Here is a 56,163-nt window from a genome sequence, read left to right as displayed (position 1 = left end):
GATCTACGCCTTCTGGTCCTACCTCCTGCGCTTCATGCCGCATGTGCGCCAGCCGGGCAGCCGGCGGCTTCTCTATGTCGCGATGGCGATGGGCGCCTGCTTCATCATGGCCATGTCGTCCTGGCTGAACGCGGCGGCGCTCGCCGGTTCGGCCGCGCTCGAACAGCATCTCGCCAACACGACCGAGGACTACCAGCAGAAGTTCAACGCCGCCCACGAGAACGCGCTCGCCTCGCAGAGCCTGCTGCCCGACCTCCAGCTCGCCTCGCAGCGCTTTTCGGGCCTCGCTGACGTCGAGCGCCGCTCCGGCGCTCTGACGGGCACGTCGGGTTCGGGCACCGTGGTGCAACTCCTGTCGCAGATGTCCGCGCAGCTCGGCAGCCTCCAAGCCGAGGTCGAAGGCTCCCGGACGGCGATCGATACGATCTTCGGCGATGGCGGCAAGCGCCTGTCCACCATGCGCGAGCTCGTCTCCTCCGGCGGGCCGATCGCCGAGCGATCGAACGCCTATGCGGAGGAGGCGGTCCAGCTCTCCGGACTGATCACGGCGCTCCAGCAGACCTCCGTCGCACCGGCGGTGAAGCGCGCCGCCGCCGATCTCGGCCAGACCTTCATCGCGCCCGTCGCCGATGGCACGGACGCCGAATTGCAGAACCGGCAGAGCGAGGTCGTGGGCCGCGTCGAGGCCGCGGTGAAGGCGCAGAGCGTGGCGCTGGCTGCCGCCGCCGACGAGATTCTGGCGCGCCCCGTCGTCGAGCCCCTGCGCTTCACACCGATATCGGCGCCGGAAGCCGTGATCCGCTATGCCCGCGACTTCCTGCCGTCCTGGGCGGGCGCCATCGCGATCGATCTCATTCCGGGCGTTCTCATCTTCATCCTGTGCATCGTCCAGGAGGTCATCCGCCGCGAGGACGGCGAGGAGATGGGCGAGGCCGAGATGAGCACGGCGGACCTCATGCGGGCGCTGCGCATCCGCGAGAAGCTGCGCGTCGCCGAAGCCGGAACGCGCGATGCGCAGGACGAGGAGTCGGGTGAGATCGTCGTCGGCGCAGCGGGAACCGGCGCCGAGATCGTGCAGCGCAACGATCCCGTCGCGCCGTTTCCGAAGACGGCGCTGCGCTGAACCCGCAATGCCATGAGGCGCTGGAGGCGGTGAGACGATGATCGAAAGCGACCTTGCGCCCGGCCGGTTCGAGCGCCTGATGCGGAGCATCCCGGACGGAACCGTGCTCCGGGTCGTCTTTTCCGGGCTTTTCGCCATGGCCATCGGCGTGCTCGTCCTCGACTATCGCGACCTTGCTCTGGCGGGCATGTCCGACGAGCGGCTGTCGCGCACCGAACCGATGACGCTACCCCGGCCCGTGCCGGGCGATCAGGTCCGCCCCTATCTGCCACGCACGATCCCGGTCGGGCCGGATCGCGGCGAGCCCGTTCTGCCGGGCTTCGACGGGCCGGTCGACAGCGCCGCCATGGCCGAGCCGATGCGCTTCGTCGATGCCGGCGGCGGGGTGCTGACCGCGCTCGGCCGCATCGAGCCGGGAACGGCCGAGGCGTTCGAACAGGCTCTCGATCGGCCCGGCGCGGCCATCCGGACCCTCGTCGTCCATTCGCCGGGCGGCTCGGTCGAGGATGCGATCGCCCTGTCGCGGCTGGTGCGCGAGCGCCGTCTCGACACGGTTGTGCCGGCGGACGGCTATTGCGCCTCCGCCTGTCCGTTGCTCTTCGCGGGCGGGCTCCAGCGCCGGGCCGGGTCGAACGCCTGGATCGGGGTGCATCAGGTCTATGCCGTCGACCTTCCCGGCGCCGCACCGGCGCGCGATCGGGACCGCTCGATCTCGCAGATCCAGGCGACGTCCGCCGAATGCCAGGAACTTCTCGCTGAAATGGGGGTCGATCCCGCCCTCTGGATCAAGGCGATGAAGACCGCGCCGGAGGACCTCTACGTCCTCACCGAATCGGATCTCACCGACCTCGACGTCGTCACGCCAGAACGGTTCGGCCCGCCGATGCCGATGCCGATGCCGATGCCCGGCAAGCCGCAGGCCTGAAGCGCGGGAGCGTCTCGCTCGACGGACCACGCCAACGTCCCGCGGGCCGTCCGGGATCTGCGGTGAGGGATAAGGCGCATTCAGGACCCGGGCACGCGACCGGATGATCGCGCCCGCGACGGGTCATTCGAGGCCCGACGCCGACGCGCCGACGATGCGCGTCGGATCGGCGCGGATCACGCCTCGCCCTCGGCCAGCCGGCCTTCTTGCTCCGCGTGACGCAGAGGTTAACGGCGGTGGACGAGAGAATCCCTCGTTCCAGGCGACGTCAGCTCGGCGCGTTCGCGTGTTCGGCGAGAATGTCGCGGATCCAGACGGAGAGCGAGGCGACGGCCGGCGCTCGGTAGAGTTCGATCTCGTTCAGCGTCTCGTGCCGCGCTCCGGCGACGATCTCGCTCGTGACCCGGCGCGAGCCGTTGATCCGGATTCGGGCCGCCAGGGCGTCGACCGCCTCGCCCCCGGCCGTCGCCGGATCGCTGCCGCCGCCGAGAAGATGGATCGGCAGGTCCGTGGGCAGCTGGGAGAGCTGCGCCTCCTCTCCGGCCCGGCGCACGAGATCGACGATGTCGCTCGCCATCGAGACCGTCGGCGTGAAGCCGCAGAGAGGATCTCGCGCATAGTCCTCGACGACCGAGGGATCGTGCGACAGCCAGTCGTGCGGCGTGCGGGCGCCTTCGACCGACTTGCCCCAGGCTTCGAACGTGGCGCGGGCGAAGAGCCGGCTGGCGACGTCCGAGCCCTTCATCGCACGCTCCACCTTCAGCCCCTGGACGGCGATCCGCTCCTGGAGCCCGAAGGTGAGATTGGCGTTCCAGACGGCGACGCCGGCGAGTTCCACACCGTATCGCTCCGCCATCTGGAGCGCGATCGTGCCGCCGAGCGAGTGTCCGAAGACGATGATCGGAAGACCGGGATGCTCCGATCGAGCGTGCGCCAGAACCGCATGGCTGTCCGCGACGACCTTCGCCGCGCCGTTCGACGTCGCGAAGCGCCGGAATGGAGCGTCGAGCGCCGATGTGGAGCCGTGCCCTCGATGGTCGTGCACGAAGACGTCGAGATCCAGCCGCCTCATCTCGTCCGCGAAACCTTCGTAGCGGCCCCCATGCTCGGCGAGACCATGCTGCACGAGAAGGATGCCGCGCGGGACGGACGAGGCCCGCGCGACCCTCACGTGAAGCGCGGCGCCCGTCGGGCTGTCCAAGGTGAAACGCTCGTCGAACAGGGCGCGAACTCCCGGTGGTGGTCGCCTGCGATAGCGGGTCCTCGTGGCGACGCAAGGCTTTTCGCGCCCTTCAACTCATGGCGGTTCTCCAGGACTTGCCAGACGGACCGGAATCGTCGATGTTCACACAATGTTCTTGATCGACACCAACCGCCTCCAAGCCCAGCGCCGACTGGACGTCTGCCCGATCGCGCTCGCGGTCGCAGCGGTGCTGGCTTTGCTTCTCGTGACGATGGTCGGCGCGAAGGCGCAGCCGGTGCTGGACGGCTTTCTCCGGGCGTCGAAGTCCTGCCCGGCGACGCCCGCCATCCGGTCGGACGACAATCCCGGCGGGGTGGTTCTGACGCCCGGCCGGACCTATCGTCTCCTGGCCGAGAACAAGGCGGACGGAAGCCATTATCTGCTGGTGACGCCGGGCGCTTCGCCGGAAAAGCGGTGGGTCGAGAAGACCTGCGGCGAGCGGGTCGCGTTCGAAGCCGCGCCGGATGCGTCACCGAAGGGACGGCCGGAGATGGCGGCGTCCCCGTCGGCGTCGCCGGCTTCGGGAGATCGCCGACGGCGCGGGTCGCGGGTGATCGTGGCGATGAACTGGCAGCCGGCCTTCTGCGAGATCTCGAACCGGGCGGAGTGCCGTTCGCAGACCAGCGAGCGTTTCGACGCGTCCCATTTCGCCCTTCACGGTCTCTGGCCTCAGCCGCGCGGTCGTGAATTCTGCGGCGTGTCGAGCGCTCTTCGATCGGCGGACGAGAATGGCGACTGGCTCGATCTCCCAGCGCCCGTCGTGTCGCCGACGACGCGTCGCGACCTCGAACGGGCCATGCCCGGGACGCGGTCCGGTCTCGACCGGCACGAATGGTTGCGCCACGGCACCTGCTACGGCACCGACGCGGAGGAGTATTTCCGCGACTCGCTCTGGGTTCTCGACGCGGTGAACGCATCCGGGGTGCGAACGCTCTTCACCACAAGCGTCGGTCGAACGTTGACGCGCGATGCGGTGCGTGCCGCCTTCGACCGCAGCTTCGGCGCCGGCACCGGCGAGCGCGTGCGCCTGACCTGTCGGCGCGACGGCGACCGCACGTTGATCTCCGAAATCACCCTTGGACTTTCCGGCGACATCCGGGTCGGCGCCGATCTCGCGGCGCTGATCCGCGCGGCGCCCGAGGCGAGGGGCGGATGTTCGGAAGGGATCGTGGACGCCGTCGGCCGTCAATAGGCGCTTTCCGATGCGGATTTGTTGCTCATCGGCGTCGGCTGGCTTAAGTCAGGCGCAAATTCCGCCTCATCCGACCTTGGAGAAGCGCGCGCCATGGCACGCCAGTTCATCTATCACATGTCGGGCCTCAAGAAGGCCTATGGAAACAAGAAGGTGCTGGAGGACATCCATCTCTCCTTCTATCCCGATGCCAAGATCGGCATTCTCGGTCCGAACGGCTCGGGCAAGTCGACCCTCCTGAAGATCATGGCCGGCGTCGACACCGAATACACCGGCGAGGCCTGGGCCGCCGAAGGCGCCAAGGTCGGCTATCTCCCGCAGGAGCCCCATCTCGACGAGTCGAAGACGGTCTTCGAGAACGTCATGCTGGGCGTCGCCGACAAGCAGGCGGTCCTCGACCGCTACAACGAACTGATGATGAACTATTCCGACGAGACGGCGGACGAAGGCGCCAAGCTCCAGGACATCATCGACAGTCAGAACCTCTGGGATCTCGAGCCGCAGGTCGAGATGGCCATGGAGGCTCTGCGCTGCCCGCCGGGCGAGGCCAGCGTGGCGAGCCTGTCCGGCGGCGAGAAGCGTCGCGTGGCCCTGTGCCAGCTCCTCCTGTCCAAGCCGGAAATCCTCCTCCTGGACGAGCCGACCAACCATCTCGACGCCGAAACCATCTCCTGGCTCGAGAAGCACCTGCGGGAATATGCCGGCTCCGTGCTGATGGTCACACACGATCGCTACTTCCTCGACAACGTGACGGGCTGGATTCTCGAGCTCGATCGCGGCCGCGGCGTTCCCTACGAGGGCAACTACTCGGTCTATCTGGAGAAGAAGCAGAAGCGCATGCTGCAGGAGGGCCGCGAGGACGACGCCCGCGCCCGCGCCATCGCTCGCGAGCGCGAGTGGATCAGCCAGGGCGCCAAGGCCCGGCAGACGAAGTCCAAGGCGCGCATCAAGGCCTATTCCGATCTCGTGGAGGCCTCGGAAAACCGCAAGCCCGCCGAAGGCAAGATCGTCATCCCGGCCGGCGAACGTCTCGGCAACCGGGTGATCGAGGTCGAGGGTCTGACCAAGAGCTACGGCGATCGCGTCCTCATCGACAATCTCTCGTTCAAGCTTCCGGCCGGCGGCATCGTCGGCATCATCGGGCCGAACGGCGCGGGCAAGACGACGCTCTTCCGCATGATCACGGGACAGGAGCAGCCCGATTCCGGCTCGATCAAAATCGGCGACACCGTCCATCTCGGCTATGTCGACCAGAGCCGCGACTCGCTCGCCCCCAACAAGAACGTCTGGGAGGAGATATCCGGCGGCGTCGATATCCTGAAGCTCGGCAAGTACGAGATGAACTCGCGCGCCTATGTCGGCAACTTCAACTTCAAGGGCACCGACCAGCAGCAGAAGGTCGGCACCCTGTCCGGCGGACAGCGCAACCGCGTTCATCTCGCCAAGATGCTGAAGTCCGGCTCCAACGTCATCCTTCTCGACGAGCCGACCAACGATCTCGACACCGAGACGCTGACGGCCCTGGAGGACGCGCTGGAGGAATACGCGGGCTGCGCGGTGGTGATCAGCCACGATCGCATGTTCCTCGACCGGCTTGCGACCCACATCCTCGCCTTCGAGGGCGACAGTCATGTCGAGTGGTTCGAGGGCAATTTCGAGGATTACGAGCAGGACAAGATCCGTCGCCTCGGCCCTGATTCCGTCAATCCCAAGCGTCCGAGCTACAAGCGCCTGACGCGCTGACATCGTGCGGGCTGGTCTTGAAGCCGCCCGCGCCGTGCCGGATCGGAAGCCGAGCGGACCGATCCGACGCGGCGCGACGGTTCGTCTTCACCCTTCGCTGCAGTTCCGGCCCGTCGCGTCGACCGCGGCGGAGCCGGGGCCGTCGCGAGAGGATCGGCACTTCGTGTCGTGGAAGGAGACAGGCCCGGCGACGGCATGGGCGGCGGACGGTCGAAAGCAGGGCTTCGCGACTTGCCGCATAGGGTTGTTTTCATAGGTGTATGGTAATTCGAATGGATCGACGTCGACGGCGGCCGTGTCCGTCGCGGCAGCGGTCGCTTCGAAGGCGCGAATTGGCGCGATGAATGGCGACCTGCGAGGTCATGTTTGGAGTGCGGGGACGCCGAACGGGATGGAAGCAATCGATTTCGAGCGGCTTTTCGAGGTTCTGCCGAGTCCTCACATGGTCCTCGACCGTGAACTCCGCTACGTGACCGCCAATGCCGCCTATGAGGCGGCCGTCATGCGGCGTCGGGACGACCTCGTGGGCGGTCGCCTCTTCGATCTCTTTCCGAACGAAGGCGAGGGTCGCCGGCGTCTCGAAGCCTCGCTGATCAAGGTCTTCGAGACCGGCGAGAGCGACACCATCGCCTTCATCCCCTACGAGATTCCAAAGCCGGTCGCCGAGGGCGGCGGATTCGAGAAGCGTTACTGGACGGCGATCCATACGCCGTTGAAGGACGCTGGCGGCTCCACCCACTATATCCTGCAGAACACGGTGGACGTGACGGATTTCGTGGCCCTCCAGGAGGCCGCGTCTCTGCCGTTCCGCACCCAGTCCGGCAGCATCGAACTGCTGCAGAGAGCGCGGGAGGCGGAGACGGCCTATCAGGCGAGCCTGGCCGAAAGCGCGGATTTCAGGCGCCTGTTCCAGGAGGCGCCGGGCATGATCGCGGTTCTGTCGGGGCCGCAGCATGTCTTCACCTTCGCCAACGACGCCTATCGACGCCTCGTCGGCGAGCGCGATCTGATCGGCCTGCCGATCCGCGAGGCTCTTCCCGATATCGAGGGGCAGGGCTTCTACGAACTCCTCGACGGCGTCTTCAAGCTGAGACAGGCGCACAGTGCCGAAGGGCAGAAGCTGATGCTGCGACATCCCGGCGAAACCGCGCCGCGGGAAACCTTCATCGACTTCTCCTACCATCCGATCCAGGATCGAGACGGCCGAGTGACGGGAATCTTCGTCCAGGCTGCCGACCGCACCGACCACTTCAAGGCGGTGAACCGGCAGCGCCTGATGGTGGACGAACTCAATCATCGCGTGAAGAACACGCTGGCGACCGTTCAGTCGATCGCGCGCCAGAGCTTCAAGTCCGTGGCCTCGGAAGCGGCGCGGGCGTCCTTCGAGTCGCGGATCAAGGCTCTGTCCAAGGCGCACGATGCGCTCAGCGCCGGGCACTGGGAGGCTGTCGATCTGTCTCAGTTGATCGGCCAGGAACTCGCGGCCTTCGGCAGCGACCGGATCGAGATGGCGGGACCGGAGGTCGATCTCGTGCCGCGCGCGGCGATCGCCCTGGCGATCGTGTTTCACGAACTGTCGTCCAACGCCGCCCATCACGGTTCGCTCGCCCGAGATGCGGGGTCGGTCACGATCCGATGGTCCCGCGAGACGGGGCGCGTCGGCGAACGGCTCGTGCTGGAATGGCGGGAAGCGGGAGGTTCGGCGGTGGCAGAACCGGACCGAAGGGGCTTTGGCACGCGTTTGATGGAGCGCATCGTGGAAGGCGAGCTCGGCGGCGATCTCCAGCTTGCCGTCGACGCGCAGGGTCTCGTGTGCCGTCTCGACGTTCCGACCGAAGGTGTGGAGATGGGCGCGGGTCAGCATGGACATTGACATGAACCGGCTGAGAGGAATCAAGGTCTTCGTCGTCGAGGACGAAAGTCTCGTGGCCATGCAGCTCGAGGACATGCTGTTGGATTTCGGCTGCGACCTCGTCGGGCTCGCCATGCGGGTGGGCCGGGCGATGGAGATGTTGGCCAAGGTCGCCGAGGTCGACATCGCCATTCTCGACGTCAACATCGGCGGCGACAAGGTCTATCCCGTGGCCGATGCGCTTCGCGCACGGGCCATTCCGATCATCTTCGCCACAGGCTATGGACGCGCGGGCGTCGAGCCGGAGTGGCAATCCTACGACATTCTCCAGAAGCCCTACACGTCCATCGAAGTCGGTGAGAAGATCGCGGCACTCGCGCTCCCCGCCGCCTGACGGCGGATGCGTTCCCGGCTCGTCGGGCGAAGCCTACTCGTCCGCCGTTTCGGTGAGAAACATCACGATCGATCTCGCATCCATCGAATGATCCCCGTACCTCGCGGCTGGGAGGGGACGGCGCAGGGCCGCGTGCCGCGAGGGGTCGGCGAGGATGATCGCGCCGCGACCGCAAAGCCCGAGCCGTTCGGCAAATCCCGCGCGGACCTCGTCGGCGGCGTCGAGGCTTACCAGAACATGGCGGTACGTTCCCTCCCGCATGCGATCGCCGGCGATGCCCTGGTTCGACGCGAGCGTCGCCTCGGCACCCGCTTCCTCCAGCGCCTCGGCGGTGGCGCGGCCCCGCGCGGCGACGCGGTCGACCACGAGGATGCGACGGCCTTTGAGGAGGCTGGCCCAGGAAAACGCATCGAAGGTCGCAAGTCCGGTCGCCATGGAGCGAGCCTGCCATCTCTCGGCGGCCGCGTCGAGATCCCGCCCGCAATGACGCCGCCGTGTCCGCTCCGCCCTTGTACCGGATCGGCCTTTTGCTCATGAAGGCTCGGATTGATCAACGCATCCGGAATGGTCGTGCCGCATGGACGTCTTCGTACAAAACCTCATGGACAGCCTCGGGCCGTTCGGGATCGCGCTCCTGATGTTCCTGGAGAACATCTTTCCGCCGATACCTTCCGAGGTCATCATGCCGCTGGCCGGCTACAAGGCCGCGACCGGCGAGATGTCGATCGTCACCGTGATCATCGCGGGTTCGATCGGATCGCTGGCGGGCATCGTGCCGTGGTATTACCTTGGCTATGCCTTCGGCGAGAAGCGCGTGATCTGGCTCGCCGAGCGTTACGGCCGCTGGATGACCATGACGCCCGAAGACGTCGAGGCCGCCGATCGCTGGTTTCGCCGCTACGGCTATTGGGCCGTGTCCTTCGGCCGGCTCATTCCGACGGTTCGCACCTTGATCTCGGTGCCGGCGGGCCTGTCGCGGATGCCGTTCCTCGTCTTCTTCGGCGTCTCGGCCGTCGGCACGGTCGTCTGGACGGGTGGGCTTGCGATGGCCGGCTACATCCTCGGCCAGAACTTCTCGTCGATCGAGTCCTATATCGGTCCGGTTTCGAACGCCGTCGTCATCGGCGTCGTCCTTCTCTACCTCTATCGCGTCGTCACGTTCAAACCCTCGACGCGCACGACGCCGGTGGATCTGAAGTCCGACGAACACCCGCACCTGCACGATTGAGAGAGGCTCGATGCAGCGAACGCCCGCCCGCAAGATACCCGGCCGCTTGGCGGGACTTTATCGCGCCGCCGGCAAGGACTTCGTGTCCGAGGCGGTGGACGCGCTCGAACTGACCTTCGAGGGGATCGAGGGCGACGTGCATGGCGGCACGACGCGCCGGTCCGGCGGACGAGAGCCCTGGTACAAGCGCGGCACGCTGATGCGCAACGAACGACAGCTTTCGCTGCTCGCGCCGGACGAGCTGCAGATCGCCGCCGATGCGCTCGGCATTCCCGAGATCCGACCGGAATGGATCGGCGGCAACATGCTGATCGAGGGCATCGCGCATCTGACGCATCTGCCGCCGCGCACGCTGCTCTTCTTCGAGGGCGGCGTGACCGTCAGGATCGACGGCGACAACGCGCCGTGCCGTCTCTCCGGGCGCTCGATCGCGCGCCAGTTCGAGGGCCGCGAGGACATCGAAATGGCGTTCCCGAAGGTCGCGAAGAACCGTCGGGGGCTCGTCGGATGGATCGAGAAGCCCGGGCGCGTGGCGGTCGGCGAAGCGTTCGAGGCGCGGCTGCCGGAGCAATGGATCTATTCCTGATCGTCGTCGATCCGGCCAGAGGCGAGGTCGTCACCCTCGTCCGTCGCGTCCGGTTCCAACCGACGCGTCGCGCCCCAGCGGTCCAGCACGTCGTTGATCGCGTCGACGACGAAGAAGCGGGCGGCGTCCCGGCCGTAGCCGTCGTCGAGCAGCGTATCATAATCGGTGTGCGCGTGCCGGATGTAAGCGACGGCCGCGAGCCAGAGGGCGGTCGCCGGCGGCAGATCCCGCATGCGGCGCGATCCCGCCGCGCCCCGGATCGCTTCGGCGTCGAAGTAGGGCACGCGCGGAATCGTCGACGTCAAGGCCTTCGCGATCGCTTGCTGCCGCTTGGTGGTCATGTCGCCGCGAGCGTGCTCGTCGGCCCCGCGAGCGCCGCTGTCGGCCCCGCGAGCGCGGCTGTCGGCCCTGGGAGCGCGGCTGTCGGCGTTTGCACGCCATCGGCGTATCGGCCGGCGTCCATCTTCGGCGGCACGTCCACGCTTTCGAAATAGGGCTTGATGTCGAGAAGCGGTGTTCCGTCGAGGACGTCGATCGCATCGATCGTGACGAGGCCCGAAGCCGGATCGAGCGCGACGATCCGCACGAGATGGAGACCGATGGGGTTGGGACGGACGGGCGAGCGCAGCGCGAAGGTGCCGCGCGGTTCCTCGGCGTGGCGCGGCGTCTGAACCGCGAGGTCCCGCCGCGCGCCGTGAAGCCAGGTCAAGAGATGGACGGCCTGTCCGGCCGCCAGTCCGGCCAGTGCCGGCCGAAAGGCCTCGTCGATCTCGATCGTTCCGGCTTGGCCGGCTTCGCGGGCCTGCCGCAGGTTCTTCGGACAGGATCGACGGTCGGTATGGGCGGACCGAATGCGGCCGATGAAACAGAGACGGGCATCGTCGGCGTCGGCGGGATCCCGATCGAGGATCGTCTCGCCGGGCCTCGGCTGGTCGGTGTCGGTCGATGCTGTCATGCCGGGACTTCGCATGCCCGGACACGGCCCCGTCAAGCCAGAAGCACGGGAAAGCGCTTGCTCTGTGCTGGGAATACCATATAAAGATATCTTTATATCCTTTGAGAGTTCCGATGCTGCAGACCCGTCTCGATCTCGATCGCGCCCTCGATGCGCTGAAGGCGCTGGGGGAGCCGACGCGGCTGCGCCTCGTCCGGCTGCTCTCCAACGGTGATCTCACGGTGACCGACCTCGTCCAGATCCTCGGCCAGTCGCAACCCCGCATTTCCCGTCATCTGAAGCTTCTCGTCGATTCGAAGATCCTGACGCGTTACCAGGAGGGCGCCTGGGCCTATTTCCGGCTGTCCGACGATGCCGGCGTCGCGGCCTTGGTCGAGCGCCTGATGGAGCAGATCGACGGCGCGGATCCGACCCTGAAGCGCGACGCCGAACGGCTGGACGACGTCCGCACGGACCGCGCCGCGCGGGCGGCCGATTACTTCGCGCAGAATGCCGACAGCTGGGACCGCATCCGGCTGCTTCACGCGCCCGACGCCGATGTCGAGCGGCGCCTCCTCGACCGGATCGGGGAGGCGCCGGTCGAACGGCTTCTCGACATCGGCACGGGAACGGGCCGCCTTCTGGAACTGCTCGCCGGCCGCTGCTCGCGTGCCATCGGCATCGACGCCTCGCGCGAGATGCTGCAGGTCGCCCGCGCCAAGCTGGAGGCTGGCGGCATCGTCAATGCCACCGTCCGGCTCGGCGACTGCTACCGCCTGCCGGTTCAGCGCGACGCCTTCGACCTCGTGACGCTTCATCAGGTTCTCCACCACCTTGCCGATCCCGTAGCCGCCCTTCGCGAGGCGGCCGCGGTTCTGGCGCCGGGCGGACGTCTCGCCGTCGTCGACTTCGCGCCCCATCATCTCGAGTTCCTGCGGGATCATCACGCGCATCTGCGCCTCGGCTTCGGCGCGGAGGCGCTGTCGGCGCAATTGGAGGAGGCGGGACTGGAGGTTCTCTCCGTCGATCGCCTCGGACCGGCCCATCCCGATCCCGACCGGCTCACCGTCACCATCTGGTTCGCGCGCGATCGTCGTGCCGCCCTCGCTTCCGCCCCCCTTGATTCGATCGCCGTTGAGAAAGCTTGATCCATGGCCTTGAGAGCTCCCACGTCCGGCAAGGACATCCGCGTTTCCTTCGAGTTCTTCCCGCCGAAGTCGGAGAAGATGGAGGAGACGCTCTGGGCTGCCGTCGAGCGGCTGGCGCCGCTGTCGCCGAGCTTCGTGTCCGTGACCTATGGCGCGGGCGGCTCGACGCGGGAGCGCACGCATCACACCGTCTCGCGCATCCTGAAGGAAACCCAGCTCGCCCCGGCGGCCCATCTGACCTGCGTCGACGCGTCGCGCGGAGAGGTCGATCAGGTGATCCGGCAATATCGGGACACGGGCGTTCGACATTTCGTGGCGCTGCGCGGGGATAGCCAGGCGGGGGCGGGTGCGGCCTATACCGCCCATCCCGACGGCTACAAGAACGCCGTGGAGCTCGTCGCGGGTCTTCGTTCCATCGACGATTTCGAGATCTCCGTTTCGGCCTACCCCGAAAAGCATCCCGAAAGCGCCGATTTCGCCACCGACATCGATCTCCTGAAGCGCAAGGTCGACAACGGAGCGACGCGGGCGATCACCCAGTTCTTTTTCGACAACGACCTCTACGAGCGCTACGTGGAGCGGGTGCGCAAAGCGGGGATCTACGTGCCGATCGTGCCCGGGATCGTGCCGATCCATGACTTCGTGAAGGTCGCGCGTTTCTCGCAGGCGACCGGCGCGACGATCCCCTCTTGGCTTGCCGAACGCTTCGCCGGCCTCGAGAACGACGCGCACACGCGCAGCCACGTCGCGGCGGCCGTCTGCGCCGAGCAGGTTCTCGATCTCGTCGAGCGAGGTATCGACGATTTCCACTTCTACACGATGAACCGGGCCGATCTCGTCTACTCGATCTGCCACATTCTCGGGCTTCGCCCGCAAGCGGCTGGCCAGGCCGCCGTCGAGGCCAGCGCGGCGGCGGCGGCCTGACGTCGACGGGCAAAGACGGTCCTGCACAAACGCAAGAGGCCGGAGCGGTGTGCTCCGGCCTCGTCTGATCGATGGAAAGGCTCGATGCCCTCGAAGGGATGCGTGCTCGACGCTTTAAGGCAGAACGCCCGCGACCATGGCGCCGACGAAAACGAAGGCGGCCGAGATCATGAGGACGTTCAGGGATCGCGGAATCGACATCTGGGGTCCCTCTCATGGAGACACCCACGTTAACCTACCGTTCAGATTGGTAAAGATCCAATCGTTGCTGCGGTGCACGGATTGTAACCGCGAAACTCAACGCGTGACAATTAAAAGAACAAAATATCATATATCCTTTCTAAATTAGAAAATTTAACGCACGCGTAGCCACTCGTTGGAAATCTATTTCGGGTGCCTTCTTGTGGACAAGATCGCTACCCGTTTGCGGCGAGCCGTTCGAGATGGTGGGCCGCGGCCAGCGCGAGAGCGTCACGGCCGAACCTGGCGATCACGCTGATGCCCAAGGGCATGCCGGATGCATCGACGAAGCCGGGAACGTTGACGCAGGGGTTCCCCGTCAGCGTCCACAGACGGTTCATCGCGGGATCGCCCGTCGTCTCGAGAGAGGCTGGCGCGGCGCCGAGCGCGGACGGCGCGATGAGGATGTCGACATCGTCGAACAAGGCCGTCGCCGCGCGACGTCCCTGCCGCGCAGCGCGGCGGGCCTCGTCGTAGCGATCCGGCGCGATGGCCGCGCCCTCGTCGAGCGCTTGGCGAAGGAGCGCCGTCAACCGGTCCCGTTCCGCCAGCCGTTCGTGCGCCAGTGCCTGCGCTGATTCGTAAGCCTGGATGAGCGGCTGCGCGAGACGGGCGTTGGTCAGCACCGCTGGCTCCGCCGTGTCGAGAAGCCTCGCGCCGGCGCGTTCCAAACGACTGGCCGCCTGCGCGATGGCGCTCGCCATTGCGGGATCGAGGCGATCGTCGATCGCGGAGCGGTAGATGCCGATTCTAAGGCGCGCCATGTCCGTCGCCGGGACGGCGAGGGCGCGGCCCGTCAGGAGCTCCGCCAGCAACGCGACATCGGCGACGCCCGCGGCGAAGAGGCCCGCCGTGTCGAGCGACCAGGCGAAGGTCTTCAGGCCGACGACCGGGAGGAGCCGGAAGCTCGGCTTGTAGCCGGCAATGCCGCAGAAGGCGGCCGGGCGGATCACCGAGCCCGCCGTCTGCGAGCCGAAAGCGCCGTCCACCATGCCCGCCGCGACGGCCGCGGCCGAGCCCGACGAGGAACCGCCCGGCGTGTGCGCGAGATCGCGCGGATTGCGCGTTGCCGTCGGCGTCATGTGAGCGAATTCCGTCGTCGCCGTCTTGCCCGCGATGAAGGCGCCCTTGGCGCGCGCGAGCGCGACGACCGCCGCATCCGCGCGCGGTCGGTGCCCTCGGTAGATCGCGGAGCCGTATTCGCTGTCCATGTCGGCGGTGTCGAAGATGTCCTTCACGCCGAGCGCAATGCCGGCGAGCGGTCCCCGCGCGGCGACAGCCGCCGCCGCGGTTTCGGCCGGGGCGCGCCGCACGAAGGCCCGGATGTCCCCGTCGAGCGCATTGATGCGCCGGTTGCGCTCCGCAAGGCATGCATCGATGCCGAGCGCTCCGCTCTCGATTGCCGCCAGTCTCCGGCGCAGGCTTTCCCCGCTCATCGCCGGGAGATCCGCGCGCGGATCGCGCGGGGAAGGCGCCCGTCGATCGCGGCGAGACCGGCGAGGATGAGCGCGAAGCCGGCGATCTCCTCGATCGTCAAGCGTTCGCCGAGGAAGACGACGCCGAGAAGGATGGCGCTGGCTGGAACGAGGAAGGTGACGAGCGATGCGTTCGTCGCGCCCGCGGAGGCGACGACTTCGAAATAGAAGATGAAGGCGAGGGCGGTCGCGGCAAGCGCGAGGGCTGCAAGCGCCGCCGTTCCGCCGAGGCTCAGCCCGGCATAGACGGACGGCCCGTAGAGAACGAGCGTCAGCGGCGCCATGATGAGGCTCGAGGCGCAGAGCTGTCCTGTCGCGATGACGGCCGGCGGAACCCCGCGAAAACGCCGGGCGAAGACGCCACCCAGCGCGTAGAAGAAGGTCGCGCCGATCAACGCCGCGAAGGCGAAAAGGGGCACGGATTGCGCTGCGCCGAGGGCCCCTGGCCCGATCAGCACGACGACGCCGACGATCCCGAGGGCGACGCCCGCGAGCTTTTGTCCCGTCAGCCTCTCGTCGCGGGTCGCGGCCGCGGCGACGAGGATCGTCCAGAGCGGCGTCGTCGCATTGAGGATCGAGGCGAGCCCGCCGCCCACCACCGTCTGGCCGATGGCGAGAAGCAGAAAGGGCACGGCGTTGTTCAAAAGGCCGAGGATCAGGAAATCGACGGCTCGACCCTGCAACGGTTTCAGGGAGATGCCGCGCAGCCGCAGGTAGGTGAGAAGGGCCAGCGCCGCCAGCGTCAGTCGCGCGGCGACCAGCGGCAGGGGCGGCAATTGCCGGATCACGATCTGCGTGAAGAAGAAGGAGCCGCCCCAAAGCAGGCCGAGAATGACAAGAAGCAGCCAGGCCCGGGAATTGATCGTCAGGGCCGGCGAGGCGGCGGGCGCCCTGGATGGGATAGATTCTGCGGTCATCGGGAATGCGTCCTCGGGCCGTTCTCGACCGATGCTGGGGTGTTGCAGATGACGCCCTCACATGCCACCCGTTTTCGCCGGTGCGAAACGCGTCGTCGTCGTGAGGAACGGCGGACCCATGGACGGCGTGAGGAGCCTTCTGATGCAGATCTTCGAGACGGCCAAGGAAGCGGCCTTGGCCTTGCGTCCCGATGTCCCGGTCTATTGCTTCCGTCCGAACGTCCTCAAGGAGGACGCGCGGTCCTTCATGGAGGCTTTTCCCGGCGAGACGGCCTATGCCGTGAAGACCAATGGCGAGCCGATGGTGCTGAAGGCGCTGTCGGAGGCCGGCGTCAGGATCTTCGACGTTGCGTCGCCGGGGGAGTTCGAGGCCGTGCGGGCCGTCGCGCCGAAAGCCGAGATGCTCTACATGCATCCGGTGAAGGCCCAGTCCGACATCCGGCTCGCTTTCGAGACCTACGGCATTCGCACCCTATCGCTGGACCACGAGGACGAAGTCGCCAAGATCCTGCGGATCGTGCGCGCGCTGGATCTCGATCCCTCGACGATCACGCTCTTCATTCGCCTCCAGACGAAGGGCAGCGCGGCCTACGAGCTGTCCAAGAAGTTCGGTGCCGCCCCCGCCCATGCGGTGGAGCTCCTCCAGCGCTGCCACAATATCGGCTTCAAGGTCGGCATCTGCTTTCATGTCGGCTCGCAGATCGAGGACCCCGAGACCTATGAGCGGGCGCTCGGCTCGGCCTACTGGGTGCGGTCCCGGGCGGGCGTGCCGCTTGCCGGTCTCGATGTCGGCGGCGGCTTTCCCGCCGAATACGGCCATGACCCGAAATCCAAGAAGCCGGACATGCCCGGTCTCGGCCAGATCATGTCGCGACTGCGCGGGGACATCGAAGCTCACGACTTCCAGGACACGCCGCTCGTCGCCGAGCCCGGCCGCGTCGTGGTGGCGCGGGCCTTCTCGCTGATCGTGCGCGTGCTTCTGCGCAAGGGCCGCCGGCTCTACATCAACGACGGGATCTGGGCGTCGCTGTCCGACTCATGGACCGGCAAGATCACGTTGCCCGCCCGTTTCATCCCCGATCCCGCCCGCACCCGGCGCAACGGCAATCCCCAGACCATCGCGCCGTTCCGCGTCTGCGGGGCCACCTGCGACAGCGTCGACATCCTGTCGCGGCCCTTCTGGCTACCGGAAACGGTGGACACGGGCGACTGGATCGAGATCGGCCATATCGGCGCCTATTCGCTTTCGCTGCGCACCCGCTTCAACGGCTTCTATCCCGACACGTTCGTCGAGGTGACCACCCCCTTCGACCCCGGCAAGGCGGAAGGCTATGCCAGCCTGGAGACGATGGGGGAGCAGCACTGACGCAAAGAAGGCCGGCGAATGGCCGGCCTTCCCCGTCGATCAGGATGCGTCCGCGATCAGCGCGACGCCTTGTACAGCTTCTGCGCGATCTCGAACATTTCCTCCGGCGCGTAGTCCGGCGTGAAGGCGGAGGGAACGCCGGTCAGCTGGTGGATCTTGCCGCCTTCCGGCATGCCGTCGACGACCTCGAGCTCGCCCGGCGGATCGTTCGGCAGCGCGACCTCTCCATTGCCCCAGATGCCGGCCATCTCCTTGTAATCGTTCGGGCTGAACGTGTAGAGGCGGCGGTGGGAGCCTTCGTCGAGATATTTCTGGCATTCCGGGATTTTGTCGAGCGGAATGTTCGGCGTCGGCAGGAAGTCCTTGACTTTGACGCCGGTGATCTTCTCCAGCGCCAGCGCGTAGGCATGCGCATGGACCGAGCCGCGCACGAGGAGGTAGCCGCAGACCTCGCGCCCCGTCGGGTCCGTCAGCGTCTCGTAGACGCGGAGCTTGTGGAGCCGAGCACCGCATTCGAGATGGAAGTTGTGGAGGAGATCGACGACGACGTTTCCGGTCGTCGTGATGAAATCGTTGTTCCAGGACGCGCCGTTGGAGTTCACGGGCATCGCGCCGCCGCCGCCGGACAGGAAAGCCGCGGCGAGGCGGATGTCCTTCATGTCCTCGAAGGGCGCACCCGAAATGTCGCCCCCGTCCTTCGCGTCGCCTTTGGGCTTGTCCGGCCCGTTCGCCAGCATGGCGACGCCGTTCGACACCAGTTCGACATGGCCGAGCTCTTCCGCCGTGATCGACGCGACCAAGCTGTAGAAGGGCTTCAGCTTATCCTTGGATCTAAAATTGAAGCTCTGGAACATATAGTTCCCGAGCGTCGACATCTCACCGTACTTGCCACCCAGCAGTTCCTGCAGGGCAGCTGCGGCGTTCGGGTCTGCCCGCTTGGGCGCGGGCAGCTCCGCCTGTAGCTTGTCGACTCGCATGAACATCGAGATTACCTTTCGGAGAGTGTCCAATCCGAACGGGTCCCAATGATAAGCGTTCCTCTGCAAGGCTGTGTGCGGCTATCGACCTTTTCGGGTCCAGCCCATCGCGAAAGAAGCGATCCGGTCGCGATCGGCCCGACGCGCGCACCGCGTCATCGCTGCGGCGTGATATCCTTCAGAAGCTCCGGATCGAGGTCGATCCGATGCTCCGGGAAATGATCGAGGATCATGTTCGCGTTGCGCTTGTGAGCCTTGAAGTAGACATCGAAAACGTCGCCGAGCAGCGGAACCGAGCCGACCGCGACGTCGAGGCCGAGATTGCCGATCATCCTCAGGATCTTCTGGCGCGGCAGGCCGAGCTTGCGCGCCTCGTTGATGATGAAGAGCCCGATCAAGCCGCCGGCGGCATCGCCGACGCCGGGAACGAGGCCCATCACGCTGTCGGCGCCGAAGCGCACGCCGATGACGGGCACGCGGATCGCGGTGTCCATCAGGCGCGCGAGCCGGCTGATGCGCTTCAATCGGCGCAGACGTTCCGAGGTCGTGATGTCGTCGGCAAAGGTGCCGCTGGCGGTGCTGGTGACCATCGTCTTGTCGAAAGGCCTTTCTCTCGGTGCGCCGTGGGTTGAGGCGGCGTCCCACCGGATATGGGAAGCGGCTCGCCTGACGATAAGACCCGTTGATCAACATCCCGTCCGCGGCGCGTCCCGCGTCTTAGGCGTTCCCGCTATCGCACTGCGCTCTCTTTCTTTTGCGCCGCGAAGGGTTCGGACCATCATGGAGCCGCAGTCTTGCCCTTGAAGGCTGCAGCGCATCGGGGGCGAGCGCCGGAACGGGGAATGGGCGCTTGGAAGCTGAAGCGGTCGGACATGCGGCGGGGCTCGTCGAGGTCGCCTTCGTCACCGTGGTCGCGGTGACGGCCGGACTGCTTCTCATGCGCTTGCGGCTGCCGCCGATGATCGGCTTCATTCTCGCCGGCATGGCGCTGGGGCCGACCGGTCTCGGCGTCATCCGAAACTCGGAAAACGTCTCCGCGCTGGCCGAGATGGGCGTCGTCGTCCTCCTCTTCTTCATCGGGATGGAAATCTCGTTGAAGGCCTTCATCCAGACGCTGAAGCCCGCTCTGCAGATCGCCGGAGGCCAACTCTGCGCGGCCATGGCCATCGCATTCGCCTTGATGGCCGTATCGTCGGCGACGCTTGCCGAGGCGATCATCCTCGGCTTCATCATCGCGCTCTCCTCGACCGTCGTCGCGATGAAGATGCTGGCGGAGATCGGCGAGCTTCGCACCGATGTCGGCCGGATCACGGTCGGCGTGCTGATCGCGCAGGACATCGCCGTCGTGCCCATGCTGATTCTCGCGACCGCCCTCGGCGATCCCGGCGAAATCGGCTGGGGCCTCATCAGCTTGAAGATCGTCGGCGCGGTCGCGGTCCTGGCGCTGCTCCTGCGCTATCTCGGGCGGCGCGGGAAGCTGCGGCCGGCCTTCGCAGCGGCGGTGGAGGACAATGTCGAGATCCTCGTCCTCGGCTCGCTCGCCTTCTGCCTCGCGGCCGCCGCGATCTCGGGCGTCGCCGGACTGTCGCCGGCCTACGGGGCCTTCATCGCGGGGCTGATCGTCGGATCGTCGACCTTGCGCGGCCGCGTCATCCCGGTGATCGAACCGATCCAGAGCCTGCTCCTCGTCGTCTTCTTCCTCTCGATCGGTCTCCTCATCGATCTCTCCTTCATCGTCGAGGAGTGGAGGCTCGTTCTCATCGCCTCCGTTTTCGTGATCGTCGCCAAGACCGTTTTCAACGTCCTCCTCATCCGCATGGCGGGCCTGCCGCACCGAACGGCGATGGAAGCGGGCCTGTCCATGGCGCAGATCGGCGAATTCTCCTTCATCATCGCCGCCGCCGCCTTCGCGTCCGACGCGATCGGCGACGACGTCTACCGCCTCGCCATCGCCGTCACGGCCGTGACACTGCTCGTCTCGCCGGCCTGGATGTCGGTCATGCGCATGATCGACAACGAGGCGCGCTTCGGAATCGCGGAGTTCAGGCGGGCTCTGGCGGAGATCTCGTCGGAGCGCGGCCCCGCCGCGCGGGGCGTGCATGCCGTCGAGGACTGGGCGCACCGGCTGAACATCCGCCGCCGCGCCCTGCGGCGCGCGATCCGGCGGCGGCGGCACGCGGGACGGGTCGAAGAGGGGCGACCGGCGGTTTGATCCGGAGCACGGGGGCGTTTCCACGCACGGGGGGCGTTCCGCGATCGGCGGCCGGCAGGATCCACCACCGGCCTCGTGCTGCCGACCGGTCGTCCAGTCTTAGAGAGCGGCGAGAAGATCCGGCGTCGGCCAGCCGTCGGCGGGAAGGCCGAGGCGCTGCTGTTCCTGGCGAACGGCCTCGCGGGTGCCGCCGCCGAGAATGCCGTCGACCTTGCCGACGTCATGGCCGCGCTGGCCGAGCTTGGTCTGAAGCGCCTTCATCTCCTCGACGGACAGGCCAGGCTGGGGCGAGCCCATGTCGACTGGAGGCGCGCCGGCGAGGCGGGTCGAGAAGTAGCCGGCCGTCAAGGAATAGACGAGCGACTTGTTCCATTCGAGATAGACGTCGAAGTTCGGGAAGGCGAGGAAGGCGGGCCCGCCGCGACCCATCGGCAGGATCAGAGAGGCGGGAAGGGCGTCGCTTTCGAGCGCCGAGCCGTCCGCCTTGGTGATCCCGAGACCCGCGAACTCCGAACGCGGCTCCTTGTTGGCGAGCGCGGCGCGATCCCAGGGAAAGTCGTCCGGCACGCGCACGGCTTCCAGCCACGGCTCGCCGGCGCGCCAGCCGAGCGACTGCATGAACTTGCCCGTCGTCGCCAGCACGTCCGCGTCGTCCTTGAGGAGGTCGACGCGCCCGTTGCCGTCCTCGTCCGTGCCGAACTTCAGATACTCCTCCGGCAGGATCTGCGTCTGGCCGAGCTCGCCCGCCCAGGCGCCCTTCATCTCGTCGGGAGTCAGATAGCCCCGGTCGGCGACCTGCAGCGCGCCGATGAGGTGCGGGCGGAAGAGTTCGGGACGGCGGCAGTCGTGCGCCAGCGTCGTCAGCGCGCTGATCGTGTCGAAATCGCCGAGCACCGCGCCGTAGTCGGTCTCCAGGCCCCAGAAAGCAGCGATCGCGGGGCCGGGGACGCCGGTCTCGGCTTCCACCTTCTGGAAGGTCGAGGCGTATTTCTGAAGGTTCGCCTTGCCCTGCTTCAGGCGCGATCCGTTCACCATGCGGGCGGAGAACTCGCCCCAGGTCTGGCTGAACACCCCTTGCGCCCGGTCCCGCGCCAGGACCTTCGGGTTCTGCACCATGTGCGGCGCGGCAGCTTCGATCGCGCCCTCCGAGATGCCGGCCGCGCGCGCTTCGGCCTTCACGCCCTCGACGAAGGCACCGAAATCGCCGCCGCAGGCGGGCGCGGACTGCGCGCTCGCAAGCGAGGTTCCGGCGAGAAGAAGCGCGAGGGCGGCGGCGAGACGACGGGCATGCATGGGCGATCGGTCCTTCGAAGGCAGATGTGCGTGCGCAGACCTATCGCGGCGCAACGTGGCGGTTTGAAGGAATGGCGCGCCGCTCGAAACCGCTGATGGCTTCAGGTCCTGACGCTGCGCGCCTTCACCCACTTCGCCCAGTCCGCCTTGGATCCGGAGAAGGCGTTGCGGTCGACCTCGCCCGTCACGCCCGGCACGGTGCCGGTCGCGGTCCACTGCCAGAAGCGGAAGGGGCGGCCGGTATAGACGTTGTTGGGATGGTCCTTCACCGCCCGGAGCCAGAATTCATGCCGCGGCAGCGTGCCGACGAGGCGTTCGCGGTGGATGTCGATCGGCGCGTAGATCACCGGCTTCGTTCCGTAATGCAGTTCCACGACGTCGAGGAACGCTTCCATCTCGCGAACGAGGTCGGTGCGCGGCGGGCGGAGCGTGCAGGTCGGTGAATCCGGCGTCCATTCGACATCGAGGACCGGCGGCAGGGTGTTGGCTTCCTTCGGTACGTTGTCGATGAACCAGCGCGCCTGCTCGGCCCCGGATCGGCAATGATAGAAGAAATGGTAGGCCCCGCGCGGCATGCCGGCGGCACCGGCCGCCCGCCAGTTCGCGTGGAAGCGGGAATCGACGCGGTCGCCTCCTTCCGTGGCCTTCAGGTAGGCGAAGGAGACGCCGCCGCGGCGGGCCGCCGACCAGTCGATGTCGCCCTGGTATTTCGAGACGTCGATACCGTGGACCGGGTAGTGATCCGGGGTTGGGCCGCTGTGGCCGGACAGCGCGAGATCACCGGCATCCAATCCGCCTCCCGTGCAACCCCCGAGAAGCCCGGCGGCGATGAGCGGGAGGAAGGACCGCCGCGTCATCGCCGAAGAAACCGCATCCGCCATCAAAACTGCCGCCTCGTCGAGATCGTTCGAAAACAATGGATTGGCGGCAGGATGCCGCATCGTGGTTAACGTCCCTTGACCATGCGCGCCGATTTAGCTCTCGCCGCCCGCAAATTAGGCACTATCTCGCTCATCACGCTCTGCGGAGCAACAAGGCAGGGTCGGCGTCATGACTCACTGAAATGAGGCGTGATGATGAAAGACCGAACGCCTCGGGGCCTGCAGGCGTTGAGGCCCCGAAACCAACGAATGGATGGAACGTCACCATGAAGAAGATCTCCTTCGCGATCTGCGCCTCGGCTCTCCTGGCTCTCTCGGCCTGCTCCGACAGCAACACCGAGACACCCGCCGCAACGACGACCACGACGGCGCCCGCGACGACCTCGACGACGACGACCGAGCCGACGACGGGTTCGATGAGCACCACGGCCCCCTCGTCGACCACGACGACGACGACCCCGGCCACCGGCACCGGCACCACGGCGCCCGCTCAGTAAGGCGACGACGCCGGGCTTGTCCGGCGCATCGGGAACGATCGAGGGAGGCGGCTCTGTGCGGGAGCCGCCTTTTTCATCTCAGCGACCGCCGCGACGTCCTGCGACTGTGGCGAAACGAGACGTTCCGTCCATCCGGCGGGGGTGACGCAGCGTGCCCGGCCGGGATACACTGAGAGGTGGCGGCGGACCTACCGAACCGGCGCATGAGGCGATATCAGGACCGTCGATGCAGATCGTATCCAGTCTCGCGGCTCTGCTTCGCAGCTTGCCGCAGTCGGGCCGCCATACGCTCGATTCTCTCTACGAGGCCATCCGCACGCTATTCTCGGGCGACCGCGAGACACGCCGCAGCGTGGCCTTCTCCGTGGCGATGATCGCGCTGTCCGCCAAGATGGCGAAAGCCGACGGCATCGTTTCGCCGGCGGAGGTCGCCGCGTTCCGTCAGATCTTCGACATCCCGCAGGACGAGCTGCGGAACGTCTTCCGTCTCTACGATCTCGCCAAGCAGGACATCGCGGGCTTCGAGGCCTATGCCCACAAGATGACGGCCCTCTGCCAGGACCCGACCGGCGGCTGCCAACTGCTCTCCGATATTCTCGACGGCCTCTTCCACATCGCGAAGTCCGACGGTCTCGTGCACCAGCGCGAACTCGACGTCCTGACGCGGATCGCCGAGATCTTCCGCATTCCCGAAGCCGAGTTCGCCGCGATCCTGCGCCGCCACGTCTCCACCGGTCGGCAGGGCGCCTATGCCGTTCTCGGCGTGGAGCCGGACGCGCCGCCGGAGATCGTTCGCGCCCGCTATCTTCAACTGGTCAAGGACAATCATCCCGACCGCCTCGCCGCGCGCGGCGTGCCGGACGAGTTCATGGCGATCGGCCTGGAGCGCATGAAAGCGATCAACGCCGCCTACGACGAGGTGGCGCGGGTGGTGGCGACGGGATGAGCGCGGCTCTTCTGGAAGCCGACAGCGCGCTCGTCACCGATCTTCTTCCATCCCCCAACTGCAACGATCGGCGCGTTGCAACCGGGCCGGACATGATCCTTCTCCATTATACCGGGATGGAGGACGGCGAGATGGCCGCGCGCTGGCTCGCTCTGGAGCGCAGCCAGGTCTCCTGTCACTATCTCGTCCATGAGGACGGCCGGATCGTCCAGCTGGTGCGGGAGGCGATGCGAGCCTGGCATGCGGGGGCGGGGACCTGGCGCGGACGCGACGACGTCAATTCGCGCTCGATCGGCATCGAGATCGTCAATCCCGGCCACGATCACGGTTATCGTCCCTTTCCCGACGCCCAGATCGAAGCCGTGATCGCGCTCTGCCGGGACATCCGATCGCGCTGGACCATTTGCGCCGAGGCCGTCCTCGCCCATTCCGATATCGCTCCCGCACGCAAGCAGGATCCCGGCGAGCTGTTTCCGTGGGCGCGTCTGCATCGGGCGGGTCTCGGCCATTTCGTCGAACCCTCGCCGATCCGCGGGGGGCGTTTCTTCGGGCTTGGCGATGAAGGCGAACCCGTCGCGGCCTATCAGGGCCTTCTCGCCGCCTACGGCTACGAGGTCGAGGCGACGGGGCGGTTCGACGAGTCGACGCGGTTCGCGACGATCGCCTTCCAGCGCCATTTCCGGCCGGCGAAGGTCGACGGCATTGCCGATCACTCGACCATCGAGACGCTCCATCGCCTCCTCGTCTCTCTGCCGACATCGCCCTTCGCCACGGTCTGAACGAGTCGCTTCGGCTTGACATGGGCGCGCGTGGGGCCGATGGCTCCCCGCGCCAGTCGGCTGGGCGACCGCTGCCGCCAATGTCGAAAGACGGCGGGGGAGGAAAGTCCGGGCTCCACGGAGAAACGGTGCCGGGTAACGCCCGGCGGGGGCGACCCCAGGGACAGTGCCACAGAGAACAGACCGCCTCGCGGCCCTCGATCAACCGGCGCCTTGCGCCGGTGAGGGGCGTCGGGGTCAGGGTGAAACGGTGGGGTAAGAGCCCACCGCGCCTCATGGCAACATGGGCGGCACGGCAAACCCCACCGGGAGCAAGACCGAATAGGAACGACGCGGCGGGCGACCGCCGGCCTCTCCGGGTCAGTCGTTCGGGTGGGTTGCTCGAGGCGACGCGCGAGCGTCGTCCCAGAGGAATGGTCGCCGGGCGGCTCCGGCCGCTCACAGAACCCGGCTTACAGGCCGACTGGCATTTCCTCCTCGTCCACCGTCTCCGTTGTCACGCGAACTGATCACTGGAATTTGCGCGCAGAGATTGCGCCGGCGGTGCGCCTTGGTAGCCGACTGGAAGATTTGCCCGGTCCGATCGTGGGACGCGGCATAAGTGTCGGTATCATCGGCGGTTCTCGGCAAAAAAATGGCGCCGTCGGCGCAGGCCGCCCGTCAGGCCCCACGCGACAACCCGTACAAAAACCTTAACGTTAACGGCGTGTTAAGCTTGACGCGCTAGGGTTTGGGTGATCGCGGATCCGCCTGTTGTGGGCCGTCTTCCCATTGACGCCCATAGAGGCCCATGTTACCCCCATGGCCATCATCCAACGGCCTGAACGGTCGCTTTCTCAGCCACAGAAATTCAACTCCGGCGGGTTCGGAGTGCGGTCTGCCGACGGTTCTGTCGGTCGATGCGGCGCTCGTTCGTCCGGAAGTGCGAAGTCGCGGGGTGCGACCGACATGACGAAGGCAGGGCGAGGGAGTGCAGACGCGGGGTTCGATGGACCGGTTCCTGTCCAATGCGGTCAACAACATCGACGCCAAGGGACGGGTTTCGGTTCCGGCCTCGTTCCGTCAGGTGCTGGCCGCGCGCGGGTTCGGCGAACTCTACGCGCTGCAGTCGATCGGACATCCCGCCATCGACGTCGGCGGAATGGATCTCCTGAAGCGATACGAGGATCGCATGGAGGCCGAGGATCCTTTCAGCGAGGCCTATGCCGACATGTCGCTCTTCACCTATGGCGACGGCGCCTTCCTCAAATTCGATGCGGAGGGGCGGATCTCGGTGACCGATTTCATTCGCTCGCATACGGGGATCACGGACCGCGTGGTGTTCGTCGGCCGCAATCATTTCTTCCAGCTCTGGGAGCCCTCGCAGTTCGAGGCCCATCGGGCCGCCGCGCGGGCGCGCCTCGTCGCGACGCGGGCGTCGGGGGCCCTGGCCGCGACGCGCGCCTCGGATGCGACGAAACCCGGCGGGTCCTCCGCATGAGCGGCGTCGTCGATCCGTCGGCCGAGACCGTCCGCCACGTACCCGTCCTGCTCGACGAGGTCCTCGCCGCTCTGGCGCCGACGTCGGGCGACGTCATCCTCGACGGCACGTTCGGCGCCGGCGGCTACTCGCGTGCGATCCTCGGTGCCGGAGCCCGCGTCGTCGCCGTCGATCGCGACCCCGGCGCGATCGATACCGCGCGCCGTCTCGCGGCGTCGTCGAACGGAGCCCTCGTCGCGGCCCATGGCCGCTTCGGCGATCTCGACGCGCTGGCAGCGCAGGCCGGATTCGCCGATCTCGACGGCGTCGTCCTCGATATCGGCGTCTCCTCCATGCAGATCGACGAGGCCGATCGCGGCTTCTCCTTCCAGAAGGACGGGCCCCTCGACATGCGCATGAGCCGCTCCGGCCCGTCCGCGGCGGACGTCGTGAACACGCTGAAGGCCGGCGATCTCGCGCGCATCCTCAACTTTCTCGGCGAGGAGCGACAGGCCGGACGCATCGCGCGGTCGATCGAGGCGCGCCGTGCCGAGCGACCCTTCACGACGACGCTCGACCTCGCCTCGCACATCCTCAAGGTCATTGGCCGGGCTCCGAAGGACAAGATCGATCCCGCGACGCGCACGTTCCAGGCCCTTCGGATCTTCGTCAACGACGAGCTCGGCGAACTCGCCCGTGCGCTTCTCGCCGCCGAGCGGGTCCTGAAGCCCGGCGGGCGCTTGGTCGTCGTCACCTTCCATTCCCTGGAGGACCGGATCGTGAAGCGCTTCCTGCGCGACCGGTCCGAACAGGTCACGGGCTCGCGCCATCTGCCGGACATGGCGGAGAAGGTGCTGACCTTCACCGCCCGCAACAAGCCGGTGACGGCCGGGGAGGGCGAACTCGCCGCCAATCCCCGCGCACGCTCGGCCAAGCTGCGGCTCGGCATCCGCACCGCGGCGGCCCCGCGCTCCGACGCGGACGCATCCGACGTCTTCGATCTTCCCGCCCTTGCCGACCTACCCCGATCGGGAGCCTGAACGCCGATGCTGAAGACGATCGACATCGTCCTGATCGCGGTGATGATCTCCGCCGCCGCATGGACCTTCAAAATCAAGCACGAGGCCGAGCTGATCGACGAGGCGATCGCCTCCGTCGAGCGCAAGAGCGCGCTCGAACGCGAGACCATCGCTCTGCTCCAGGCCGACTGGAGCCTTCTCAATCAGCCCGATCGCCTCCAGCGCCTTGCCGAGGCCTTCCACGCCGACCTCTCGCTGGAGCCGATCCGGCCGGACCAGATCGTCGAGGTCGACGAGTTGCCGCAGCAGCCGATCAGTCTCGTCCCCGATCCGACCAAGGCTCTCGGTGGCTTCGCAGAGAACGGCAAGAGTGTCGTGAGATGATGCGGATGAAGCTGCCGGCTTGGCCGGGTCGTATGCGAACACCGAAAGCGGACGCATCCTCGACGCGCATCTCGCTGCGCGGTCGCCGCGCGGAAGCGCCGCGCCACAGCGGACGCTTCGCCATCGCCGTCGGCCTCTTCTTCGGTGTCTACGCCATCATCGGCGGACGCCTCGTCATGTGGGGCGCTCTGCCCGAAGCGGGTGCCGCCTATGCCGGCATCGGTCCGGTGGTCGCCGCCCGGCCCGATCTCGTCGACCGCAACGGCGAGGTGCTGGCGACCGACATCAAGACGGCCTCGCTCTTTGCCGAACCCCGCCGGATCATCGATGCCGACGAGGCGACGGAGGCCCTGCTGACGGTCCTGCCCGATCTCGACGCCAAGAGCCTCCACACGCGCCTTGGAGGCGATGCGGGCTTCGTCTGGCTGAAACGCCAGCTCACCCCGCGTCAGCAGCAGCAGGTCTTCGCGCTCGGCCTTCCCGGCATCGGCTTCCGCACGGAAAAGCGGCGCTTCTATCCCGGCGGCGCGACCGCCTCCCATGTCGTCGGCCTGGTCAATATCGACAACCAGGGCATCGCCGGCATGGAGAAGTATGTCGACGACGAGGGCTTTCGGGACGTTCAGAGCCTCGGCCTCGCCACCGGCAAGGACCTGGAGCCGGTCAAGCTCTCGATTGACCTGCGCGTCCAGCACATCGTGCGCGACGAGATCGCGGCGGCCATGAAGCGCTACGACGCGATCGCCGCCGGCGGCGTGATCATGGATGTCGAGACCGGCGAGATCCTCGCGATGGCCTCGATGCCGGATTACGATCCAAACGAGCCGAAGGACGCGCTCAAGAAGGAAAACCTCAACCGCATGTCGGCGGGCACCTTCGAGATGGGCTCGACCTTCAAGACCTTCACCACGGCCATGGCGCTCGACTCCGGCCTCGTGAAGATCACCGACAGCTTCGACGCCTCCCGCCCGATCCGCATCGGCGGTTTCACGATCTCCGACTTCCACGGCAAGCACCGGGTCCTGACGGTTCCCGAAATCTTCGAATATTCGTCCAACATCGGGACCGCCAAGGAAGCCGACGTCGTCGGCATCGAGGGACACAAGGCCTTCCTGACCAAGATGGGCCTTCTCACGCGCCTCAAGACCGAATTGCCGGAGACCGCGACTCCGACTCAGCCGAAGGTCTGGAAGAAGCTGAATTCCATCACGATTTCCTTCGGTCACGGCGTTTCCACGACGCCGCTGCAGACCGCCGCCGCCGCCGCCGCTCTCGTCAATGGCGGCCGCATGATCCCGCCGACCTTCCTGCCGCGCTCGAAAGAAGAGGCCGACGCGATCGCCGTCCAGGTGGTCCGCAAGCAGACGAGCGACGAGATCCGCTACCTCTTCGACCTCAACGGTCGGAAGGGATCGGGAAAGAGCGCCCAGGTGCCCGGCTACCGCGTCGGCGGCAAGACGGGAACGGCCGAGAAGGTCGTCGCCGGGCGCTATTCCGCCAACAAGCGGTTCAACGCCTATCTCGCTGCCTTCCCGATCGACAAGCCGCGCTACGTCGTGCTCGTGGTCCTCGACGAACCCAAGGCCGAGGAGGGCAAGTCGGGAGCGACCGCCGGCCTGAACGCCGCGCCGACCGTCGGCGCGATCATCCGCCGTTCGGCCGCTCTGCTGAAGGTGAAGCCTCAGTTCGGCGAAGGCGCCGGCCCCTTGCTCGTCTCCAACTGAAGCCGGCCGTCGGAGGAGGCGTCCGGACCTGTTCAACCCCGACGAAGGTCTCTAAGAGCCCGTTTGGAAATGTCAGGGCGGAGCGGCGACCTGGATCTTCTCGCCGCCTGCGGGGGTGGAGGAAGAGCCGTCGAGCCGACCCGCCGGGTTTTTCCCAGATGGGCTCTCGAGGTCCGAAAGATTGTCCGGGGCAGGCTTCAGAGCTCCCGGTCGTCGCATCGAAGACGGGTTTGAAGTCATGAAGATCAGCGACCTCGCAGAGGGCATCGCCCGTGGGGCCGAGACGCTCGGCATTCCGATCGGCGGCCTGTCCGCGGACTCCCGTTCCATCCAGCCCGGCTTCCTCTTCGCAGCCTTCGCCGGATCGAAGGCCGACGGAGCGCGCTTCGTGCGCGACGCCGAGGCCAAGGGCGCCGCCGCCATCCTCGTCGGCCTCGACACGGCGGTGGACACGCATCTTCCCGTCCTGCGGGCCGCCGATCCGCGCCGGGCGCTGGCCCTCATGGCCGCGCGCTTCTTCGGCACGCAGCCGGCGACGATCGTCGCCGTCACCGGCACCAGCGGCAAGACCTCGATCGCCAGCTTCACGCGCCAGATCTGGACCAGCGCCGGCCATGCCGCGGCGTCCGTCGGCACGACCGGCATCCGCTCGCCGACACGCGACGACTACGGCTCGCTGACGACCCCCGATCCGGTCGACCTTGCCCGCCTCATGGCCGAACTGGCCGCCGAGGGCGTGACCCATGCGGCAATGGAGGCGTCCAGCCACGGTCTCGACCAGCGCCGCCTGGACGGCATGGTGCTCGCCGCCGGCGCCTTCATCAATCTCGGACGCGACCATCTCGACTATCATCCGACCGTCGAGGACTATTTCGCGGCCAAGATGCGCCTCTTCGAGGCCCTGCTGCCGCGCGGCGCCCCCGCCGTCATCTTCGCAGACGATGCCTGGGCGGATCGCGCCACGGCCGTCGCGCTGCATGCCGGCATGAAGATCGAGACGGTCGGCCGGAAGGGCACGCTGCTCCAGCTCAAACGGCTCGAACACGAGCGCAGCCGCCAGATCGCCGAAATCGAGGCGGACGGGCAGATCCACCGGATCGTCGTCCCGCTGGCGGGCGAATTCCAGATGGCGAACGCCCTGACCGCGGCGGGTCTGGCCATCGTCACCGGCGTTCCCGTCGCGACGGCGCTCGGCGCGCTCGAACATCTGACGGGCGCGCCGGGCCGGCTCGATCTCGCCGGCACGACGACAGCGGGCGTTCCCGTCTTCGTCGATTACGCCCACAAGCCGGAGGCCTTGGAGAACGTGCTCTCGGCGGTGCGGCCCTTCACCACCGGGCGCGTGACCGTCGTCTTCGGCTGCGGCGGCGATCGCGATCGCGGCAAGCGCCCGATCATGGGCGAGATCGCCGCCCGCCTTGCCGATGTCGTGATCGTCACCGATGACAATCCACGCTCGGAGGATCCGGCCTCGATCCGGGCCGCGATCCTGGAAGCCGCGCCCGGTGCCGCCGAAATCGGCGACCGTCGCACGGCGATCCGGCAAGCGATCGAGGGTTCGGCGGCGGGCGACACGATCGTCGTCGCCGGCAAGGGCCATGAACATGGGCAGACGGTCGGATCGACCACGCTGCCCTTCAGCGACCACGAGGAGGTCCGCCGCGCCATCGCGACGGAAGCACCATGACGGATTATCTCTGGGACATCGGCGCGCTCGTCGCCGCCACCGGCGGACGCGCCATCGGCTCCATGCCGCAAGGCGTCACCGGCCTTTCCATCGACACGCGCACGGTGAAGCCGGGCGACGCCTTCTTCGCCATCAAGGGAGACCGGTTCGACGGGCACTCCTTCCTGACGGCGGCCGTCGCGGCCGGCGCCTCGGTGCTCGTCGTGTCCGAGAAGAAGCTGCCGGCGCTCGGCCGCGTCCACGGCAATTTCATCGTGGTCGAGGACGTGCTCACCGCGCTGGTGCGCCTGTCGACGGCCGCGCGGGCGCGCTCCAAGGCGAAGATCATCGCCGTCACCGGCAGCGTCGGCAAGACCACGACGAAGGAGGCGTTGCGCCATGCCCTCTCGGCGGTCGGCAGCGTCCATGCCTCCGCCGCCTCCTTCAACAACCATTGGGGCGTGCCGCTCAGTCTCGCCCGGATGCCGGCCGATTCCCGCTACGGGGTGTTCGAGATCGGAATGAATCATCCCGACGAGATCCGCCCTCTCGTCAAAATCGTTCGACCTCACGTCGCGATCGTCACCCTCGTCGCTCCGGCCCATCTCGGGCACTTCGCCGATATCGGCGAAATCGCCAAGGCCAAGGGCGAGATCTTCGAGGGCCTCGTCATGGGCGGCACCGCCGTCGTCAACGCCGACGATCCCCAGGGACCGGCGCTGACGGAGATGGCGCGTGAGGCCGGCGTCGACGACATCCGGACCTTCGGCGCCTCCGAGGGGGCCGACTACCGTCTTCTCGACTTCAAGCCGCAGCCTGACGGCGCCCGCATGCTGGCGCGCATCGGCGAGGCGGAGTTCGGCGTGGAGATGGCCGCATCGGGCCGTCACATCGCGGACAATCTCCTCGCCGTGCTCGGCGCGGCGCACATCGTCGGCGCCGATGTCGGCGCGGTGGCGTCCGCTCTGTCCACGTGGCGCACGGGCAAGGGACGCGGCGAGCGCCACCGCCTCGCGCTCGGCGCGGGCTCGATCACGCTGATCGACGAGAGCTACAACGCCAATCCGACCTCCATGCGCGCGGCCGTCGCGCTTCTCGCCGACGCCTCGCCGGCCGAGGGCGGACGCCGGATCGCGGTGCTTGGAGACATGCTGGAACTCGGCGACAAAGCCGAGGCGCTGCACGCCGATCTCGCCTCCGTCCTCACCGAAGCCGGAATCGATCGCGTCTATCTCGTCGGCGAGGAGATGAAGGCGCTCGACGATGCGCTGGACGGCTCGCTTGCGGCCGAGTGGCACGAGAACCTCGACGAGCTTCAGGCAAGCCTTCTCGGTCATCTTCGCGCCGGCGACGTCGTGATGGTCAAGGGCTCCAACGGTATCGGCCTGTCGCGCATCGTCGACCGGCTGGTTTCGGCCCAGGGCGCCGCGCCGACGGGTCCTGCGGATGGCGCGGGTCCCTCATCGCAGCGGACAGGGGCCGTCTAAATGCTCGCATATCTCGGCCAGTTCTCCGCCGACTTCCCAGGCTTCAACGTCTTCCGCTACATCACCTTCCGCACCGGGAGCGCGATGATCACCTCGTTCATCGTGGTGTTCCTGTTCGGACCGGCGATCATCTCCAACCTTCGCCTGCGCCAGGGCAAGGGCCAGCCGATCCGCGCGGACGGACCGCAGACCCATTTCAAGAAGGCGGGAACGCCCACCATGGGCGGGCTGATGATCCTGACCGGGATCCTGTCCTCGACCCTGCTCTGGGCGGAACTCAGCAATCTCTACGTCTGGACCGTGCTGCTCGTGACGATCGGGTTCGGCGCGATCGGGTTCTACGACGATTACCTGAAGGTCACCAAACAGTCGCACAAAGGCTTTTCGGGCAAGGCGCGCCTCACCATCGAATTCGCCATCGCCGCCGTCGCCTGCACGCTCACCGTCTATGCCGGCACCGGGACCTTCGCGACCTCGCTGGCCTTTCCCTTCGTCAAGTCCTTCCTGATCGACCTCGGCTGGTTCTACGTCGCGCTCGGCGCCTTCGTCATGGTCGGCGCGGGGAACGCGGTGAATCTCACCGACGGTCTCGACGGACTCGCGATCGTTCCGATCATGATCGCCTGCGCCGCCTTCGGGCTGATCGCCTACCTCGCGGGCAACGTGAACTTCGCCAACTACCTGCAGATCCACTACGTCTTCGGCACCGGCGAACTCGCCGTCGTCTGCGGCGCGGTGATCGGCGCCGGGCTTGGCTTTCTCTGGTTCAATGCGCCGCCGGCCGCCATTTTCATGGGTGACACGGGGTCGCTCGCGCTCGGGGGAATGGTCGGCGCCATCGCGGTCGCTACCAAGCACGAACTGGTTCTCGCCATCATCGGCGGCCTCTTCGTGATCGAGGCGATGTCGGTCATCATCCAGGTCGCGAGCTTCAAGCTCACCGGCAAGCGCGTCTTCCTCATGGCGCCGATCCACCACCATTTCGAGAAGCTCGGCTGGACGGAAAGCCAGGTCGTGGTGCGCTTCTGGATCATCGCCTTCATGCTCGCCTTCGTCGGCCTGTCGACGCTGAAGCTTCGGTGAGCGCGCGATGATCGACGTCTCGACCCTCGCCGGACAGTGTGTCGCCCTGTTCGGTCTCGGCGGCTCCGGCCGCGCGACTGCGCTGGCGCTGAAAGCGGGCGGTGCAAAAGTCGTCGCCTTCGACGACAACCCGGCCAGCATCGAGGCCGCGAAAAGCGACGGGATCGCCATCGCCGATCTCCATGGGATCGACTGGTCGCGCCAGGCCGCTCTGATCCTCTCGCCCGGCGTGCCCCTGACCCACCCGCGACCGCACTGGACGGCCGATCTCGCGACGGCGGCGGGCGTTCCGATCATCGGCGACGTCGAACTGTTCAGCCGAGAGCGCGCCGCCCGTGCTCCGGACGCTCCCTTCATCGCGATCACCGGCACCAACGGCAAGTCGACGACGACGGCATTGATCGCCCATTGCCTGCGCTCGGCCGGCCGTGACACGCAGCTCGGCGGCAATATCGGGGTCGCCGTCCTGACGCTCGACGCGCCGACGCCGGATCGCTTCTACGTCGTGGAGTGCTCGTCCTACCAGATCGATCTCGCGCCCTCGATCGCGCCCTCCGTCGCCATTCTCCTGAACCTCACGCCGGACCATCTCGATCGTCACGGGACGATGGAGCACTATGCCGCCGTCAAGGCGCGGCTTCTGGAGAAGGCCGGCATGAGCGTCGTCGGGGTCGATGACGAGCACTGCCGCGCCATCGCCGAAGGACTGGAGGCGAGGGGCCGTCCGGTGACGCGCATCTCGCAAAAGACGGAACTCGCCGACGGCGTCTTCTTCGACGGCACGTCCGTCGTCGCGGCGGGCAAAACCTTGCGCAGCGCCTTCGACCTCACCGGCATCGGTTCCCTCCGAGGCCGGCACAACGGGCAGAACGCGGCGGCGGCCGTCGCAGCGCTGCTCGCCTCGGGGCTGACGCATGCCGAGGTCGAGACGGGCTTGCGCAGCTTCCCCGGCCTCGCACACCGGATGGAAGAGGTCGGCCGGATCGGTCGGACGCTCTTCGTCAACGATTCCAAGGCGACCAATGCGGAGGCCGCCGCGCCCGCGCTCGGCTCGTTCCGCGACATCCGCTGGATCGTCGGCGGACTGCCCAAGGAGGGCGGCATCTCCAGTCTCGCGCCGCTGTTTCCCCGTGTGGCCAAGGCCTACCTGATCGGCGAAGCGGCGCCGGCCTTCGCCGCGACGCTCGGCGACCGCGTTCCCTTCGAGATCTCCGGCACGCTCGACATCGCCGTCGCCAACGCCGCGCGCGATGCGGCTGCCGCCGTGGAGTCCGAGCCGGTCGTTCTCCTGTCGCCGGCCTGCGCGAGCTTCGACCAATTCCGCAATTTCGAGGTGCGCGGCGCGGCCTTCCGCGACGCCGTCGCGCGCCTTCCCGGCATCGAACTTTTCCGAAAGGGCGAAGCATGAACACGCGCGCCAAACGTGGGCTCATCACCGATTGGTGGTGGAGCGTCGACCGCTGGTTCCTCGCCGCCTTCCTGACGCTGATGATCGGCGGTCTCGTCCTGTCCTTCGCGGCGAGCCCGCCGGTGGCCGAGAAGCTCGGCCTCGACCCGTTCCATTTCGTGAAGCGTCACGGCGTCTTCCTGATCCCGTCCATCGCCGCGATGATCGCGACCTCGATGCTCACCGCACGAGGCATACGCCGCGTCGCGCTCCTCCTTCTCGGCGCTTCCATCGTCCTGATGATCGGCGCTTTGTTCTTCGGCATGGAAGTGAAGGGCGCCCGCCGCTGGATCGAGATCGGGCCGCTGACGATCCAGCCCTCGGAGTTCATGAAGCCGGCCTTCGTCGTGATCTGCGCCTGGCTCTTCGCCGAGAAGTCGCGGCGCGCCGACATTCCCGGCAACCTCTTCGCGATCATCCTCCTCTTCATCGTCACCGCGCTGCTCGTCGCGCAGCCCGATCTCGGCCAGACCATGCTGACGGCGGGCGCCTGGAGCGGCCTCTTCTTCATGGCGGGCATGCCCTGGCTCTGGATCGCCGCGCTCGGCACGATCGGCGTCGTCGGGTTCCTGTCGGCCTATTTCGTCTTCCCGCACGTCGCTTCGCGCATCGACCGCTTCATGACGGGCGAGGGCGATACGTTCCAGACCGACACCGCGCGCGAGGCGATCATGCGCGGCGGTTGGCTTGGGCAAGGTCCGGGCGAGGGCACCGTGAAGCGCCTCCTGCCGGACAGCCACACCGACTTCGCCTTCTCGGTCATCGCCGAGGAGTTCGGCATCGTCACCTGCATGCTGCTCGCCTCGATCTTCTGCTTCATCGTCATCCGCGGCCTGTCCGTGGCCTTCGCGCAGCGCGATCCCTTCGCACGGCTCGCGATCTCGGGCCTCGTCTTCCTGTTCGGCCTGCAGTCGATCATCAACATGTCGGTGAACCTCCAGCTGATGCCCGCCAAGGGCATGACGCTGCCCTTCATCTCCTATGGCGGCTCGTCCATGCTGGCGATCGCGATCTCGGCCGGCTTCATCCTCGCCCTGACGCGCAAGAAGCCGGAGAATTCCTCGCAGACCGACAGGCTCATGGACCGGACGATCGCGCTGTCCGGCGCCTGAGGTCGATACGGCCGAGAAGATCAGAAGGAGGAGCCGAAGCGGCGGATCCTCACCGACAGCGAAAAGGAACAGGTCAAGCTGACGGCGACCTACCGGAACGGGATCGCCATCGGCCTCGTCCTGGTCGGCGGGCTGTCCCTGCCGACGACGATCCTCTTCAACTTCAGGAGTTGGACGGATGTGCTCCTCGCGACGAGCCTCGGGCTGTTCAGTCCAGGCTTTAGCCCCTATCTTCAACGACGTGCGAAACGATTTCCGAGAAGGCTGGACGCATGATGGAGCTCTTTCTCGACGCCGTCGCCGCCCTGATGCTCCCTCTCGGCGTTCTCTTTGCGATTCGGACGGTCAGCAAGACGTTCGAGAGCGATCTGGAGGAAGGCCGGCGAGAGCGACACCAGCGGCTTTCCGGCATTCGCTGAGCACGGATCGGTCGCGATCCTGACCCACCTCTTGCCGACGGAATGGCGCATTCGTGCCGATGATTTTGTACGAGACGGCTTGAAGCGCTTTTCCCTGGCGAGACCTCACCCATGACCGGCCCCATCCTTCTCTCCGCCGGCGGCACCGGCGGCCATCTCTTTCCCGCCGAAGCGCTCGCCCACGAACTCGTCGCGCGGGGCTTCGAGGTTCATCTCGCGACCGACGAGCGCGCCGGCAAATATGCCGAGCGCTTTCCGGTCGAGGCGATCCACGTCGTCCCTTCCGCGACCTTCGGCTCGAAGAACCCGCTGCGCGTCGCCGGCTCGCTGCTGACGCTCTGGCGTGGATTTCGAACGGCGGGCGCGCTGATCCGCAAGATCCGCCCGGCCGTCGTCGTCGGCTTCGGCGGTTACCCGACGGTTCCCCCGATGCTCGCCGCGACCCAGGCGGGCCGGCCGACACTGATCCACGAACAGAATGCCGTCATGGGACGCGCCAACAAGTTCCTGGCCAAGCGCGTGACGCGGATCGCCGCGGGCATTGCGCAAGAGGGCGTCGATCCCGCGCTGGCGGGAAAGCTCGTCGTCACCGGAAATCCCGTCCGTCCCGCCGTCCTCGAGTCGGCCGCCTATCCCTATAAGCCGAGCGAGCCCGGCGCACCGTTCCGCCTCGTCGTCTTCGGCGGAAGCCAGGGCGCACAGTTCTTCTCCGACATCATGCCCGAGGTCATGCGCCTCCTGCCGATCGATGTTCTCCGGCGCCTGCACGTCACCCAGCAGGCCCGTCCCGAGCAGCAGGAGAAGATCCGCGCCTTCTACGAGGCCGAGGGCATCGAGGCCGACGTATCGCCCTTCTTTACCGACATGGCCAAGCGCATCGGCCGTGCCCATCTCGTCGTCAGCCGCTCCGGCGCCTCGACGGTGTCGGAAATCTCGGTGATCGGGCGCCCCTCGATTCTCGTCCCGTATCCCTACGCCCTCGATCACGATCAGGCGGCGAACGCGGCCAAGCTCGAGGCCGCCGGCGGGGCCATCGTCGCCCGGCAGGCCGATCTTTCCGCCATGCGGCTGGCCGGCCTCATCGAGAGCCTCGCCGCCGATCCCGCCAAGGCCATGGTCATGGCCTCGGCGGCGCGCGCGACGGGAATCCCCGACGCCGCGCGGTTGCTCGCGGATGTCGTTGAGGCTATGTCCGCGGCTTCGACCCGCTGATCTCTTTCGTGTTTCGGAGCCGTTCCATGAAGATGCCGCCCAATATCGGCCCGGTGCATTTCATCGGCATCGGCGGCATCGGCATGAGCGGCATCGCCGAGGTTCTCGCCAATCTCGGCTACACCGTCCAGGGGTCCGACCAGGGCGACAGCTCCAACGTCCAGCGCCTGCGGGACAAGGGCATCAAGGTCTCGATCGGCCATGCCGCGGCGAATCTGGGCGCGGCCGAGATCGTCGTGGTCTCCACCGCGATCAAGCGATCCAACCCCGAACTCGCCGCCGCCCGCGAGCGCCTTCTTCCCATCGTGCGCCGCGCCGAGATGCTGGCCGAGCTGATGCGCTTCCGTCAGGCCATCGCCATCGGCGGCACCCATGGCAAGACGACGACGACCTCCATGGTCGCGACGCTGCTCGATGCCGGCGGCCTCGATCCGACCGTCGTCAACGGCGGCATCATCAACGCCTACGGCACCAATGCGCGCATGGGCGGCGGCAACTGGATGGTGGTCGAAGCCGACGAGTCCGACGGCACCTTCCTGCGCCTGCCCGCCGATATCGCGGTCGTCACCAACATCGATCCCGAGCATCTCGACCATTACGGCACCTTCGACAAGGTGAGAGCCGCCTTCCGGGCCTTTGTCGAGAACGTGCCCTTCTACGGCTTCGCCGTCATGTGCCTCGACCATCCCGAAGTGCAGACCCTCGTCGCCGAGATCGAGGATCGGCGCATCATCACCTACGGCGAGAATCTTCAGGCCGACGTTCGCTTCGAGAACCATCGATCCGAGGGTCCGCGTTCGGTCTTCGACGTCACGATCCGGGATCGCGTGACCGGCCGGCAGGACGAGATCCGGGACATCACGCTGCCCATGCCCGGCCGTCACAACGTCTCCAATGCGACCGCCGCCATTGCAGTGGCCCACCGCATCGGGATCTCGGCGGATGCGATCCGCTCGGGCCTTGCTGCCTTCGGCGGCGTCAAGCGCCGATTCACCCACACCGGCACGGTCGACGGCGTCGACATCTACGACGATTACGGTCATCACCCCGTCGAGATCCGCGCTGTTCTCGCGGCGGCCCGCTCGTCGGCGAAGGGCCGCGTCGTCGCCGTGGTTCAGCCGCACCGCTACACGCGCCTTCAGAGCCTCTTTGCGGATTTCGCCGCCTGCTTCAACGATGCGGACACCGTCATCCTCGCCCCGGTCTATTCCGCAGGCGAAGAGCCGATCGAGTTCGTGAACTCGGAAATGCTGGTCGAGCGCCTGAAGCTCGGCGGCCATCGCGATGCCAAGCTCGTCGACGGTCCGGAGGAACTGGCGCCGCTGATCGATCGCCTCGTGGAGCCGAACGACCTCGTCGTTTTCCTCGGCGCGGGATCGATCACGCAATGGGCCTACGCGCTGCCGAAGGATCTCGCGGCGCTGCGCGCGGGCCGCGCCGGATGATCGACGGGGCAGGGCTGCTCGCGCGTCTCGGCGACCGGTTCCAGGCGATCCGGGGGCGCCTGACGCCCGACGCCGGGATGGACAAGATCACCTGGTTCCGCGCCGGGGGACCCGCCGAGCTCCTGTTTCAGCCGGCGGACGAGGAAGATCTGGCCGATTTCCTGCGGCTGCTGCCGGAAGACGTGCCCGTGATGGTCGTCGGCATCGGCTCGAACCTCCTCGTGCGCGACGGTGGCATTCCCGGCGTCGTGATCCGCCTTTCGGCGAAGGGCTTCGGCGAGGTGGAGACCTCGGGAGAAAAGCGACTGCGCGCCGGTGCCGCGGCCCCCGACAAGCGCGTCGCTTCCGTCGCGCTCGAGGCCGGCCTCGGCGGCTTTCACTTCTATCATGGCATTCCCGGCTCGGTCGGCGGCGCACTGCGCATGAACGCCGGCGCGAATGGCGTCGAGACGCGCGAGCGCGTCGTCGAGGTGCGGGCCGTCGACCGGCGCGGCAACCTTCACGTTCTCTCCAATGCCGACATGGGATACGCCTACCGCCATTCCGGCGCGGCGGGCGACCTCGTCTTCACGTCGGTTCTCTTCGAGGGCGTTCCGACCGAGCGGGGCGAGATCCGGGCCGCGATGGACGCCGTTCAGCATCACCGCGAGACCGTTCAGCCCGTGCGCGAGAAGACCGGCGGCTCGACCTTCAAGAATCCGGAGGGGAGTTCGGCGTGGAAGGAGATCGATCGCGCGGGATGCCGGGGCTTGGCGATCGGCGGCGCTGAGATGTCGGAGCTGCACTGCAATTTCATGATCAACACCGGCACCGCCACCGGCCATGATCTCGAATCGCTCGGCGAGACCGTGCGCGCCCGCGTCCACGCGACCTCCGGCATCGATCTCCACTGGGAGATCAAGCGGCTCGGCGCGTTCCTGCCGGGGCGAGAGGTGAAAGCGTTCGAGGCGGGCTAAGCGCCGGTCGCTCTCGTTTCAGGCCACTCGATCCAAGGGTGTCGCGCGCTCGATACGGGCTCGTTCGTCAGGTGAGTTCATCGCGGTCCAGAGGTCGGTCCGGCGTTGAATGTTCAGCCAGAAATCGGGACTGTTGCCGAAGACCCGAGACAGGATTAGTGCCGTGGCGGCTGTCACGCTCCGGCGATCGTTGCAGAGTTCGTTCACGTGTTTGCGTTGGACGCCCATCGCTTCGGCCAATCCGCCCTGGGTCAGCCCCAGCGGCTGCATGAATTCTTCGACCAGGATCTCGCCGATCGTCGCTGGCTTGCGCTTCGTCATCATCATGGCGTGCCTCATCGGTAGCTATGGTCGTCGAGATAGAGGTCCGTCGCTTCGCCGTTGCGACTGTCCCATCGGAAGATCAGCCGCCATTGGTGATTGACGCGGATCGAATGGTACCCCTCCAGCGAACCGCGCAACGTCTCGAAATGGTTGCTCGGCGGAACGTACAGGTCCTGATCCGTCGAGGCATCGTCGATCATCTGCAATTTGCGGAAGAGTCGGCTCCTCAAATCGGACGGTATGCCACGGGGGACGACATCTTCGACAAAGAAGGCCCTCAACGCCTCGTCCCGAAAGCTGCCGATCATCATTTCGCTTTCAAAGTGGTGGGTGAATGTACCACTCGATGGGACAGGCGGCAATGTCGGAACGGAAACTCGCCTTGGCCGTGCAGCTTCGGCGTCACGATGGCGAAGCGATGGAAGATGGATTCGATCGGTAAGGTTGAGCCTTCTCCGCATCACCTCGCCTTTCTCCCATCGCCCTTACGATTTTCTTGCCGCCGCCTCAGGCCCTTAACCTCTGCTTAACCATCGCTCGTCATGAATGATCCCGAGCTCGCATGGGCTCGACTCCTCGCAAGGGATGGAATGGGCGTTCGATGACCAGGCATGTCGCGGTTCTGATGGGGGGATGGTCGAGCGAACGACCGGTGAGCCTGTCCTCGGGCGCCGCCTGCGCCGAGGCTTTGGAGGCCGAGGGCTTCCGCGTCACGCGCGTCGATGTCGGCCGGGACGTCATGACGGTCCTCTCGGAGTTGAAGCCGGATGTCTGCTTCAACGCGCTGCACGGTCCCTTCGGGGAGGACGGCACCATCCAGGGCGTCCTCGAATTTCTGGAAATCCCCTACACCCATTCCGGCGTTCTCGCCTCCGCGCTCGCCATGAACAAGGTCAAGGCCAAGCTCGTGGCGAAGGCGGCGGGCGTGCCGGTGCTGGAGCACAAGGTGATCGACCGGCGCGAGGTGGCCAAGAGCCATGTCATGCCGACGCCTTACGTGGTGAAGCCGATCGCGGAAGGATCGAGCTTCGGCGTGCTCATCGTGCGCGAGGATCAGGCCCACCCGCCGCAGCAGCTGCACGGCACCGAATGGGCCTTCGGCGATCTCGTCATGGTCGAACGCTTCGTTTACGGCCGGGAACTGACCTGCGCCGTGGTCGGCGACGTCGCGCTCGGCGTCTGCGAGATCACGACCGAGGGGCACGCCTTCTACGATTACGATTCCAAGTATCTGCCGGGTGGTTCGACGCACGAGATCCCGGCGCCGATCCCCGCGCGCGTCGCGAACCGGGTCCAGGCGGCCGCGCTGGCCGCCCACCGCGCGCTCGGCTGCCGCGGCGTCTCGCGCTCGGATTTCCGCTATGACGACCGTTTCTCCCAGGAGGGCGAACTCGTCTGGCTGGAGGTCAACACCCAGCCGGGCATGACGCCGACCTCCCTCGTGCCCGACATCGCGCGGGCGGCCGGCCACAGCTTCGGCGAACTCCTGACCTGGATGGTGGAGGACGCGTCATGCCGCAGATGAACCGCCGCGACCGCCGGGAGCCCTCGCTGTCGCCCGAACCCGGTCTTCGCCTGAAGTTCCGCCTGTCGGTCGCCGGCCGTCGCCTCGCCGCCGTCGGCGAGAGCCTGTCGCGCCTGCGCGCGCCGCGCTTCGCCACGATCGCGGCCCTGCTTCTGTCCTCGACCGCGCTCTATGGTATGGCGATCGGCGGGCACACGACGTCCGTGATCGATACGGTCGCACAGCCGCTCGGCTTCTCCATCGATCGCATCGACGTCTCGGGCAATGGCGAGACCTCCGAGATCGATGTCCTGCAGGCACTCTGGGGAACGGGCGCGCAGAGCCTGCCCTCACTCGATCCGGCGGCCGCGCGCGAGGCGCTGGAGGCGATGCCCTGGATCGAGACGGCCTCGGTCTCGAAGACCTATCCGGACCGCGTCGAGATCAAGCTGTCCGAGCGGGCGCCCTTCGCCGTCTGGCAGAAGGGACGCGAGCTCTTCATCATCGATCGCGAGGGCGGGGAGATCATGCCCTATGGCGCGGCGCGTTTCGCCAACCTTCCCTTCGTCGTCGGGGCTGGCGCCGCCAAGAACGCGGCGTCGTTTTTAGATCAGCTCGACGTACTTCCCGAGCTTCGCGCAAGGGTGAAGGCCTACATTCGCGTCGGGGATCGTCGTTGGGATCTCCGATTGGAGAACGGAGTGACGATTCGACTGCCCGAAGACGGGGCGATCGAAGCGGCGGCCGAAGTCTCCCGAATGGACAGGGACGTGGGCTTGCTGTCGCGTGACATTCTCGCCGTCGACATGCGCATCGCAGATCGCATGGTCGTCAAGCTGACGCCGGATGCGCTGGTGCGCCGCGACGCGGCGCTGAAGGAGCGCGAGAAGGTGATCAAGCGCTCGGCCAAGGAGAAGCCGGTATGACGTTGCTTTCTCGCCGGAACGGCAAGCTGCCGCGCGTGAAGGCCATCTCTTCGCGCAAGACCCGCATCATCTCGGTTCTCGACATCGGCACGACCAAGGTCACCTGCCTCATCGCCCGGCTGAAGCCGAAGGGCGAGAGCGAGATCCTGCGCAACCGGACGCACGAGATCGAGGTAATCGGCATCGGTCACCAGCGCTCGCGCGGCATCAAGTCGGGTGTCGTCGTCGATCTCGAAGCAGCGGAGAAGTCGATTCGCTTTTGCGTGGACGCGGCCGAGCGCCAGGCCGGCCTGACCATCGAAAGTCTGATCGTCTCGCTCACCGCCGGACGATTGAAGAGCCTGCGCGGGCGCGGCGAACTCGGGATCGACGGCGGCGAGGTCCAGGCGACCGACCTGAAGCGCGTGCTGGGTCTTGCCGCCCGCGCGCCGGTGGAACCTGGCCGGATCGTCCTGCACTCCATTCCGTTCGACGTTTCGCTCGACGGCGAATCCGGTCTTGAAAACCCCGAGGGCATGGTCGGTCGCCGGCTCGGCGCGGACATGCACGTTCTCTCCGCGGAGGAGACCCCGCTTCGCAATCTCGAGGCGGCGATCAATCGCGCTCATCTGGTGGTCGAGGCCTTCGTCGCAACCCCCTTCGCCTCCGGCCTGTCGACGCTCGTCGACGACGAGGCCGACATGGGATCGGCCTGCATCGACATGGGCGGCGGCGCGACGACGATCGCGATCTTCCAGAACGGCCGCTTCGTCTATGCCGACTCGGTCGCCCTCGGCGGGCACCACATCACGATGGATCTCGCCCGCGGCCTGTCGATCCGGCCCGAGCATGCCGAGCGGCTGAAGGTCATGCATGGTTCGGCGATGAGCGAGCTCATGGCCGATTCCGAGACGATCGAGGTGGCTCCGCTCGGCGAGGAGGGCTTCGAGGCCCCGGTCAACGTCGCCCGCTCGCTGGTCTCGCGGATCATCCGGCCGCGCGTGGAGGAAACCTTCGAGCTGATCCGCGACCGTCTCGCGGCCTCCGGCCTCGGCCACGTCATCGGCAAGCGCGTGGTGCTCACGGGTGGCGCCAGCCAGCTGGCGGGCCTCGGCGACGTTGCCCGCTCCATCATGCAGCGCAATGTCCGGCTCGGGCGCCCCGTCGGGGTCGCGGGCCTCAGCGCGGCCAACAAGAGCCCGGCCTTCGCGACGTCGGTCGGACTCCTGATCTACCCGCAGGTCGCACCGAGCGAGCATTTCGCGGAAGCGGGCGCTGCCAGTTTCGCCTTCGACGAAGGCACCACGATCGGGCGCTTCGGCTCCTGGGTCCGCAAGAGTTTCTAACCGATACGCGGAGGGCCGCCGGCGTGGCCCATCGTGGACAGAGAAGCGCGCGCCGCGCGTCTTGACCGAGCAACCAGAGTATCAGGCCGGCGCGGCGACACGGCCAAAATCGCAAAGAGGATGAAGAACATGGCCATCAACCTGGCGAAGCCCGACATCACGGAACTGAAGCCCCGGATCACCGTGTTCGGTGTCGGCGGCGGCGGCTGCAATGCGGTCAACAACATGATCAATGCCGGCCTCGAAGGCGTCGAGTTCGTGATCGCCAACACCGATGCCCAGGCGCTGCGCTCCTCGCGCGCCGAGCGCGTCATCCAGATGGGCGTCGCCGTCACCGAAGGTCTCGGCGCGGGCTCGCAGCCGGAAGTCGGCCGTGCGGCCGCCGAGGAATCCCTCGACGAGATCTGCGATCATCTCCTCGGTTCGCACATGTGCTTCGTCACCGCCGGCATGGGCGGCGGCACCGGCACGGGCGCGGCTCCCGTCGTCGCGAGAGCGGCGCGCGAGAAGGGCATCCTGACCGTCGGCGTCGTCACCAAGCCCTTCCACTTCGAGGGCCAGCGCCGCCTGCGCATCGCCGAGCAGGGCATCGAGGATCTGCAGAAGAACGTCGACACGCTCATCGTCATCCCGAACCAGAACCTCTTCCGGATCGCGAACGACAAGACGACCTTCGCCGATGCCTTCGGCATGGCCGATCAGGTTCTCTATTCCGGCGTCGCCTGCATCACCGACCTGATGGTCAAGGAAGGCCTCATCAACCTCGACTTCGCGGACGTCCGCTCCGTGATGCGCGAGATGGGCAAGGCCATGATGGGCACCGGCGAGGCGTCCGGCGAGGGCCGCGCGATGGCCGCCGCCGAGGCCGCGATCGCCAACCCGCTCCTCGACGAGACCTCGATGAAGGGCGCCAAGGGGCTCCTGATCTCGATCACGGGCGGTCGCGATCTCACGCTCTTCGAGGTCGACGAGGCGGCGACCCGAATCCGCGAGGAGGTCGATTCCGATGCCAACATCATCCTCGGCGCGACCTTCGACGAGGGCCTGGAAGGCGTCATCCGCGTGTCGGTCGTGGCGACCGGCATCGATAAGACCGCCCAGGAAGCCTACAACCGCCCGATCGAGGTTCGTCACGCTCCGATGATGCCGCGCCCGGCCGCCGCCGCGCCGATGGCAGCACAGGCCGCTCCGATCGCGCCGGCCCCGATGACCATGTCGGCACCCGTCGAGGCGCCCCGTCAGATGCCTGCCATGGCGTCCTACGAGCCTGAAATGCCGGCCGAGACGATCGACGCGGCCGACATGGAGGACGACTTCACCGCCGCTCTCCAGGCCGAAATCGCCGAGGTCGCGCACCGCCAGCCCGCGCCGGCGCCCGTCGCCGAAGCGCGTCGCGATATGGTCGCCGCCCCCTCGCGCATGCCCCGCGTCGAGGACTTCCCCCCGGTCGTCCAGGCCGAAATCGAGCGTCGCTCCGGCATGGACATGGGCGCCGACGACAAGGGTCCGATGGGCCTCCTGCGTCGCCTGACAACCGGCCTGTCGCGTCGTGACGAGGAGGAGGGCATGGCCTCGGAGCTCGCGCGCGCGCCGAAGGCGCCCGAGGTTCGCCGGACCGCGGTCGTCGAACAGAATCCCTACGCACCGCGTCGCCAAGCTGCGGAATCGGCGGCTCGCCCCGTTTCCCAGGTCCGTCCGAGCGCCGAAGACGACCAGCTGGAGATCCCGGCCTTCCTGCGCCGCCAGACCAACTAAGGCGAACGACGGTCGCGAGATCGTTGCGTTTGTGACACAGAGCCCACCGTCATGCGACGGTGGGCTTTTTTGTTAACATATTCTCTTCAATGACGTTTCCGCCGGCGTCGACTGTGTCCCGGTAACAACGGGTAAGAATCCGTGATTTGTTGGAAACGATCTCTGCACCTAGTTTGCAAGGGCAGTTGAGAACGGGCGTATCGACGCTTCAGTCGTCCTGGGGAGGGGGCTGATGCCAGGGGTCGAAGGCCTTCATCGCAGGCGACGTTGCAGGGTTTCTGCGGGTTCGCCGCGCCAAGGCTCGGTCAGGAAGGACTTCCCATCGTGTTGATGCACCAGCAGACGATCGGCGCACGGATCGATGTCCATGGCGTTGGCGTCCACAGCGGCAACCCCGTGCAACTCTCCCTCGTCCCCGCCGAGGCCGGCACGGGCATCATCTTTCACGTTTTCGGTGCGGGCCGTGGTCTCCCCCACGAAATCCGCGCGCTCTCCTCGAACGTGCCCGCCACTGACCTGTCGACGATCATCGGCGATCTGCGTGGCGTTCATGTGGCGACGATCGAGCATCTGATGGCGGCGCTCTACGCCATGGGCGTCGACAACGTCATCGTCGAGATCGACGCCAACGAGGTTCCGATCATGGACGGCTGTTCGGCCGCTTTCGTGGAGGCGATCGAAAACGTCGGCCTGATGCGCCAGGCCGCGAAGCGTCGCTACATCCGCGTGCTGAAGGCCGTTCGCGTCGATGTCGGCGGCGCCTTCGCGGAATATCGTCCGCACGAGGGCACGCGCTTCGAGGTCGAGATCGATTTCGCCTCGCCCACGATCGGGCGTCAGATCTTCGCCGGCGACCTCACGCCCGCTGTCTTTCGCGACGAACTCGCCCGCGCCCGCACCTTCGGCTTCATGAAGGACGTCGAGCGTCTCTGGGCGTCCGGCCATGCGCTGGGTTCCTCGCTCGAGAATTCCGTCGTGATCGGTCACGACGATCGCATCATCAATTCCGACGGGCTTCGCTTCGTGGACGAGTTCGTGCGCCACAAGGCGCTGGATGCCGTCGGCGATCAGGCTTTGGCCGGTGCGCGCATCCTCGGCTGCTATCGCTCCTATCGCGGCGGCCACAAGGTCAACGCGCTGGCGCTCCAGGCTCTTCTGGCCGACCACACGGCCTACGAGATCGTCGAGGTTCCGACCCGTCGCCGCGAGATCGCCCGCCACTCCCCCTTGATCACCGCCGCGGTCGCGGCTCCGGCTTACGGCCCGCAGACGCTCTGATCGAGCGGGACTTCGAACGGGCGTGCCCCGATCCGGTGCGCGGCATTCAGGAATCGCATCGCGAGCCGCCTGCATTTCGATCGTTCCTGTTGCGGCCAAGCAACGGCACGGGCTCGACTTGGCCCGACTTTGCCAAATCGGCGACTCCACTTCCCTCGTCTTCGCATGGCGAGCGCGCGCATACACCATCGCCTTAAAAAAGGCTTGTTGAATGCCCTTCTGCGCGTTGCAGGCTCCGGTGGTCTGATCTAGAGCAATGGGTGATCCAAGGGACCGCAGGGACCTTTGCATCATCCCAAGCTCCGGCCAGCCGGAATTCGGGGGTCCGAGGGGAAGCGTCACCATGCGTCACATGCCGTCCAAGCGCGCCAATGCGTCCGTCCTTCGCCGGTCTCTGTGCCTGGCCCTCGTCGCGAGTTCCCTCTCGTTCGGCGGCTGCATGTCCTTCGGCGGGGACGACGACGACGTCGATGTGCTCGCGCTGGCGGCCGAGACCGAACCGGCCGACGTCCTTTACAACCAGGGTCTCGCCAATCTGGAGGGCGGTCGCCTCGGCGAGGCCGCCAAGAAGTTCGAGGCGATCGATCGCCAGCATCCCTATTCCGAATGGGCGCGCAAGGCGCTCGTCATGCGGGCCTTCACCAGCTATCGCAACGGCGACTTCGAGGAAGCGGTGACCTCGGCCCGCCGCTATCTCACGACCTATCCCGGAACGGACGAAGCGGCCTACGCGCAGTACATCATCGGCCTGTCCTATTTCCGCCAGATCCCGGACGTCACCCGCGACCAGAAGGAGACGGCGCGCGCCTTCGCGGCCATGCAGGAGGTCGTCGACCGCTACCCCGAATCCGAATATGCCGAGGATGCGCGCGCCAAGATCCGTGTGACGCGCGACCAGCTCGCCGGCAAGGAGATGCAGGTCGGCCGCTACTATCTCGAGCGTCGCGAGTATCTGGCCGCGATCAACCGCTTCAAGACCGTCGTCGACACCTATCCGAACACCCGCCATGTCGAGGAAGCGCTCGCGCGCCTGACCGAGTCCTACTACGCCATGGGCCTGTCGCAAGAGGCCCAGGCCTCGGCCTCGGTGCTCGGCCAGAACTTCCCGGATTCGGAGTGGTACAAGGACTCCTACGCGCTCCTGCAGACGAACGGTCTCGAGCCGCGCGCGGGCACGTCCGACTCGTGGTTCGCCAAGGCGACCAAGGCGATCACCGGCGGCGCGTGACGGCGATCCACGACGGGAACGTGACCGATGGCCGGAGCGGCGACGCTCCGGCTTTTCGCGTTGGTGGTGCCCTCGCGTCGATGCGCCGGAAGCCCTATGTGTTGGCGACCGCGCCGACCGACCGACCGGTCGTCCCCGACCGGCCCTCATAGCGATAACTCATGCTCGTCCATCTCGCGATCCGCGACATCGTCCTCATCGAACGCCTCGATCTCGATCTCGGGGATGGCCTCTCCGTGCTGACGGGCGAGACCGGCGCCGGCAAGTCGATTCTCCTCGATGCGCTGTCGCTGGCCCTCGGTGGGCGCGGCGATGGCGGCCTCGTGCGCCATGGCGCCAAGCAGGGCGAGATATCGGCGGTCTTCGATCTGCCATCCGCCCATCCCGCCCGCCGGGCGCTGGTCGCGAACGGGTTCGACGACGACGGCGATCTGATCCTGCGCCGCATCCAGAGCGCGGACGGGCGCAGCCGCGTCTTCATCAACGACCGGCCCTCGAGTGTGTCCCTGATGCGCGAGATCGGCGCTACGCTGGTCGAGATCCATGGCCAGCACGACGACCGCGCCCTGGTCGATGCCGAGGCTCATCGCCGCCTTCTCGACGAGTATGGCGGCCTGCGCACCGAGGCGGAGGCGGTCTCCGCCGCCCATGCCGCCTGGAAGAAGTCCGAGGCCGAACTGGTCCGCCACCGCGCCAAGGTCGAGGCCGCCGCGCGGGAGGCGGATTATCTGCGAGCCGCCGTGGAGGAGTTGTCCGAACTCGCGCCGATCGCGGGGGAGGAAGAGGAGCTCGCCGCGAGCCGGCAGGTGATGATGCGCTCGGAGAAGATCGCGACCGACGTCAACGACGCGCATGAGGAACTGGCCGGCCACGCTTCGCCGATTCCCTCGCTCGCGGGGCTCCTGAAGCGCCTCGACCGGAAGAAGGACGAATTGCCGGGCCTTCTCGACGAAGCGATCGAGCGGCTGGACTCGGCGATCGACGCCCTGTCCGACGTCCAGATGAGCCTGCAATCGGCGTTGCGGAGCCTGGAGTTCGATCCGCGCGCGCTGGAGGATTGCGAGGAGCGGCTCTTCGCGCTGCGGGCCGCCGGCCGGAAATACTCCCGACCGGTCGACGCGCTGCCTGATCTCGCCGCGCAGATGATCGGCGATCTCGCCGATCTCGATGCCGGCGAGGAGCGGTTGTCGAAGCTGGAAGCGGAGGTGCTGGAACAACGCAGGCGCTTCGACGGACTGGCGGCCGAACTCTCGGCCAAGCGCGCGGAGGTCGCCAAGCACCTCGAAGCCGCCGTCATGGCCGAGCTACCCGACATGAAACTCGAACGTGCGGCCTTCATCGTGGAGATGTCGTCCGATCCGGAGAGCCCGTCCGCCGCCGGCTTCGACACGGTGGAGTTCTGGGTCCGCACCAATCCCGGCACCCGTGCCGGGCCGATGATGAAGGTCGCGTCCGGCGGCGAGTTGTCGCGCTTCCTCCTCGCGCTGAAGGTCGCGCTCGCCGACAAGGGCTCTGCGCCGACGCTCGTCTTCGACGAGATCGACACCGGCGTCGGCGGCGCGGTGGCCGACGCGATCGGGCGTCGCCTCGCGCGTCTCGCCACCCGTGTCCAGGTCCTCTCCGTCACCCATGCACCCCAGGTCGCCGCCCGTGCGACGACGCATCTCCTGATCTCCAAGACCGAGACGCGGCCGGGCGACGAACGCCTCGCGACGCGGGTCGTGCGGATCGAGGAGACGATCCGCACCGAGGAGATCGCGCGCATGCTGGCGGGCGAGAGCGTAACGGACGAGGCGCGCGCGGCCGCCGCCCGGCTGATCGGGCATGGCGCCTGATCGCATCCGTTGCCCGTCTCGGGATCTCGGCGGGACGTCCGGAATGGCCGACACGCGGCGCGTCTGGTAGGAGATGCGGCATCTCGCATCCGCATCAGAACGGCCCATGCCACCCATGCCAACCACGACCATGTCCGACACCAAGCCCGTCGAATCGCTGAGCCGGGCGGAAGCCGGCGTCGAACTCGCCCGCCTCGCCGCCGAGATGGCCGAGCACGACCGACGCTATTACGAAGACGACGCCCCCTCGATCTCGGATGCGGGATACGACGCGTTGCGCCGTCGCAACATCGAGATCGAACGGCAGTTTCCCGATCTGGTCCGGGCGGATTCTCCGTCGCTGAAGGTCGGCGTGGCGCCGTCCGCGAAGTTCGCCAAGATCCGCCATGCCCGGCCCATGCTCTCGCTGGACAACGCTTTCACCGACGAGGACGTCGCCGATTTCGCCCGGCGCGTCCGGCGCTTCCTCGGCCTCGGCGAGGCCGATCCGCTGGCGATCACGGCCGAACCGAAGATCGACGGCCTCTCCTTGTCGCTGCGCTACGAGAAGGGCGAGCTCGTATCGGCGGCGACGCGCGGCGACGGGGCGGTCGGCGAGGACGTCACGCGCAACGCCCTGACGATCGGCGACATTCCCCATCGTCTCAGCGGCTGGAAGCCGGACGTCTTCGAGGTGCGCGGCGAGGTCTACATGACCCATGCCGATTTCGCCGCCCTCAACGCGCGCCTCGCCGGCGCAACGCCGGAAGCCGTCCCCGACGAGGCGCTGGGGGGAACCGGCAGCGCCGAGGAACCGGACGGCGGTGCCGCGGCGGGCGAGGCGGGTGCCGCCGGGGGGCGGAAGATCCGTCAGTTCGCCAATCCCCGGAACGCGGCGGCCGGCTCGCTGCGCCAGAAGGACCCGAACGTCACCCGTGCGCGTCCCTTGCGCTTCTTCGCCTATGCCTGGGGGGAGGCGAGCGAGCTGCCGGGCGAGACCCAGACCGAGATCGTGGAGGCGCTGGGACGGATGGGATTCGCCGTCAATTCCCTCATGCGGCGCTTCGAGGACGTCGAGGGGCTTCTGGAGCATTACCACGCGATCGAGGAGGATCGAGCGCGCCTCGGCTACGATATCGACGGCGTCGTCTACAAGGTCGACGACCTCGGCCTGCAAGAGGATCTGGGTTTCGTCTCGCGCTCGCCGCGCTGGGCCATCGCGCACAAGTTTTCGGCCGAGAAGGCGACCACGGTCGTCGAGGCGATCGACATCAATGTGGGACGGACCGGCAAGCTCGCGCCGCTCGCCCGGCTGACGCCGGTTACGGTCGGCGGCGTCGTCGTCTCCAACGTCACGCTCCACAACGAGGATTACATCGCCGGCCGCGATGCCGACGGCGGCGAGATCCGCGGCGGGCGCGACGTGCGGATCGGCGACACCGTCGTCATCCAGCGAGCCGGCGACGTCATCCCGCAGGTCGTGGACGTCCTCGTGGAGAAGCGTCCTGCCGATGCCGAACCCTTTCGCTTTCCAGATCACTGCCCGGTCTGCGGCTCCCGGGCTGTGCGGGAAATCAATCCCCGGACGGGCCGACCGGACTCGGTGCGCCGCTGCACGGCGGGCCTCACCTGTCCCGCGCAGGGCAAAGAGGGGCTGAAGCATTTCGTCTCGCGCACCGCCTTCGATATCGAGGGCTTCGGCGAGACCTATATCGAGACGCTCTTCGACGCCGGCCTGCTGCGCCAGCCGGCCGATATCTTCCGCCTGACCTTCGAGCCCCTGCGAGACGCGCTCGAAGCTCGGCGGCAGGCCCTTTCGGAGGCGCGCCGTCGGGCCGAGGGCAAGTCGTCGCCGGACAAGGGGCCGGAGAGGACACCGAAAAAGGGCGAGACCACGAAGGCCATCGAGAACCTTCTCGCCGGCATCGCCGCGCGCCGCACGGTCTCGCTCGACCGCTTCATCTTCGCGCTCGGCATACCCGACATCGGCGAGACGACGGCCAAGGCCCTGGCCCGGCATTTCCCCGATGTCCCCGCGCTTCTCGCCGGCGTCGATGCCGCGGCGTCCCAACGGCCCGGAGAGGACTGGGCGGAACTTTCGGCTCTTCGCACGATCGGCGGCGGCACGTTCGAGCGCATGATGGCGGTCGAGTCCGCAACCCTCGGCGATCCCGACTGGGACCCGTTCCGCGATGCATCGCTCGCGTTGAAGTCGAACCAGCGCGTCGCCCTTCGCGAGCGCTACGAGGACGCGGACCGTTTCCGCGAGGCGATCGGTCGCGCCAAGGCGCAGGCGCCGGGGGCGGACTTCCTTGCGCTGACGTCCGCCGGCGATATCGGCACCGTCGCGACGCTTTCGCTGATCCATTTCTTCGAGGAGGCCCACAACCGCGAGGCGGTCGAGGCGCTCCTCGCAGCCGGTGTGTCCACGCAGGTTCTCGCCCGCCCGAAGACCGAGGGCTCGCCCGTCGCAGGCCTCACCGTCGTCTTCACCGGCTCGCTGGAGAAGATGACGCGGGACGCCGCCAAGGCCACCGCCGAAGGCCTCGGCGCCAAGGTTGCGGGATCGGTGTCGAAGAAAACCGATCTCGTCGTCGCCGGGCCGGGCGCCGGCTCCAAGCTCGACAAGGCGCGGGATAACGGCGTCAGGGTGATCTCCGAGGACGAATGGCTGGACATGATCGGCGCGTCCTGATTCATCGGTCCTCGTCCGTTCCCGCGACGGGACAGCATCCGCCGGGAGGGACGTCATGACCGTCATCGCCATCGACTTCGAGACCGCGAACGCCTCGCGCGCCAGCCCCTGCGCGATCGGACTCGCCTTCATCGAGGGCGGAGCGGTGACGCGCCGCGCCTATCATCTGATCCGTCCCCGCGAGCTCCGGTTCGATGCCGGCAACATCCGCGTCCACGGCATCCGGCCGGACGACGTGCGCGACGCGCCGGAGTTTCCGGATGTCTTCGAGACCTTCGCGAGCGATCTCGACGGCGCGCTTCTCGTTGCCCACAATGCGAGCTTCGACGTCGCGGTTCTGGCTCAGACGCTGGCGCTCTACGGGCTCGCGCGCCCGGCCCACGCATCGATCTGCACGGTCCAGCTCTCGCGCCGCTTCTGGCCGGATTCGCCCGACCACAAGCTGTCCACCATGGCCCGGCGCTTCGGCGTGCGCTTTCGCCATCACCATGCCGGGGAAGATGCGCTGGCCTGTGCCGCGATCGCACTCGAAGGCGTTCGCGCGGCAGAGGTCGACGATGTCGCGGATCTCGCGCGCTCGACCGGCCTTCGGCGCTCTCACGCGCCGCAAGTCGCTTCCCCGGTCGGCAAGGCCGGCGGCATAGCGGAACGCGCGCTTCTGGCTCGCGGTCGATCGGAGCTGCCGCCCGCGGGCCGCTTCGTGGTGCGCGGCAGCACGGGAACGCCGTACGACGTCGATCTCGTGACCGGCCGCGAGGGTCGGCCGTCCCTTCGCTGTTCCTGTCCCGCCGGTCGGTTTCAAACCCTCTGCCGCCACGTCAAAGGCTTGATGAAAGGCGACCGGCGCAACGTCATTTCCGGAGACGAGGCGCAGTTGAAGCAGGTCGTCGCGCTCTTTGCCGCCGTTGCGGTCTCCTGACGAGGTCCCGGCGGGGCTTCGAGGCCTCAGGTTCATTCCCGGACCTCATGACATCCATTCAAGCCGTTGATGGCTTGCGCGAAATCTTCTCGCCTGTGCATCGATCCGCTTGGCTTCGCGGGGCGAGGCCCGTAAGGCTCGAACGATCGTTGCATCGGAGTTCTGTCTGGCATGACCGCATCGAGCGAAGCCCGTGCGGCCTTGCGGGAGATCCTGCCCGTTCTCGTCGTGACCGTGCCGTTCGGCGCGGTCTACGGAACGGTCGCGGCGGGGCAGGGGTTGACGATCGCCGAGACGCTCGGCCTGTCCGCCACGATCTTCGCCGGCGCCAGCCAATTGGCGGCGATCCAGATGATCGGGCTCGGCTCTCCGCTCTGGGTGGTGATCGTCTCGGTCTTCGCGCTGAACTTCCGGCACGTGCTGTATTCCGCGTCGATCGGGCGCCATCTCCAGCGCTTCTCCCCCGTCGAAAAGGCGCTCGCCTTCTTCCTCCTGACCGATCCCTCCTTCGGCTCGGCCGAGGCGAGGGCCGCCGAACGGCCGCTGACGAAGACGTTCTACTTCACCTACAACATCATTCTCTATGTCACCTGGCTGGGGGCATCCGCGATCGGCGCGATCTTCGGCGGCCTGATCGAGGACCCCCATGCGGCCGGCCTCGATTTCGTGTTGCCGATCTACTTCCTGACGCTGCTGATGGCCTTTCGCACCCGGGCGAACTTCCTGCCCATCGTGCTCGCCAGCGGCATTGCCTCGGCCCTGATCTACGTAACGCTCGGAGCCCCCTGGCACATCACGCTCGGTGCCTTCGGCGGCATCTTGTATGCCGTCCTGAAGCCGACGCCGGCGGGAGAGGCGACATGAGTGACATCTGGTGGATCGCCCTCTGGGGCGGCCTCCTCACCTATGTCACGCGCGTCAGCGGACATCTCATCCTCACCCGCTTCGAACGCATTCCCCCGCGCCTCGAAGCGGCTTTGAACGCCGTGCCGGCCGCCGTCATCACGACAATCGTCGTGCCGACGCTCGTGAGCGGCGCCTGGCCGGAGCGGATCGGCATTGTTCTCGCCGCGCTCCTGTCGCTCCGCTTTCCCCTGATCGCGACGGTCGGGCTCGGCACCGGCTTCGTCGTCGCGGCCCGCGCGCTGGGCTTCTGACCGCCGCCCGAAACGAAAACGGGCGCCGTGAACGGCGCCCGTCGAAATCGGTCTTTGGCACGGCGCGGAGCGTCAGGCTTCCTGGATGGCCGAAAGCTGCCAGGGGCCCCGATTGTCGCGCACGAAGGTCCAGATCTCCGTGCTTTCGCTGGGCGCAGTCGCATCGCCGTCGACCACTCGGCCGGTCGAACGCTCGACCGTGGCATCCACCGAGGAATAGCGCATCGCGACGGTCGCATAGTCGCGGCTGCCTTCGCGCCAGCTCTCGGCAAGGTCGCCCTGGAGAAGGCGGACGTCGGACACGTCGTTGCGAAGACCCTTCGAGGCGTTCGAGCCGAGTTCCTCGGAAAGGTAGGACATCATTTCCGGCGTCGCCAGCCGGCGCAGGGTCCCGTAATCCTCCCGGCCATAAGCGCTCTGGACCTCGCCCAGGATCCTCTCGAACGTGTCGAAGTCATCCGGCCGGATACCGAGTTCGTCGGGATTGCCGCCCCGAGCTGCGTTCGAACGTCCACCAAGGCCGGCTCCAAGCCCGCCGAGTCCGCCGAGCCCACCGCCGGATGCACGAGGTGCATTCGCCTGAGGCGCATTCGATGGCTGGTAGCCCGAACGATTCATCGAATTGCCCATGCCGGCCATGGCCGGCTGCGAGGCCGAGCGCGACCGCATGAAGCGCATGACGAGCCAAATCGCGCCGCCGATGAGAAGAACCTGAAGGAGGAGGCCCATGAAGCCGGCCATGCCGCCGAATCCGTGACCGAGCAGCAGGCCGAAAAGGCCTCCGATCGCAAGGCCGCGCAGCAGCGACCCACCGAAGCCGTTCATGAAGCCCGGGCGCTGGGCACCGGCCGCGTTGCGATTGGCCGCCGTCGAGGCCGGGCCGGCATTCGGAGTCATCGAGCGCTCGACAGGCGCGACGGTCCGTGGCGCCGTGTTCGTCGCCGGAGCAG

52 protein-coding genes and 1 other RNA gene (2 of these 53 running past the window's edge) are annotated in these 56,163 nt (G+C 67.1%); 39 read left to right on the top strand and 14 right to left on the bottom strand.

All coding sequences use genetic code 11. The annotated features are described in order from the left end of the window. Positions 1-1,123 carry the 3' portion of a hypothetical protein gene (locus ASG43_RS10665; protein ID WP_056504168.1) on the top strand. Its footprint begins 191 nt before the window's first position, so only the last 1,123 of its 1,314 coding nucleotides appear in the window; its start codon lies off the left edge, out of view; it ends in the stop codon at positions 1,121-1,123. 37 nt (positions 1,124-1,160) lie between these two features. Next, complete coding sequence (locus tag ASG43_RS10660; RefSeq protein ID WP_056504164.1) at positions 1,161-2,048, top strand: ATP-dependent Clp protease proteolytic subunit; 888 nt, start codon at positions 1,161-1,163, stop codon at positions 2,046-2,048. Positions 2,049-2,316: 268 nt separating this feature from the next. Here ASG43_RS10660 and ASG43_RS10655 read toward each other — a convergent pair whose 3' ends face one another. Then, the gene (locus tag ASG43_RS10655; protein ID WP_244488057.1) at positions 2,317-3,249 is read right to left on the bottom strand and encodes an alpha/beta hydrolase; all 933 of its coding nucleotides are present in this window, start codon (positions 3,247-3,249) and stop codon (positions 2,317-2,319) included. Positions 3,250-3,400: 151 nt separating this feature from the next. Here ASG43_RS10655 and ASG43_RS10650 point away from each other — a divergent pair, with 151 nt between their 5' ends. From ASG43_RS10650 to ASG43_RS10635, 4 genes are all read left to right on the top strand, one after another. Continuing rightward, positions 3,401-4,483 carry a hypothetical protein gene (locus ASG43_RS10650; protein WP_056504159.1) on the top strand — a complete coding sequence of 361 codons (1,083 nt, stop codon included), beginning with the start codon at positions 3,401-3,403 and terminating at the stop codon, positions 4,481-4,483. Between the two features lie 93 nt (positions 4,484-4,576). Beyond that, positions 4,577-6,226: an energy-dependent translational throttle protein EttA gene (gene ettA / locus ASG43_RS10645; RefSeq protein ID WP_056504155.1), complete on the top strand. Its 1,650-nt coding sequence runs from the start codon at positions 4,577-4,579 to the stop codon at positions 6,224-6,226. Positions 6,227-6,617: 391 nt separating this feature from the next. Beyond that, positions 6,618-8,099: a PAS domain-containing sensor histidine kinase gene (locus ASG43_RS10640; protein WP_056504151.1), complete on the top strand. Its 1,482-nt coding sequence runs from the start codon at positions 6,618-6,620 to the stop codon at positions 8,097-8,099. 1 nt (position 8,100) lies between these two features. Further along, positions 8,101-8,472 (top strand): response regulator, encoded by a 372-nt coding sequence (locus tag ASG43_RS10635; protein WP_244488056.1) that lies wholly within the window; start codon positions 8,101-8,103, stop codon positions 8,470-8,472. 33 nt (positions 8,473-8,505) lie between these two features. Here ASG43_RS10635 and ASG43_RS10630 read toward each other — a convergent pair whose 3' ends face one another. Next, positions 8,506-8,907, bottom strand: a complete 402-nt coding sequence (locus ASG43_RS10630; RefSeq protein WP_056504144.1) for a hypothetical protein — start codon at positions 8,905-8,907, stop codon at positions 8,506-8,508. A gap of 142 nt (positions 8,908-9,049) precedes the next feature. Here ASG43_RS10630 and ASG43_RS10625 point away from each other — a divergent pair, with 142 nt between their 5' ends. Further along, a complete protein-coding gene (locus ASG43_RS10625) occupies positions 9,050-9,700 on the top strand; it encodes a DedA family protein (protein ID WP_056504141.1) in 651 nt (216 codons plus the stop codon). 10 nt (positions 9,701-9,710) lie between these two features. Beyond that, positions 9,711-10,286: a molybdenum cofactor sulfurase gene (locus ASG43_RS10620; RefSeq protein WP_056504139.1), complete on the top strand. Its 576-nt coding sequence runs from the start codon at positions 9,711-9,713 to the stop codon at positions 10,284-10,286. Here the strand turns inward: ASG43_RS10620 and ASG43_RS10615 are convergent. After that, entirely contained in the window at positions 10,277-10,627 is a 351-nt protein-coding gene (locus ASG43_RS10615) for a DUF2293 domain-containing protein (protein ID WP_056504136.1), read from the bottom strand. The two genes, ASG43_RS10620 and ASG43_RS10615, sit on opposite strands and share 10 nt — an antisense overlap. Continuing rightward, entirely contained in the window at positions 10,624-11,241 is a 618-nt protein-coding gene (locus ASG43_RS10610) for an SAM-dependent methyltransferase (RefSeq protein WP_082490809.1), read from the bottom strand. Before ASG43_RS10610 ends, ASG43_RS10615 begins: the two co-directional genes overlap by 4 nt. A 113-nt stretch (positions 11,242-11,354) precedes the next feature. Between ASG43_RS10610 and ASG43_RS10605 the strand changes: the two genes are divergently transcribed. Next, a complete protein-coding gene (locus ASG43_RS10605) occupies positions 11,355-12,368 on the top strand; it encodes a metalloregulator ArsR/SmtB family transcription factor (RefSeq protein WP_056504133.1) in 1,014 nt (337 codons plus the stop codon). A gap of 3 nt (positions 12,369-12,371) precedes the next feature. After that, positions 12,372-13,292, top strand: coding sequence for a methylenetetrahydrofolate reductase [NAD(P)H] (metF, locus tag ASG43_RS10600; RefSeq protein ID WP_056504130.1), 921 nt, complete (start codon positions 12,372-12,374; stop codon positions 13,290-13,292). Positions 13,293-13,708: 416 nt separating this feature from the next. Here metF and ASG43_RS10595 read toward each other — a convergent pair whose 3' ends face one another. Then, on the bottom strand, positions 13,709-14,968 hold the full coding sequence (locus tag ASG43_RS10595; RefSeq protein WP_056504128.1) for an amidase: 1,260 nt from the start codon (positions 14,966-14,968) through the stop codon (positions 13,709-13,711). Beyond that, a complete protein-coding gene (locus ASG43_RS10590) occupies positions 14,965-15,924 on the bottom strand; it encodes a DMT family transporter (RefSeq protein WP_056504124.1) in 960 nt (319 codons plus the stop codon). The genes ASG43_RS10595 and ASG43_RS10590 overlap by 4 nt, the downstream gene beginning before the upstream one ends. A gap of 142 nt (positions 15,925-16,066) precedes the next feature. On the opposite strand from ASG43_RS10590, the gene ASG43_RS10585 reads away from it, so the two are divergent. After that, the gene (locus ASG43_RS10585; protein WP_056504537.1) at positions 16,067-17,290 is read left to right on the top strand and encodes an alanine racemase; all 1,224 of its coding nucleotides are present in this window, start codon (positions 16,067-16,069) and stop codon (positions 17,288-17,290) included. A gap of 56 nt (positions 17,291-17,346) precedes the next feature. Here ASG43_RS10585 and ASG43_RS10580 read toward each other — a convergent pair whose 3' ends face one another. After that, positions 17,347-18,273: a manganese catalase family protein gene (locus tag ASG43_RS10580; protein WP_056504121.1), complete on the bottom strand. Its 927-nt coding sequence runs from the start codon at positions 18,271-18,273 to the stop codon at positions 17,347-17,349. A 149-nt stretch (positions 18,274-18,422) separates the two neighbouring features. Beyond that, entirely contained in the window at positions 18,423-18,857 is a 435-nt protein-coding gene (locus tag ASG43_RS10575; RefSeq protein WP_056504119.1) for a DUF4112 domain-containing protein, read from the bottom strand. A 260-nt stretch (positions 18,858-19,117) separates the two neighbouring features. Here ASG43_RS10575 and ASG43_RS10570 point away from each other — a divergent pair, with 260 nt between their 5' ends. After that, positions 19,118-20,479: a cation:proton antiporter gene (locus ASG43_RS10570; protein WP_056504116.1), complete on the top strand. Its 1,362-nt coding sequence runs from the start codon at positions 19,118-19,120 to the stop codon at positions 20,477-20,479. Between the two features lie 99 nt (positions 20,480-20,578). Here ASG43_RS10570 and ASG43_RS10565 read toward each other — a convergent pair whose 3' ends face one another. The 3 genes from ASG43_RS10565 to ASG43_RS22715 all read right to left on the bottom strand — a co-directional run bounded on the left by ASG43_RS10565 (position 20,579) and on the right by ASG43_RS22715 (position 23,119). Then, on the bottom strand, positions 20,579-21,772 hold the full coding sequence (locus tag ASG43_RS10565; protein WP_056504113.1) for a lytic murein transglycosylase: 1,194 nt from the start codon (positions 21,770-21,772) through the stop codon (positions 20,579-20,581). 101 nt (positions 21,773-21,873) lie between these two features. Next, positions 21,874-22,713: a glycoside hydrolase family 25 protein gene (locus ASG43_RS10560; RefSeq protein ID WP_244488055.1), complete on the bottom strand. Its 840-nt coding sequence runs from the start codon at positions 22,711-22,713 to the stop codon at positions 21,874-21,876. Positions 22,714-22,786: 73 nt separating this feature from the next. After that, positions 22,787-23,119 carry a hypothetical protein gene (locus ASG43_RS22715; RefSeq protein ID WP_156386627.1) on the bottom strand — a complete coding sequence of 111 codons (333 nt, stop codon included), beginning with the start codon at positions 23,117-23,119 and terminating at the stop codon, positions 22,787-22,789. Positions 23,120-23,376: 257 nt separating this feature from the next. On the opposite strand from ASG43_RS22715, the gene ASG43_RS10550 reads away from it, so the two are divergent. From ASG43_RS10550 to murB, 16 genes are all read left to right on the top strand, one after another. Then, complete coding sequence (locus ASG43_RS10550; RefSeq protein ID WP_056504109.1) at positions 23,377-24,096, top strand: DnaJ family molecular chaperone; 720 nt, start codon at positions 23,377-23,379, stop codon at positions 24,094-24,096. Then, on the top strand, positions 24,093-24,875 hold the full coding sequence (locus tag ASG43_RS10545; RefSeq protein ID WP_056504106.1) for an N-acetylmuramoyl-L-alanine amidase: 783 nt from the start codon (positions 24,093-24,095) through the stop codon (positions 24,873-24,875). Before ASG43_RS10550 ends, ASG43_RS10545 begins: the two co-directional genes overlap by 4 nt. A gap of 52 nt (positions 24,876-24,927) precedes the next feature. After that, positions 24,928-25,346, top strand: an RNA gene (gene rnpB / locus ASG43_RS11095) — RNase P RNA component class A. 517 nt (positions 25,347-25,863) lie between these two features. Further along, complete coding sequence (gene mraZ, locus ASG43_RS10540) at positions 25,864-26,355, top strand: division/cell wall cluster transcriptional repressor MraZ (protein WP_056504103.1); 492 nt, start codon at positions 25,864-25,866, stop codon at positions 26,353-26,355. After that, positions 26,352-27,374, top strand: a complete 1,023-nt coding sequence (rsmH, locus tag ASG43_RS10535) for a 16S rRNA (cytosine(1402)-N(4))-methyltransferase RsmH (protein WP_056504101.1) — start codon at positions 26,352-26,354, stop codon at positions 27,372-27,374. The genes mraZ and rsmH overlap by 4 nt, the downstream gene beginning before the upstream one ends. Before the next feature lie 6 nt (positions 27,375-27,380). Then, entirely contained in the window at positions 27,381-27,737 is a 357-nt protein-coding gene (locus ASG43_RS10530; RefSeq protein ID WP_056504098.1) for a hypothetical protein, read from the top strand. A 5-nt stretch (positions 27,738-27,742) separates the two neighbouring features. Then, positions 27,743-29,461: a penicillin-binding protein 2 gene (locus tag ASG43_RS10525; RefSeq protein WP_056504096.1), complete on the top strand. Its 1,719-nt coding sequence runs from the start codon at positions 27,743-27,745 to the stop codon at positions 29,459-29,461. Positions 29,462-29,699: 238 nt separating this feature from the next. Then, the gene (locus ASG43_RS10520; RefSeq protein WP_056504094.1) at positions 29,700-31,148 is read left to right on the top strand and encodes a UDP-N-acetylmuramoyl-L-alanyl-D-glutamate--2,6-diaminopimelate ligase; all 1,449 of its coding nucleotides are present in this window, start codon (positions 29,700-29,702) and stop codon (positions 31,146-31,148) included. Continuing rightward, on the top strand, positions 31,145-32,614 hold the full coding sequence (locus ASG43_RS10515; protein ID WP_056504088.1) for a UDP-N-acetylmuramoylalanyl-D-glutamyl-2,6-diaminopimelate--D-alanyl-D-alanine ligase: 1,470 nt from the start codon (positions 31,145-31,147) through the stop codon (positions 32,612-32,614). The genes ASG43_RS10520 and ASG43_RS10515 overlap by 4 nt, the downstream gene beginning before the upstream one ends. Beyond that, positions 32,615-33,697: a phospho-N-acetylmuramoyl-pentapeptide-transferase gene (gene mraY, locus ASG43_RS10510; protein WP_056504086.1), complete on the top strand. Its 1,083-nt coding sequence runs from the start codon at positions 32,615-32,617 to the stop codon at positions 33,695-33,697. A 7-nt stretch (positions 33,698-33,704) separates the two neighbouring features. Continuing rightward, complete coding sequence (gene murD / locus ASG43_RS10505; protein WP_056504084.1) at positions 33,705-35,105, top strand: UDP-N-acetylmuramoyl-L-alanine--D-glutamate ligase; 1,401 nt, start codon at positions 33,705-33,707, stop codon at positions 35,103-35,105. Further along, positions 35,102-36,256, top strand: coding sequence for a putative lipid II flippase FtsW (gene ftsW, locus ASG43_RS10500; protein WP_056504081.1), 1,155 nt, complete (start codon positions 35,102-35,104; stop codon positions 36,254-36,256). The genes murD and ftsW overlap by 4 nt, the downstream gene beginning before the upstream one ends. 272 nt (positions 36,257-36,528) lie before the next feature. Then, the gene (locus ASG43_RS22710; RefSeq protein ID WP_156386626.1) at positions 36,529-36,675 is read left to right on the top strand and encodes a hypothetical protein; all 147 of its coding nucleotides are present in this window, start codon (positions 36,529-36,531) and stop codon (positions 36,673-36,675) included. A 111-nt stretch (positions 36,676-36,786) separates the two neighbouring features. Next, complete coding sequence (gene murG / locus ASG43_RS10495) at positions 36,787-37,887, top strand: undecaprenyldiphospho-muramoylpentapeptide beta-N-acetylglucosaminyltransferase (RefSeq protein WP_056504078.1); 1,101 nt, start codon at positions 36,787-36,789, stop codon at positions 37,885-37,887. 26 nt (positions 37,888-37,913) lie between these two features. Further along, entirely contained in the window at positions 37,914-39,332 is a 1,419-nt protein-coding gene (murC, locus tag ASG43_RS10490; RefSeq protein ID WP_056504074.1) for a UDP-N-acetylmuramate--L-alanine ligase, read from the top strand. After that, entirely contained in the window at positions 39,329-40,288 is a 960-nt protein-coding gene (murB, locus tag ASG43_RS10485; protein WP_056504532.1) for a UDP-N-acetylmuramate dehydrogenase, read from the top strand. Before murC ends, murB begins: the two co-directional genes overlap by 4 nt. A gap of 18 nt (positions 40,289-40,306) precedes the next feature. On the opposite strand, the gene ASG43_RS10480 is transcribed toward murB, so the two are convergent. Both ASG43_RS10480 and ASG43_RS10475 read right to left on the bottom strand, forming a co-directional pair. Continuing rightward, positions 40,307-40,615 (bottom strand): HigA family addiction module antitoxin, encoded by a 309-nt coding sequence (locus ASG43_RS10480; protein WP_056504530.1) that lies wholly within the window; start codon positions 40,613-40,615, stop codon positions 40,307-40,309. 8 nt (positions 40,616-40,623) lie between these two features. Continuing rightward, the gene (locus ASG43_RS10475) at positions 40,624-40,920 is read right to left on the bottom strand and encodes a type II toxin-antitoxin system RelE/ParE family toxin (protein WP_056504527.1); all 297 of its coding nucleotides are present in this window, start codon (positions 40,918-40,920) and stop codon (positions 40,624-40,626) included. 293 nt (positions 40,921-41,213) lie between these two features. On the opposite strand from ASG43_RS10475, the gene ASG43_RS10470 reads away from it, so the two are divergent. From ASG43_RS10470 to ASG43_RS10420, 11 genes are all read left to right on the top strand, one after another. Further along, a complete protein-coding gene (locus ASG43_RS10470) occupies positions 41,214-42,137 on the top strand; it encodes a D-alanine--D-alanine ligase (RefSeq protein ID WP_056504071.1) in 924 nt (307 codons plus the stop codon). Next, on the top strand, positions 42,125-43,042 hold the full coding sequence (locus ASG43_RS10465) for a cell division protein FtsQ/DivIB (RefSeq protein ID WP_244488054.1): 918 nt from the start codon (positions 42,125-42,127) through the stop codon (positions 43,040-43,042). The genes ASG43_RS10470 and ASG43_RS10465 overlap by 13 nt, the downstream gene beginning before the upstream one ends. Then, the gene (gene ftsA / locus ASG43_RS10460) at positions 43,039-44,367 is read left to right on the top strand and encodes a cell division protein FtsA (RefSeq protein WP_056504068.1); all 1,329 of its coding nucleotides are present in this window, start codon (positions 43,039-43,041) and stop codon (positions 44,365-44,367) included. Before ASG43_RS10465 ends, ftsA begins: the two co-directional genes overlap by 4 nt. Before the next feature lie 129 nt (positions 44,368-44,496). Further along, positions 44,497-46,122, top strand: coding sequence for a cell division protein FtsZ (ftsZ, locus tag ASG43_RS10455; RefSeq protein ID WP_056504523.1), 1,626 nt, complete (start codon positions 44,497-44,499; stop codon positions 46,120-46,122). 330 nt (positions 46,123-46,452) lie between these two features. Further along, positions 46,453-47,400: a UDP-3-O-acyl-N-acetylglucosamine deacetylase gene (gene lpxC, locus ASG43_RS10450; RefSeq protein WP_156386638.1), complete on the top strand. Its 948-nt coding sequence runs from the start codon at positions 46,453-46,455 to the stop codon at positions 47,398-47,400. A 343-nt stretch (positions 47,401-47,743) separates the two neighbouring features. Beyond that, on the top strand, positions 47,744-48,628 hold the full coding sequence (locus ASG43_RS10445) for an outer membrane protein assembly factor BamD (RefSeq protein ID WP_162244708.1): 885 nt from the start codon (positions 47,744-47,746) through the stop codon (positions 48,626-48,628). 161 nt (positions 48,629-48,789) lie between these two features. Then, positions 48,790-50,463 (top strand): DNA repair protein RecN, encoded by a 1,674-nt coding sequence (recN, locus tag ASG43_RS10440; protein WP_056504067.1) that lies wholly within the window; start codon positions 48,790-48,792, stop codon positions 50,461-50,463. A gap of 130 nt (positions 50,464-50,593) precedes the next feature. After that, positions 50,594-53,137, top strand: a complete 2,544-nt coding sequence (gene ligA / locus ASG43_RS10435; RefSeq protein WP_056504066.1) for an NAD-dependent DNA ligase LigA — start codon at positions 50,594-50,596, stop codon at positions 53,135-53,137. Positions 53,138-53,192: 55 nt separating this feature from the next. After that, a complete protein-coding gene (locus ASG43_RS10430; RefSeq protein ID WP_056504065.1) occupies positions 53,193-54,056 on the top strand; it encodes a 3'-5' exonuclease in 864 nt (287 codons plus the stop codon). A gap of 171 nt (positions 54,057-54,227) precedes the next feature. Further along, a complete protein-coding gene (locus ASG43_RS10425) occupies positions 54,228-54,920 on the top strand; it encodes an AzlC family ABC transporter permease (RefSeq protein WP_056504062.1) in 693 nt (230 codons plus the stop codon). Further along, the gene (locus tag ASG43_RS10420) at positions 54,917-55,213 is read left to right on the top strand and encodes an AzlD domain-containing protein (protein ID WP_056504058.1); all 297 of its coding nucleotides are present in this window, start codon (positions 54,917-54,919) and stop codon (positions 55,211-55,213) included. The genes ASG43_RS10425 and ASG43_RS10420 overlap by 4 nt, the downstream gene beginning before the upstream one ends. A 72-nt stretch (positions 55,214-55,285) precedes the next feature. Here the strand turns inward: ASG43_RS10420 and ASG43_RS10415 are convergent, their stop codons facing one another. Continuing rightward, positions 55,286-56,163, bottom strand: the 3' portion of a protein-coding gene (locus tag ASG43_RS10415) for a Tim44 domain-containing protein (protein ID WP_056504057.1). It continues 136 nt past the right edge of the window; 878 of the gene's 1,014 nt are visible here — the last part of the coding sequence; the start codon falls outside the window, past its right edge — the gene reads right to left on this strand; it ends in the stop codon at positions 55,286-55,288.

It is taken from the genome of Aureimonas sp. Leaf454, from assembly GCF_001424685.1.
Classification (GTDB): domain Bacteria; phylum Pseudomonadota; class Alphaproteobacteria; order Rhizobiales; family Rhizobiaceae; genus Plantimonas.
This window is presented reverse-complemented; position numbering and strand designations above follow the sequence as displayed.

Bases quoted from the DNA above. Each gene is read 5' to 3' on its own strand.
- ASG43_RS10660 (WP_056504164.1), top strand. From the start codon at position 1,161: ATGATCGAAAGCGACCTTGCGCCCGGCCGGTTCGAGCGCCTGATGCGG.
- ASG43_RS10650 (WP_056504159.1), top strand. From the start codon at position 3,401: ATGTTCTTGATCGACACCAACCGCCTCCAAGCCCAGCGCCGACTGGAC.
- ettA (WP_056504155.1), top strand. From the start codon at position 4,577: ATGGCACGCCAGTTCATCTATCACATGTCGGGCCTCAAGAAGGCCTAT.
- ASG43_RS10640 (WP_056504151.1), top strand. From the start codon at position 6,618: ATGGAAGCAATCGATTTCGAGCGGCTTTTCGAGGTTCTGCCGAGTCCT.
- ASG43_RS10635 (WP_244488056.1), top strand. From the start codon at position 8,101: ATGAACCGGCTGAGAGGAATCAAGGTCTTCGTCGTCGAGGACGAAAGT.
- ASG43_RS10630 (WP_056504144.1), bottom strand. From the start codon at position 8,907: ATGGCGACCGGACTTGCGACCTTCGATGCGTTTTCCTGGGCCAGCCTC.
- ASG43_RS10625 (WP_056504141.1), top strand. From the start codon at position 9,050: ATGGACGTCTTCGTACAAAACCTCATGGACAGCCTCGGGCCGTTCGGG.
- ASG43_RS10620 (WP_056504139.1), top strand. From the start codon at position 9,711: ATGCAGCGAACGCCCGCCCGCAAGATACCCGGCCGCTTGGCGGGACTT.
- ASG43_RS10615 (WP_056504136.1), bottom strand. From the start codon at position 10,627: ATGACCACCAAGCGGCAGCAAGCGATCGCGAAGGCCTTGACGTCGACG.
- ASG43_RS10610 (WP_082490809.1), bottom strand. From the start codon at position 11,241: ATGACAGCATCGACCGACACCGACCAGCCGAGGCCCGGCGAGACGATC.
- ASG43_RS10605 (WP_056504133.1), top strand. From the start codon at position 11,355: ATGCTGCAGACCCGTCTCGATCTCGATCGCGCCCTCGATGCGCTGAAG.
- metF (WP_056504130.1), top strand. From the start codon at position 12,372: ATGGCCTTGAGAGCTCCCACGTCCGGCAAGGACATCCGCGTTTCCTTC.
- ASG43_RS10595 (WP_056504128.1), bottom strand. From the start codon at position 14,968: ATGAGCGGGGAAAGCCTGCGCCGGAGACTGGCGGCAATCGAGAGCGGA.
- ASG43_RS10590 (WP_056504124.1), bottom strand. From the start codon at position 15,924: ATGACCGCAGAATCTATCCCATCCAGGGCGCCCGCCGCCTCGCCGGCC.
- ASG43_RS10585 (WP_056504537.1), top strand. From the start codon at position 16,067: ATGCAGATCTTCGAGACGGCCAAGGAAGCGGCCTTGGCCTTGCGTCCC.
- ASG43_RS10580 (WP_056504121.1), bottom strand. From the start codon at position 18,273: ATGTTCATGCGAGTCGACAAGCTACAGGCGGAGCTGCCCGCGCCCAAG.
- ASG43_RS10575 (WP_056504119.1), bottom strand. From the start codon at position 18,857: ATGGTCACCAGCACCGCCAGCGGCACCTTTGCCGACGACATCACGACC.
- ASG43_RS10565 (WP_056504113.1), bottom strand. From the start codon at position 21,772: ATGCATGCCCGTCGTCTCGCCGCCGCCCTCGCGCTTCTTCTCGCCGGA.
- ASG43_RS10560 (WP_244488055.1), bottom strand. From the start codon at position 22,713: ATGCGGCATCCTGCCGCCAATCCATTGTTTTCGAACGATCTCGACGAG.
- ASG43_RS10550 (WP_056504109.1), top strand. From the start codon at position 23,377: ATGCAGATCGTATCCAGTCTCGCGGCTCTGCTTCGCAGCTTGCCGCAG.
- ASG43_RS10545 (WP_056504106.1), top strand. From the start codon at position 24,093: ATGAGCGCGGCTCTTCTGGAAGCCGACAGCGCGCTCGTCACCGATCTT.
- mraZ (WP_056504103.1), top strand. From the start codon at position 25,864: ATGGACCGGTTCCTGTCCAATGCGGTCAACAACATCGACGCCAAGGGA.
- rsmH (WP_056504101.1), top strand. From the start codon at position 26,352: ATGAGCGGCGTCGTCGATCCGTCGGCCGAGACCGTCCGCCACGTACCC.
- ASG43_RS10530 (WP_056504098.1), top strand. From the start codon at position 27,381: ATGCTGAAGACGATCGACATCGTCCTGATCGCGGTGATGATCTCCGCC.
- ASG43_RS10525 (WP_056504096.1), top strand. From the start codon at position 27,743: ATGAAGCTGCCGGCTTGGCCGGGTCGTATGCGAACACCGAAAGCGGAC.
- ASG43_RS10520 (WP_056504094.1), top strand. From the start codon at position 29,700: ATGAAGATCAGCGACCTCGCAGAGGGCATCGCCCGTGGGGCCGAGACG.
- ASG43_RS10515 (WP_056504088.1), top strand. From the start codon at position 31,145: ATGACGGATTATCTCTGGGACATCGGCGCGCTCGTCGCCGCCACCGGC.
- mraY (WP_056504086.1), top strand. From the start codon at position 32,615: ATGCTCGCATATCTCGGCCAGTTCTCCGCCGACTTCCCAGGCTTCAAC.
- murD (WP_056504084.1), top strand. From the start codon at position 33,705: ATGATCGACGTCTCGACCCTCGCCGGACAGTGTGTCGCCCTGTTCGGT.
- ftsW (WP_056504081.1), top strand. From the start codon at position 35,102: ATGAACACGCGCGCCAAACGTGGGCTCATCACCGATTGGTGGTGGAGC.
- ASG43_RS22710 (WP_156386626.1), top strand. From the start codon at position 36,529: ATGATGGAGCTCTTTCTCGACGCCGTCGCCGCCCTGATGCTCCCTCTC.
- murG (WP_056504078.1), top strand. From the start codon at position 36,787: ATGACCGGCCCCATCCTTCTCTCCGCCGGCGGCACCGGCGGCCATCTC.
- murC (WP_056504074.1), top strand. From the start codon at position 37,914: ATGAAGATGCCGCCCAATATCGGCCCGGTGCATTTCATCGGCATCGGC.
- murB (WP_056504532.1), top strand. From the start codon at position 39,329: ATGATCGACGGGGCAGGGCTGCTCGCGCGTCTCGGCGACCGGTTCCAG.
- ASG43_RS10480 (WP_056504530.1), bottom strand. From the start codon at position 40,615: ATGATGATGACGAAGCGCAAGCCAGCGACGATCGGCGAGATCCTGGTC.
- ASG43_RS10475 (WP_056504527.1), bottom strand. From the start codon at position 40,920: ATGATCGGCAGCTTTCGGGACGAGGCGTTGAGGGCCTTCTTTGTCGAA.
- ASG43_RS10470 (WP_056504071.1), top strand. From the start codon at position 41,214: ATGACCAGGCATGTCGCGGTTCTGATGGGGGGATGGTCGAGCGAACGA.
- ASG43_RS10465 (WP_244488054.1), top strand. From the start codon at position 42,125: ATGCCGCAGATGAACCGCCGCGACCGCCGGGAGCCCTCGCTGTCGCCC.
- ftsA (WP_056504068.1), top strand. From the start codon at position 43,039: ATGACGTTGCTTTCTCGCCGGAACGGCAAGCTGCCGCGCGTGAAGGCC.
- ftsZ (WP_056504523.1), top strand. From the start codon at position 44,497: ATGGCCATCAACCTGGCGAAGCCCGACATCACGGAACTGAAGCCCCGG.
- lpxC (WP_156386638.1), top strand. From the start codon at position 46,453: ATGCACCAGCAGACGATCGGCGCACGGATCGATGTCCATGGCGTTGGC.
- ASG43_RS10445 (WP_162244708.1), top strand. From the start codon at position 47,744: ATGCGTCACATGCCGTCCAAGCGCGCCAATGCGTCCGTCCTTCGCCGG.
- recN (WP_056504067.1), top strand. From the start codon at position 48,790: ATGCTCGTCCATCTCGCGATCCGCGACATCGTCCTCATCGAACGCCTC.
- ligA (WP_056504066.1), top strand. From the start codon at position 50,594: ATGTCCGACACCAAGCCCGTCGAATCGCTGAGCCGGGCGGAAGCCGGC.
- ASG43_RS10430 (WP_056504065.1), top strand. From the start codon at position 53,193: ATGACCGTCATCGCCATCGACTTCGAGACCGCGAACGCCTCGCGCGCC.
- ASG43_RS10425 (WP_056504062.1), top strand. From the start codon at position 54,228: ATGACCGCATCGAGCGAAGCCCGTGCGGCCTTGCGGGAGATCCTGCCC.
- ASG43_RS10420 (WP_056504058.1), top strand. From the start codon at position 54,917: ATGAGTGACATCTGGTGGATCGCCCTCTGGGGCGGCCTCCTCACCTAT.